The organism is Streptomyces sp. RLA131 (assembly GCF_056270125.1).
Map to the genome: position 1 here is coordinate 3,200,001 of NZ_JBWDOQ010000002.1, position 57,093 is coordinate 3,257,093.

Below are 57,093 nucleotides of genomic sequence, written 5' to 3' on the forward strand. Positions count from 1 at the left end.
AGAGTCGCTCCGGCCGACCTAATCGGCTTTCGCATACTCCATAGAATTCGGAGTTCTTCCAGGAAATGACGACACGGAGTTCCACCGGGAGAATTAACTCCGAGTGGGAGAACGTGATCGGACTTCAAGGAAGAGGGCTAGATAGTAGCCGCAGGCCTCGAACGTGTCTAGTTCGTGGCAACCGTTCTAATCTACCTCCCCGCTCCACCCGTGTCAACAGGTGTCCTGGGGCGAAGAGGAGATTAGCAGGCCAGGGGACCGAGATGCACATCGGCGACGTGGTCCGGCCGGGTGATCCGGTCAGGCGGCGACAGGCAGGGCATCGCTGCGGTCGGATTCTTCTAGATCACCGGTCTCGCCGGCGAGGGCGGCTCGGCGGCCGATGACGTAGACGTACGTCAGGAAGAGCAGCTCTACGACCACACCGATGGAGATGCGGGCCCAGGTGGGCAGGCCGGAAGGAGTGACGAAGCCTTCGATGGCACCGGAGACGAAGAGGACCGCGGTGAGGCCGATGGCCATGCCGATGGCGGAGCGGCCCTCCTCGGCGAGGGCGAGCCGACGGGTGCGGGGGCCTGGGTCGATGACGGTCCAGCCGAGACGCAGTCCGGTGCCGGCGGCGACGAAGACGGCGGTGAGTTCGAGGAGACCGTGCGGCAGGATCAGGCCGAGGAAGGTGTCGAGGCGGCCGGCGGATCCCATGAGGCCGATACCGGCACCGAGGTTGAGCATGTTGGTGGCGAGGACGTAGAGGACGGGGATACCGAGGAAGACGCCGAACACCAGGCAGATGCCGGTGGCCATGGCGTTGTTCGTCCAGACCTGGGCGGCGAAGGAGGCCGCGGGGTGGCTGGAGTAGTACGTCTCGTACTCGCCACCGGGTCGGGTCATCTCACGCAGGTTGGCAGGGGTGCCGATGGCCGACTGGACGTGCGGGTCGGCGGCGATCCACCAGCCGATGCCGGCGGCGACCACCAGGGAGACCAGGGCGGTGGGCACCCACCAGTGGCGTGACCGGTAGACGGCGGCGGGGAAGGCACTGGTGAAGAAGCGGGCGGCGTCCCGCCAGCCGGCCGTGCGGGCGCCGGTGACGGCGCTGCGGGCGCGGGCGACGAGGGTGGTGAGGCGGCCGACCAGGGCGGGGTCGGGGGCGCTGGACTGAACGCGGGAGAGGTGGGTGGTGGTGCGCTGGTACAGGACCACCAGTTCATCGGCTTCCTCCCCGGTGAGGCGGCGACGGCGGCGCAGCAGGGCTTCGAGCCGGTCCCATTCGTAGCGGTGGGCTGCGACGAAGACATCGAGGTCCATGGACTGCCGCTCCTCGCGGATGAGGACTGTGCTGCCGGGGCGGTCCCAGCTTGGCAGACGGGGCAGACTTGTCGGACGGGGGTTCGGGGGACGGCGCTGAGGAGGGGTCGCGAGTGAGCGAACTGGTGACGGGCGAGGCGGTGGCGCTGGGCTTGCAGCCCGCGAGGCTGCCGAGCCGGGTGCTGGCGATGGTGCTGGATGCCGTTGTGTACTGGGGTGGGTATCTCGTTCTGTCGTTCGGGCTGTTCGCGGCGACTCTCTCGCTGGACGAGGCGGCTCAGGCGGCGGTGTCGGTCGCGGCTCTGGTGCTGGTGCTGATCGGTGTGCCGATCGCCGTGGAGACGCTGAGTCGCGGGCGGTCGCTGGGGAAGCTGGCCTGCGGGCTGCGGGTGGTGCGGGACGACGGCGGGCCGATCCGTTTCCGGCATGCGCTGGTGCGCGGCCTGGTGGGTCTGGTCGAGATCCAGATGACGCTGGGGGTCGTGGCGTGCATCGCGTCGCTGGTGTCGGCGCGTGGTCGGCGGGTGGGGGATGTGTTCGCGGGGACCCTGGTCGTACGGGAGCGGATCCCCGGTCAGCGGATGGAGCTGATGCCGCCACCGCCGCCTTGGCTGGCCGCGCGGGTGGCGGGGGTGGACCTGTCGGGGGTGCCGGACGGGCTGTGGCTGGCGGTGCGGCAGTACCTGTCACGGATGCGGCAGTTGGATCCGCAGGTGGGCTGGGCGATGGCGCAGCGGCTGGCTGAGGATGTGACGGCTCGTACGGGGGCGCCGGTGCCGGTGGGGACTCCGCCGGCGGCGTTTCTGGCGGCCGTGGTGGCGGAGCGGCAGGCCCGGGACACGCGGAAGGCCTTCGGTGCACGGCCTTACTCCTCCCCGCCGCCCCAGGGGTGGCGGGATGCGACGCCGTCTTCGTCGCCGGTGCCCTCGCCGCTGCCGCCGGTGGTGCCGCCGGTGCCGGAGCAGCCGGTGCCGGAGCAGCCGCTTCTGCCGGTGGCGCGGGTGCCCGGGCCTTCGACGGGGTTTGTTCCGCCTGCCTGATCAGGTGAAGGCGGACGGGGGCGACTCGAGGTCTTCGAGCTCGATACCGGGGGCGGAGAGTACGACGTCGCCGGCGAGGTGAACGGTGTACTGCTCCCCCGTGTCCAGGGCGCTGACCTGGTACTCCTGCACGGTCAGGGGGCCGTTGTCAGTGGGGTGTGCTTCTGTTTTGATCAGAGCCCAGGCCTGGTCGACGGTGCGGGGCGCGAGTACGGGGGGTTCGAATGCGACGAGGCGTACGCGGGTGGCGGGGCCGCCGGGTTCCAGGCGCAGCAGCCGAGCAGTCGATACGTAGAACGCGGGAGACGCGCCGCTGAAGGTGTGGGCGGCGGTGTTGCCCTCCTGGGCGTGTTCGCCGGTGGGGTCGGTGCGGACCCAGGTGACGCCGTCGAGGGCGGCGCCGCGTACCTGCCAGCTCGCGGCGTGGAGTTCGAGGCGGATGGGGCGGCCGAGGTCGTCGGTGGTGAGGTCGACGGAGCCGGCGTGTGTGCCGTCGGGGCGGGTGGTCTGTGCGGTGTAGCGCCAGCCGGAGGGGCCGGTGGCGCAGTGGAAGTGTTCTTCTCCGAGGGGGGTGTGGTCGTGCGTGTCGTGGAGGGAGTATCGGCCGCGGGGCATGGGTCGACCTTACGGGGGCCGGTAGACGGCGCAGGCCCCCGCCGGGGGCGGGGGCCTGCGGGGTGGGACAGGTGGTTACTGCTGCTGGTGGGATCAGTAGCGGTAGTGGTCGGACTTGTACGGGCCCTCGACCGGGACGCCGATGTAGGCGGCCTGCTCCGGGCGGAGGGTGGTGAGCTTGACGCCCAGCGCGCCGAGGTGGAGGCGGGCGACCTTCTCGTCCAGGTGCTTGGGCAGGACGTAGACGCCGGTGGGGTACTCGGCCTGCTTGGTGAACAGCTCGATCTGGGCCAGGGTCTGGTCCGCGAAGGAGTTGGACATCACGAAGGACGGGTGGCCGGTGGCGTTGCCCAGGTTGAGCAGGCGGCCCTCGGACAGCACGATGAGGACCTTGCCGTCGGGGAAGGTCCAGGTGTGGACCTGGGGCTTGACCTCGTCCTTGACGATGCCGGAGATCTTGGCGAGGCCGGCCATGTCGATCTCGTTGTCGAAGTGGCCGATGTTGCCGACGATGGCCTGGTGCTTCATCCGTGCCATGTCGGCGGCCAGGATGATGTCCTTGTTGCCGGTCGTGGTGACGAAGATGTCGGCGATTTCGACGACCTCGTCCAGTGTGGTGACCTGGTAGCCGTCCATCGCGGCCTGGAGGGCGTTGATCGGGTCGATCTCGGTGACGATGACCCGGGCGCCCTGGCCGCGCAGCGACTCGGCGCAGCCCTTGCCGACGTCACCGTAGCCGCAGACGACGGCGACCTTGCCGCCGATGAGGACGTCGGTCGCGCGGTTGATGCCGTCGATCAGGGAGTGGCGGCAGCCGTACTTGTTGTCGAACTTGGACTTGGTGACCGCGTCGTTGACGTTGATCGCGGGGAAGAGCAGGGTGCCGTCGCGCTGCATCTCGTACAGGCGGTGGACACCGGTGGTGGTTTCCTCGGTGACGCCGCGGATCTCGGAGGAGAGCTGGGTCCACTTCTGGGGGTTCTCGTCCAGGGTGCGGTTGAGGAGGGTGAGGATGTAGGCGTATTCCTCACTGTCCGCGGTGGAGGGGTCGGGCGCGGCGCCGGCCTTTTCGAACTCGACGCCCTTGTGCACCAGGAGGGTGGCGTCGCCGCCGTCGTCGAGGATCATGTTGGGGCCGCCGGTGGGCGAGTCGGGCCAGGTCAGGGCCTGCTCCGTGCACCACCAGTACTCCTCCAGGCTCTCGCCCTTCCAGGCGAAGACCGGGACGCCCTGCGGGTTGTCCGGGGTGCCGTGGGGGCCGACCGCGATGGCGGCGGCGGCGTGGTCCTGGGTGGAGAAGATGTTGCAGGAGGCCCAGCGGACCTGGGCGCCGAGCGCGACCAGGGTCTCGATGAGGACGGCGGTCTGCACGGTCATGTGCAGGGAGCCGGTGACGCGGGCGCCGGCCAGCGGCTGGGTGGCGGCGTACTCGGCGCGGATCGCCATCAGGCCCGGCATCTCGTGCTCGGCCAGGGTGATCTCCTTGCGGCCGAAGGCGGCAAGAGAGAGGTCGGCGACCTTGAAGTCGCTGTGGACGGAGGGCATGCGGTCTCCTCGCGTGAGGTGGTGAGAGCGTTCATCGGGTTGTCTGCCGGGTCGGTCGGCAGGCATGCGGACATACCTGTCCCGCGACCACGGCTCAGCCCGTCGGAGGCCCTCTCTCCCTCGGACGGCACGCGGTGCGTGTCGCCCGACCGCCATCAGCAGCGACGTCTGGCCAGGTACGAATCTACACCGACCGGCAGAACGGCACGGCGCTTACCGGCCACCGGGGGTGGCGACGGGGTCGGGGCCGGCGGCCGCGGCGGCCTCGCTGTAGACGTCGGGTTCGAGGTAGATGACGCGGGCGATGGGGACGGCTTCGCGGATGCGGGCCTCGGCGGCGTCGATGGCGCGGGCGACCTCGGCGGCGGTGTCGTCGTGCTGGACGGCGATCTTGGCGGCGACGAGCAGTTCGTCGGGGCCGAGGTGGAGGGTCCGCATGTGGATCACGGAGGTGACGGTCTCGCCGTCGACGGCGGCGGCGCGGATCTTGACCAGGGATTCGGGGCTGGCGGCTTCGCCGAGCAGCAGGGACTTGGTCTCGGCGGCCAGTACCAGCGCGATGACGACGAGGAGGATGCCGATGCACAGGGTGCCGATGCCGTCCCAGACGCCGTCGCCGGTGGCGAGGGCGATGCCGACGCCGCCGAGGGCGAGCACCAGGCCGACGAGGGCGCCGAAGTCCTCAAGGAGGACGACCGGCAGCTCGGGGGCCTTGGCGGTGCGGATGAAGGAGGCCCAGCTCTGTTCGCCGCGGAGTCCGTTCGACTCGTTGATGGCGGTCCGGAAGGAGAAGCCCTCGGCGATGACGGCGAAGAGGAGGACGCCGACCGGCCAGTACCAGTGCTCGATCTCGTGGGGCTCGCGGATCTTCTCGTAGCCCTCGTAGAGGGCGAAGACGCCACCGATGGTGAACAGCACGATCGAGACGAGGAAGCCGAAGATGTAGCGCTCACGGCCGTAGCCGAAGGGGTGTTCCTCGTCGGCGGCCTTGGTGGCCTTCTTGCCGCCGAGCAGGAGGAGCGCCTGGTTGCCGGAGTCGGCGACCGAGTGAACGCCTTCGGCGAGCATCGACGAAGACCCGCTGAAGGCGAAAGCCACGAACTTGGCCACCGCGATGGCGAGGTTGGCTCCCAGTGCGGCGACGATCGCCTTGGTTCCGCCTGACGCGCTCATAGGTGCGGGTTGTCCCTTCCGTCGGCTTGCGTGCTGCCCCTTGCGTACGGCGGGACATTCTTGCAGGCCGACGCGCGGGGGCTGCGTCAGGCCACCGGTTCAGGCCACGACGGTGGCGCGGAACAGGGTGCCTTCGCCGGTGGCCTGAACCCGCTCGCCGGCTGGGACGAACGCGGAGCCGCCACGCGGGAGGGTGAGCTCGGCGCCGTCGGTGACGGACCGCAGAAGGGCGGTGCCTTCGGTGCAGAGCAGGATCTGCGGGGTGCGGTCGTCGAGGGTGTGGGGGGCGCCGCCGGCGGCGAGGGCGTAGCGGGAGAGGCGGAACTCGTCGATGGGGGTGTCGTAGAGCTCTTCGCCGTCGGGGGACGCCTCGGGGCGCAGGACGCCGGGGTCGCCCGGCTCGAAGCGCACGATGCGGAGCAGTTCGGGGACGTCGACATGTTTGGGGGTGAGGCCGCAGCGCAGCACGTTGTCGGAGTTGGCCATGATCTCGACGCCGAGGCCGTCGAGGTAGGCGTGCGGGATGCCTGCTCCGAGGTAGAGGGCTTCGCCGGGCTGGAGCCGTACGTGGTTGAGCAGCATGGCGGCGATGACGCCGGGGTCGCCGGGGTAGTGGTGGGCGAGGGAGGCGTAGGCGGTGTACGCGTCGGCGTGCGGGCCGGGTTCGGTGCCCAGGCGGGTGGCGGCGGCCACGGCTTCGGTGACGGTGGCGGCCATGCTCGCGCGGTCGGCGGTGAGGACGGCGGCGAGGGTCTCGCGGAGTGCGGCGTCCTCGGGGTGGGCGCGGAGGATGTCGACGTAGGGCTTGAGGGAATCGACGCCGAGGGCCTCGATGAGGTCGGCCGCTTCGGTGGGGCGGCGGAAGCCGCAGAGTCCGTCGAAGGGGACGAGGGCGACGATCATCTCGGGCTTGTGGTTGGCGTCCCGGTAGTTGCGGTGGGGTGCGTCGACAGGTATGCCCCGGGTTTCCTCGTCGGCGAAACCGGCCTTGGCCTGTGCGAGGTCGGGGTGGACCTGCAGGGAGAGGGGGGCTCCGGCGGCCAGGAGCTTGAGGAGGAAGGGCAGCCGGGGGCCGAAGCGGTCGGCTGCGGGGGTGCCGAGGGTGGCGGCCGGGTCGGCGTCGATGAACTCGTTGAGCGGTATTCGGGCGACACCGTCACCATCGCCGTCGCCGTCGCCGTGGCCGTCACCGGAGCCGGGGCCTTCGGGGCGCTCGATGCGGGAGGGCGCGCCTGGGTGGGCGCCCATCCACAGTTCGGCCTGAGGTTCACCGGTGGGTTCGGTGCCCAGCAGCTCGGGGATGGCGGTGGTGGATCCCCAGGCGTAGGGGCGCACGGTGTTCGTCAGGCGGTACATGGGGCTCATGATCTCCCGCTGGAGGTGAGCGCCAGGTAAACAGCGGCGAAATCCGTGACGGCGAGGAGGTCGGCCGCGGCTTCGAGGACGCTGCCCTCGGCGGGGGCGAGCTCGCTGAGCGGGGTGTCGTGGGTCATGGCCAGTTCCCGGGCGGCGGGGGCGGCGCCGGCCGCGTGGGCGTCCGGTTGCTGGAGGAGGACGAGCCGCAGCCGGAGTCCTTCCGGGTCCTCGACGCGGTCGCGGAAGAAGTCGTCGGGGTCGAGGGAGCCGGCCAGGGTGCCGGCGAGCAGCGCCTCGTGTGCGGTGAGGGCTTCCGGCAGCTCGGCGGTGATCGCGGGGCGGCCTGCGCGGGCGGTGATCAGGGCGGCGAGGCGGCGGGCGGCGAGGGCGGCGATGTCGCCGTCGCTCCACAGCACCGGCAGGGCCTCGCTGAGTTCGGCGGCGAGGGTCTTGGCCGGGTTGGTGTAGGTGGCGATGGCGGGTCCGCACTTCGCGGCCACCTGGTCGAGCCGGTCGGCGACGGCCTCGATCGACTCGCGGGGGGCGTGCAGCAGGCCGATGCGGTCGGCGAGCATCAGGAGGGGGGTGAGCAGGGCCCAGAAGGAGCCGGGGTCCTCGATGAGGGTGCTCGGTTCCTCGGGGGCGGGGTGCCTGGCGTACGGGATGGCGATGCCCCGGGCCTGTTCCAGGGCCTCGGCGATCGGGGATTTCGCGGGTACGACGCCCGCGGGGGCGCAGCCGCGACGGTAGGCCTGTTCGAGGAGGGTGGCGAGGCCTGCTTCGGTGCCGACGGGGCTGGCGACCAGGAGCAGGTCGAGGGGGCCGGCCCAGCCGGGGAGGTTCCAGCGCAGGTCGTAGGCGGCCGGGCCGGAGGGGGGCAGTGTGATGACCGGGCAGGTGCCGGCGCCGAGCGCGCCGAGCAGGTCCGCCACGGTGGCCGCGGCGGAGGGGCCCGGGCCGGCGACGAGGACGCTGCGCGGGCGCCCGTCGGGTTTGAGGGTGGCGATGCCGGCCTCGTCGGCGAGGCGGGCGGCGGTGCGGACGCGGGCGCCTGCGGCGGCGACGCCCAGAAGGAGGTCGCGGGTGTCCACACGGGCCAGGGCGTCGGGATCGTCCAGCAGCGACTCGTCCAGCATCCTCAGGTGACCTCCGGTCCGTTCCGGGTTCTGTTTTGGGCGTGCCTGAGCCGAGTGGGCCCTACGCGGGGCGGCGGGCCTCGTCGATGAGGAGCACGGGGATCTCGTCGCGCACGGGGTAGGCGAGGCCGCAGTCCTGGGCGGTGCAGGTGAGCTCGCTCTCGGCGGTGTCCTCCCGGAGGGGGGCGTGGCAGGCCGGGCAGGCGAGGATTTCCAGGAGGGTGGCTTCGACGAGCGGCATGGTGTCGCGTCCTTCGCGTGGAGTACGTACGGCGGTACGAGCCTATCGCCGCCGTGGGGCGTGGGCCCCCCGGCGGTTGGATCTGCCTGCGCCGCCGGGTGTCCTTCGGGCCGTGGTTCAGCCCCGGATGATGGCCAGGACCTCGTCGCGGACGCGGGTGACGGTGTCGGCGTCGCGGGCCTCGACGTTGAGGCGCAGGAGGGGCTCGGTGTTGGAGGCGCGGAGGTTGAACCACCAGTCGGTGGCGGTGAGGGTGAGCCCGTCGAGCTCGTCGACCTGAACGTCGTCGGGGGCGGAGGCCGAGGTGAAGGCGGCCCTGACGGCGGCGGTGCGGGCGGCCTGGTCGCCGACGGTGCTGTTGATCTCGCCGGAGGCGGCGTAGCGGTCGTACTCGGCGACGAGGGCGGAGAGGGTGCCCTGCTGGCCGCCGAGTGCGGCCAGGACGTGGAGGGCGGCGAGCATGCCGGTGTCGGCGTTCCAGAAGTCGCGGAAGTAGTAGTGCGCGGAGTGCTCGCCGCCGAAGACGGCGCCGGTGCGGGCCATCTCCTGCTTGATGAAGGAGTGGCCGACGCGGGTGCGGACGGGGTTGCCGCCGTGCTCCTTGACGACCTCGGGGACGGACCAGGAGGTGATCAGGTTGTGGATGACGGTGGCGCCGGGGTGCTTGGCCAGCTCGCGGGCGGCGACCAGGGCGGTGATCGCGGAGGGGGAGACGGGCTCGCCGCGTTCGTCGACGGCGAAGCAGCGGTCGGCGTCGCCGTCGAAGGCGAGGCCGATGTCGGCGCCGGTCTCGCGGACGCGGGCCTGGAGGTCGACGAGGTTCTTGGGGTCGAGGGGGTTGGCCTCGTGGTTGGGGAAGGTGCCGTCGAGCTCGAAGTACATGGGTACGAGATCGACGGGCAGGCCGTCGAGGACGGTGGGGACGGTGTGGCCGCCCATGCCGTTGCCGGCGTCGACCACGACCTTGAGCGGCCGGATCGTGCGGAGGTCGACGAGGTTGCGCAGGTGGGTGGCGTAGTCGGCGAGGACGTCGTGGCGGGCGACGGTGCCGGGGGCCGCGGTGGTGGCCGGGGGGCCGCCGGCTTCGGTCCACTGTTCGACGAGGGCGCGGATGTCTGCGAGTCCGGTGTCCTGGCCGACGGGTGCGGCGCCCTTGCGGCACATCTTGATGCCGTTGTACTGCGCCGGGTTGTGGCTGGCCGTGAACATCGCGCCGGGGAGGTCGAGGCTGCCGCTGGCGAAGTACAGCTCGTCGGTGGAGCACAGGCCGATCTCGGTGACGTCGGCGCCGCGCGAGGCCGCGCCGCGGGCGAAGGCCCGGGACAGGGCGGGGGACGAGGGGCGCATGTCGTGGCCGACGACGACCGCGTCGGCCTCGGTGACGGTGGCGAAGGCGGCGCCGAAGAGCTCGGCCAGTGCCTCGTCCAGCTGGTCGGGGACGACTCCTCGGACGTCGTACGCCTTCACGAGCTGGGAGAGGTCGGCCACGGCGTGCTCCAGTCTGATGTTCTGATCGGTCCTGCTGCTCCGCCAACCTACCTGGCCCCGGCGAGGGGACGGATGAGGGATATCAGGCCGTCCGGGCGGCGCTCAGGATTCCGGTGAGCGCAGTACGCGCAGGTGGCCGCGGCGCGCGATCTCCATCGGGTCGGTGTTCCGGCCGGCGCCGGGCCCCGCCGGGTCGGGCCTGCTCGGCGGGCGGGCGGCCTCGCGGACCGCGTTGGCGAGCGCTTCGAGGTCGTCGCTGCTGTGCCGGGCCGGGCCGGTGTCGATGGCGAGGCGGACGACCTCCCAGCCCCGGGGGGCGGTGAGGCGCTCGGAGTGCTCCGAGCATAGGTCGTAGCAGTGGGGCTCGGCGTAGGTCGCGAGCGGGCCGAGTACGGCGGTGGAGTCCGCGTAGACGTACGTCAGCGTCGCGACGGCGGGACGGCCACACGCGGTGCGCGAACAGCGACGTACAAGGCTCACGACGTTGGACGGTACCGCACTCTTGAACGGGCCGCGACGGATCTCCCGGACCTCACCCTGTCGTGTCGTCCCGGTTCGCCGGGATCGTCTGACCTGTGGCTGAGCACTTCTACCTGCGGCGGGCCGGAAACCGCGGGAACCGGTACCGGACAGGAGGGAACACAATCATTGCAAATAGTGTCAATTGTGATCGAACCGGCGGTCAGGAAGGGGAGGTTGTGTGCAGGGACTCGGCCAGGGGGCATGCATTCTGCGACAACTCCGCCGATGTGGTGGCAGGCCGTCCGGTAACGCGTGGGCGGGGGCCGCGGCGGATACGCTCTGAGGTGATGGAGACCCCTATGCCCTCGACGCCCCAGACGCCGCCCACTCCCCCGACGCCTGCCCACCGACAGCGCCGCCGCGACCGCCACGGCCGCGGGATGCGCGGCCCGATCGCGCCACCGCAGGTGCCACTGGCGCTGAGCCGTGCGGACGCCTTCGACGACCTCGTACGGGACGCGGCGGACCGCCTGGAGCGGCGGTGGCCGCAGCTCGCGGATGTGGAGTTCGCGGTGCAGGAGGTTCCGTGGCCGCTGGACGCCGTCGCCGAGGGGGACCGGATCTCCGACGACAGTGTGCCGCTGGGCCGGCTCATGGGCGCGCGCAAGGGCGCGCCGAACCGGATCGTGGTCTACCGCAGGCCGGTGGAGATCCGGGCCAAGAGCCGGGACGAGCGGGCCCTGCTGGTCCACGAGGTCGTGGTGGAACAGGTCGCCGAGCTGCTGGGGCTGTCGCCGGAGAACGTGGACCCGCGCTACGGCGAGGAGTAGCCGGCCCTGCCCCGGCCGGGGGAGGGCCGGGGCTCAGGCGGGCGGGGCGGGGCTGCGTCAGTTGTGCAGGATCGACAGGTCCTGTTCCGCGTCCGGGACCGCGACCAGGCCGTGGTCGTCGGGCAGCGTCTGGATGGTGAACATCGGAATGCCGTCCAGCGGCAGGGCCAGCATGCGCGAGGCGTGGACGGGGCCGCCGGAGACGGGTTCGACGGTGACGGCGTAGGTGCCCTTGCCGCCGGTGGGGGCGGCGAGGGTGACGGCGCTGGTGGTGCCGGCCTTGACGGTGACGGTCTTGGTGACGGCGGTGCCGCCGCCGGTGCCCGCCGAGCTGGTGATCTTGACGGTGGCGGCGGCCGAGGGGGCCGCGACAAAGAGCGTGGAGCCCTTGGCCCGGTTGTCGGCGACGGTGGCCCGGTCGCCGATACTGCCGGTGGCGGGGATGAAGGCGGTCTCCTGGGCAGCGCCCTTGCCGCGGGTGATGCGCAGGGCCGCGACCACGGGCGCTGCGCCCTCGGCCGCGGTGGGGCTGAGGACCAGGGACCCGGCGTCGCCCTTGGTGAGGTCGGCGAGGTCGACGGAGGTGGTCATACCGCTCTTGACGTGCACGGTCTCGTGCCCGGCGGGGGTGATGGCGCCGCTGGAGGACAGCAGCCTGACCTTGAGGTCGGCGTCGTCGTCGCCGGTGGCGTAGGCGATCAGGCGTACGTCGGTGGCGTCGGCCGGGATACCGGGCAGGACGACGCTGTCGGCGGGGTCGCCCGCCGCCGGCAGCCAGTCGCCGCCGGCCGTGGCCGTGGAGGCGAGCACGGAGGCGCCGACCCGGCCGGTGCGGACGGAGACATGCAGGGTCAGGTCGTCCGACTTGGTGGTGGTGAGGGTGGAGAGCAGGACGGGGACGCTGGAACCGGCCGGGACGGTGATGCCGTCGGGAGTCTCGCTGCTGAGGGCGCCGTTCTTGCCGTAGAGCTCCAGGTCGACCACGGCGGTGGTGTCGTCGGGGTTGGTGAGGTGGACGTAGTCGCTGCGGTCGGCGGCCGTGCTGGTGCCGGGGAACCAGAACTCGCTGTCGGGCTGGGTGCAGTCGGTGCCCAGGACGCCGCGTTCGGGTCCGGCGTCGATGACGGTGGTCTGCTGCACCGTCCAGCCGGGGGCCAGTTTGCCGTCGGCGGTCCCGATGAGGGCGGGGGCGTCGGCGTCCTGGGTTTTGGCCGTGGCGGGCTTGCCGGGCGCGGTCAGCGGGGCGATCGCCTTCGCCGTGGACTTCGCCGTGGGCTTCGCCGTGCTTGAGGTGCCGGACCCGCCGGACGCCGCGAGCAGCTTGGCGCTGCCGGCACCGCTGCCCGACGCCGTCGTCCCGGTCGGGGTGAAGGCGGTGTAGGTGGTCGAGGCGAAGTCGGAGTCGGAGGGCGCCGGGCAGGTCAGCGACGACCGCTCGACCGGCAGGGACGCGGCCTTGACGGGGGGCGCGGCCGCCGGCGACCCGGCGCCGGTCAGCACCGCCGCGCCGGTGAGGGCAGCGAGGGCGGCCGTGACGCCGAAGAGGGAGAGGGTGCTGCGGTTCACTGCTGGTCGCTCCCGTCACGGCGGTAGCCGTCCGCGTCGTACGACGCCGGGTCGTAGGCCGGGTCGTAGGGGTCGTAGGGCTGCTGCTGGTAGTACTGCGGCGGCTCCGGCTGCTGTTGCCGGTCCTGCTGCCCCTCGTGGTCCTGCTGGCCCTGCTGCTGGCCCTGCTGCTGGCCGTAGGGGTCGTAGCCCTGCTGGCCGGCGCCGTAGGCGTAGGGATCGGCGTAGGTGTCCTGCTGGTACTCGCCGTCCTGCTGGTACGTGGCGGGGTCGGCGGCCGCGTACTGGTAGCCGTCCTGCTGGTAGCCGTCCTGCTGGTAATCGCCCCACTGCTGCTGCGGTACGGCGGCGTAGGGGTCGGCGACCGGCTCGTACTCCGGCTCGGGGGCGGGAGCGTGGAATTCCCCGCCGGCTTCGCCCCCGGCCCCGTCTTCGGCGCCTTCGCCTTCGGCCCCGCCTTCGTCTTCGGTCCCGCCTTCGGACTCGGCCTCGGACTCGGCTGCGGCGCGCAGGCGGCGGGCGCGGCGGCCGTCGCCGGTGGCCTGCTCGGGGATGTCGACGGCGAGGGCGCCCTCGGCGTCGGGGAGGTCGTCGTCGAGCTCGCGCCGTCGGCCGGGCAGGGCCATGACGACCAGGACCACGGCCAGGAAGCCCTGGATCCACAGCCACAGGGTGTGGGTGAAGGGGTTCTGGTAGGTGAGGTCGAGCCGGCCGCCCGTGGTGGGCAGCTCGAAGCCCTGCGCCCAGCCGTCGACGGTGGTGGCGGTCAGGGCGACGCCGTCGAGGGTCGCGGTCCAGCCGGGGGCGGCGGAATCCGCGATGCGCAGGACGCGGTTCGAGGTGCCCGCCGGGATGGTGGTGTGGGCCTCGACCTTGCCGGAGGCGACCGGGGTGGAGGTCTTCGTACCGCTGCCCGCGCCGGTGACGATCGTGACGCGCGAGACGTCGTCGTCGACCTGCCACAGGGCGCTGCCGTCGGCCTGGCTGAGCCGGGACAGGCCCGGGGTGCTGTCGAGGGTGCGGCTCATCGTGCGGGTGGCGCTGCCGTGCACGAGGACGTACCGGACGGCGTAGCCGCCGAGCTGGTCGGCCTGGTCGGCGCCGGAGCCTGCGACCAGGTTGGCGACGATCTTGCTGAGCGCGGCGCTGTCACCCGCCGAGGCGGCGAGTTCGGCGTCGCCCAGGCGGACGCCCGCGCCGCGCACCAGGGAGTACGAGACCCGGGCGGCGGTGCCGTCGAGGACGAGGGTGCGGGGCTGGTCGGCGGTGTCGGCCTCCTCGGCGACGAAGGCCGGCACCTGGATGGGGTCGCGCCGTTCCACGGGGCCGTCCGCGCCGCCGACCATCCAGCCGAAGGCGGCGTACAGCGGGGCCAGGACGGCGGCCAGGGCGACCAGGGCCGCCACCGGCTGCCGCCAGCCGAAGCCGGAGGCGGCGATGCGCTCGTTGGCGCCCTCGGCGCCGACCGTGGCCGCGGCCAGCAGCGCGAGGCCGTAGACCAGGGTGGCCGGGCCCGCCCAGGAGCTGCCGTTCTCGACGATGGCGAAGAGCAGCCCGGCCAGGGCACCGGCCCAGGCACTGAGGATCGCGAGCCGGCGTTCGCCGCGCAGCAGGGCGGCCAGCGCGGCCAGTACCAGTCCGACGAGCAGCACCCCGCCCGCCGCGTTGGGTCCGCCGGGGCTGAGCAGCAGCAGGTCGGTCGCGGAGGCGGCCTCGGCGCCGTAGGGCAGTCCGGCCTCGGACAGGAACCGCGAGGGGTGCGTGAGCAGCGTCAGCGACCAGGGGGCCAGCACCAGCAGCGGGGCGCCGAGCAGGGCCACGCTGCGCAGCAGCTGCGGGACGAGGAGCCGGGACTCCTTGCGCACGACGCGCAGCACCATCACGGCCACGGACAGCAGCAGCGCGATCAGCCAGGTGATCGGGGTGAAGGCGGTGGTGATCGCCAGCAGGAGTGTGAAGGTCCAGGTGGCGCGCCAGCCGGGCCGGGCGCCGCGTTCGACGGCGTCGGCGGTGAGCTGGAGCCCGGCGGCGGAGATCGCGGACCGGGCCATCAGCGGCAGCAGGATCGCCAGGACCGCGGTGCCCAGCCGGCCGCCCGCGAGCGCGCCGGTGGCGGCGGGCAGGAAGGCGTACGCGACGGCCGCCCAGGCCCGCAGCAGGCGGGAGTCGACCAGCGGGCGGGCGGCGAAGTAGGCGGTGAGGCCGGCCAGCGGGACGGAGGCCACGAGCAGCAGGGTCAGGGCGACCGCGGTGCTGCCGAACAGCAGGCCCGCGAAGGCCGCGACGACGGCGAGGTACGGCGGGGCCGCCACGGTCGAGCCGGTGCCCAGGGCGTGCCAGGCGCCGAGGTAGGACCCCCACAGGTCGTGGGCCCGCTCGGGGGCGGGCAGCAGGGCGCCGCCGGCCAGCGAGCCGGTGCCGAGCAGCTGCCGGCAGGCGACGAGGGAGACCAGCAGCAGCACGGCGAAGAGCACCGGTGCCGGTTTGCGGGCGATCTTCTTGAGCAGCGCGAACTGCTCGACCTCCAGGTAGTCGCCCGAGCCGTCGTCGTCGCCGGGTCCGGACTCGATGCCGCCGCCGTGCCGGCCCGCCGAGGAGGCGCTGTCCTCGGCCCGGCCCGAGATGTTGCTGACGACCTGCTCGACGGTGGCGCGTACGGTCGCGCCGGGCGGCGGGAAGAGCGGACGGAGTTCGGCGGCGTCGACGGCGGGTTTGCTGCGCCGCCTGCGCGCGCCGAGGATCCGTCCCGGGCGCAGCAGCACGGACAGCAGGCCGGTGATCTCGTCGACGGCCTGGCCGGGCACCTTGCCGACCAGGTAGGCGAGGGTGCGCAGCACGGTGCCGACGACCAGTCGCAGCAGGACGTACGGCAGCATCGCGCCGCGGGTGTTGGCGAGCAGGGTGTAGACGGCGCCGGCCTTGTCGACCCGGTGGGGGTTGACGGCGGAGCGGCCCACGCAGTCGACGGGGCGGCGTTCGCGGGAGGCGGCCTCGGCGTGCCGGAGCACGGCGTCGGGGGCGATCAGGACGGTGTGGCCGGCGGACTGGGCACGCCAGCAGAAGTCGACGTCGTCGCGCATGAGGGGCAGCCGGCGGTCGAAGCCGCCGAGTTCCTCCCACACGTCGCGGCGGACCAGCATGCCGGCGCTGGAGACCGAGAGCACCTGGCGGACCTGGTCGTGCTGGCCCTGGTCCTGTTCCTTGCGCTCCAGGCCGGTCCAGCGGCGGCCGCTGCGGGCGATGGAGACGCCGACTTCGAGCAGCGCGCGGCGGTCGTACCAGCTGCGCAGTTTGGGGCCGATGATCGCGGCGGAGGGCGAGTTGTCGGCGACGCGCAGCAGTTCGGCCAGGGCGTCGGGGGCGGGCTCGCAGTCGTCGTGGAGCAGCCAGAGCCACTGCACGGGCTCGCCGTGCGGGTGTTCGGGCTGGTCGTAGACGTCGTCGTTCCAGCTGCGGCTGACCGGGTCCCAGCCGCTTCGCCGCTGCAGGTAGGGCAGTTGCTCGGCGGTCAGGGGGGCGGCGGCGCGCACGCACTCGTCGACGGCGGCGCCGAAGCCGTTGCGGCGGGCGAGGTGCAGGACCCGGTCGTCGCCGAGGGATTCGGCCAGGAGGCGGGCCGAGTCGTCGCCGCTGCCGGTGTCGGCGGCGACGACGTCCTGGACCGGGCGGTCCTGGGAGAGCAGGCCCGACAGTGCGTTGGGCAGCCAGCGGGCGCCGTCGTGTGCGACGAGCACCGCGGTGACGACATGACGCGGGAACTCGGGTGCGGCGGCGGGAACGAACCCCGCTGTCTGCGCGGGGTACTGGGCCCCGGCGGCCCCGGCTGAGCTGTTCACGGACATCGAGGTTCGGGCCCCGGTTCGCTGGGTGCGGAGGACGCCTGTGGCGTCTCGGTCGGGGCCCCACACTAACGGCTCACGGTCAGCGGACTTCCGCGTACCGTCCCAGCGCCGCCTCCTCCGTCAGACGACGCCCTTCTTCAGGCGGCGGCGTTCGCGCTCGGACAGCCCGCCCCAGATCCCGAAGCGCTCGTCGTTGTTGAGTGCGTAGTCAAGGCAGTCGGAACGGACTTCGCAGGCGAGGCAGACCTTCTTGGCCTCGCGGGTGGAGCCACCCTTCTCGGGGAAGAACGACTCGGGATCGGTCTGCGCGCACAGTGCGCGCTCCTGCCACCCGAGCTCCTCTTCGGCTTCGCCCTCCTCGGCCAGCAACAGCTGGAACAGCTCGGTCATGCGCGCCCCTCGTCTGTTTTTCGCGTCCCCGTGATGTGGTCTGCCGCTACGGATGGCGGCCGAACGACACGAGTGAAATTACAAGTGTGCCGATACGGGCCAGTCAAGCCGGGATCTGCTATTGGGCCCGTTATTCACCCTGCGGAACCAAGCGCTGACAGAAAGTGTTCAAATCAGCTCAAAGGACCACATACGTCAACCGCCCGACAACGCCTCGACGACCGACTCCGAGGGGGCGTGATCACGGAGTGATCACAAAAGCACAACGACGTTTCCCGAGGAGACGTTCCTGCGTACCCGTGCGGTTGCAGCACCGCCTATCCGCGCACGTCTACGCACAAACCTTTCACCACACCAAATAGCCGGATCAGGTGAAACATTCGCGACATCGCGGACAGGACCCAGGAGCCGAGTTGACAGCCGCACCCTTGACCCGGTCTGCTAGGGAACATGCCAGTGACCCACGTGCCCGCCCGGACTCGCCTCGCCGAGTTCCGCTGCGCCGTGGAAGCCCACTGTCGCTGTTCCAGCTGTGCCAGCTGTTGTCGCTGAGGCCCGACTCTCCGTCCCTGCCCGGCTCCGCACAGCCATATGCATCCACGACGCTCCTCTTCTACGAATCGTAGGAACGCCCCGCATGAACAGCGATGTCGAGATCGCCGGCGACCCGCTCGCCGTCCCCCACCTCCTGCCGCCCGTGCCCCGGCACCCGGTCACCGTCGCCGGTTTCGCGGGCCTGGCCCGTACGATCGCCGCCGACCGCGAGCGCTGGGCCCCGCTGGTGGAGTACGACGCCACCACCCGCTGGTACGCCCGCCTGGAGACCGGCCCCGGCTACGAGGTCTGGCTGCTCAGCTGGCTCCCCGGCCAGAGCAGCGGTCTGCACGACCACGGCCGCTCCTCCGGCGTGCTCACCGTGCTCCAGGGCGAGCTGAGCGAACGCGCCCTGGGCGGCACCGGCGAGACCCGGCGCGCGCTGAGCGCGGACGACCAGCGGGTCTTCGCCCCCGGATACGTCCACGAGGTCGTCAACGACTCGCTGGAGCCGGCCGTCAGCCTGCACGTGTACTTCCCCGGCCTCACCGAGATGACCCCGTACGCCTGCACCGGCACCACGCCCGCCGCTTCGGAGCAGGTCGCGGGCTGACACACTTGGCCACATGCGAATCGTGGTTCTGGCCGGAGGCATCGGGGGTGCCCGCTTCCTGCGCGGCCTCAAGGCAGCGGCACCGGAGGCGGACATCACCGTCATCGGCAACACCGGCGACGACATCCACCTGTTCGGCCTCAAGGTCTGCCCCGACCTCGACACCGTCATGTACACCCTCGGCGGCGGCATCCACGAGGAACAGGGCTGGGGCCGCGCCGAGGAGACCTTCACCGTCAAGGAGGAACTCGCGGCGTACGGCGTCGGGCCCGAGTGGTTCGGTCTGGGCGACCGCGACTTCGCCACCCACATCGTGCGCACGCAGATGATCGGCGCGGGCTATCCGCTCAGCGCGGTCACCGAGGCGCTCTGCGCACGCTGGCAGCCCGGTGTACGGCTCATCCCGATGACGGACGACCGGGTCGAGACCCACGTCCTGGTCGACGCCGACGGCGAGCGCAAGGCCGTCCACTTCCAGGAGTACTGGGTGCGGCTGCGGGCGTCCGTCGACGCGCACGCCGTGCTTCCGGTCGGGGCGGAGGGCGCGAAGCCCGCGCCGGGGGTGCTGGAGGCCATCGGCGAGGCGGACGTGATCGTCTTCCCGCCGTCCAACCCGGTGGTGTCGGTGGGCACGATCCTCGCCGTGCCGGGCATCCGGGAGGCCATCGCGGAGGCGGGCGTTCCGGTGGTCGGGCTCTCGCCGATCGTCGGTGACGCGCCGGTGCGGGGCATGGCCGACAAGGTGCTGGCCGCGGTCGGCGTCGAGTCCACGGCGGCGGCCGTCGCCGCGCACTACGGCTCGGGACTGCTCGACGGCTGGCTGGTCGACACGGTCGACGCCGGCGTGGTGGAGGAGGTCGAGTCGGCGGGCATCCGCTGCCGCGCGGTGCCGCTGATGATGACCGACCTCCAGGCCACGGCCGAGATGGCCCGGGCCGCGCTGGCCCTGGCCGAGGAGGTCCGGGCGTGAGCACGTACCGCGTGTGGGCGGTCGCCGGACTGCCCGAGATCCAGCCGGGCGACGACCTCGCCAAACTCATCACCGCCGCGGCCCCCGAACTGGCCGACGGCGACGTGCTCGTGATCACCTCGAAGATCGTCAGCAAGGCGGAGGGGCGGATCGTCGCGGCCGACGACCGCGAGGCCGCCATCGACGCCGAGACGGTCCGGCTCGTCGCCCGCCGCGGGCCCACCCGCATCGTCGAGACCCGCCACGGCTTCGTCATGGCGGCGGCCGGCGTCGACGCGTCCAACACCGCCGCCGGGACGGTGCTGCTGCTGCCGGAGGACCCCGACGCCTCGGCGCGGGCCGTACGGGACGGCCTGCGCGACGCGCTCGGCGTCAACGTCGGCGTCGTCGTCACGGACACCTTCGGCCGGCCCTGGCGCGAGGGGCTGACGGACGTCGCCATCGGCGCCGCCGGGCTCCACGTCCTGGACGACCTGCGCGGCGCCACCGACTCCCACGGCAACGAACTCGCCGTCACCGTCACCGCCACCGCCGATGAACTCGCCGGCGCCGGCGACCTCGTCAAGGGCAAGGCCAACGGCCTCCCCGTCGCCGTCGTGCGCGGGCTGGACCACCTCGTCGCCGGTCCGCACGACGACGGCCCCGGCGCCCGCGCCCTGGTCCGCTCGTCGGTCAACGACATGTTCCGGCTCGGCACCTCGGAGGCGGTGCGCGAGGCGGTCTCGCTCCGGCGCACCGTCCGGGACTTCACCGCCGAGCCGGTGGACGGCGCCGCGGTCCGGCGGGCCGTGGCCCTGGCGGTCACGGCTCCGGCCCCGCACCACACCACGCCGTGGCGGTTCGTGCTGCTGGAGACGGAGGAAGCGCGCGTCCGGCTCCTCGACGCCATGCGGGACGCCTGGGCGGCAGACCTGCGCGGGGACGGCTTCAGCGAGTCCTCGGTCGACAAGCGCCTGCGGCGCGGGGACGTGCTGCGCAAGGCGCCCTACCTGATCGTGCCCTGCCTGGTCGCCGACGGTGCGCACACCTATCCGGACGCCCGTCGCAACGCCGCGGAACGCGAGATGTTCGTGGTCGCGGCCGGCGCGGGCGTACAGAACCTGCTGGTGGCCCTGGCGGGCGAACAGCTCGGGTCGGCCTGGGTGTCGTCCACGATGTTCTGCCGCGACGTCGTACGCGACGTGCTGGGCCTGCCCGGCGACTGGGACCCGATGGGCGCGGTCGCGGTGGGGCGCCCGGCGTCACCGCCGCCCGCGCGGGCCGCACGGGGCGCGGAGGGCTTCATCGCGGTGCGCTAGCCGGATGAGCGGTGACCTTGCTGACTCCCTCGCCGCCGGCGCCCTCGCCCACGTGGCTGACGCCTTCCAGGACATGGCCGCCCACCCGGACGAGGCTCGGTGCGACCGCCATTGCGGCAGCGCTGAAGAGCTCGCGTTGCTCAAGATCCCGGACGCGCCCCTCTCACCGGCCTGCTCCGCCGCACCTGGGAGGCCACGGACCGGAGCGACCGGGGGCAGTCGCGTCGCATCCTGCGTCGCCGCGCTCCCCTGGGTGCCTGAAGCAGGCGACGGGGGTGATGATTCCGGGTTTCGCACCGCCGGGCGTGTCCGGTCGGCCCTACCCTGACGCGGAGCGACTTCGGCACGCAAAGTGCCCGAACGGATACCGAAAGCGACCTTCCGGAGGTGACGGGGGATGGCGGACACCGAACGAGGAGAGCGCCCGGAGCCGGCGGAGGACGCGAACGCCGCTTCCGATCTCTTCCGGGCGCTGGGGCGGCAGATCAAGCTGCTCCGGGAGCGTGCGGGGCTCACGCAAAGGGAGTTGGGCGAGCGGCTGGGCTACGGCGAGGAGCAGATCTCCTCGCTCGAACGGGGGCGGCGGATCCCGCAGCCGGAGTATCTGGTCGCGGCGGACGACCTGTTGGGCGCGGGCGGGCTGCTGAAAGTGGCGGTGGAGGATGTCGTACGGGCGAAGGCGAAGGCCCGCGTGCGGCATCCGGCGTGGTTCCGGGACTACGCGCGGATGGAGCAGGAAGCGGTCGAATTGCACGACTACAGCAACCAGATCGTTCCTGGGCTGCTCCAGACCGAGGATTACGCGCGGGCCATCTTCTCCATGCGCAGGCCACTGCTGGACGAGACGACGGTCGAGCGCCGGGTCGCCGACCGCCTTGCCCGCCAGGCGATGTTCGACAACTGGCCGGGGCCGACTGCCAGCTTCATCCTGGAGGAGGTGATCCTGCACCGACCGCTCGGTGGAAGGGTTGCGCTGGCGGGCCAGCTGAAGCAACTGCTGCGTATCGGCGGTCTGCGGAACGTCGAACTTCAGGTGATGCCGACGGGACGCGAGGAACACCCGAACACTGCCGGCGCGTTCACGCTGGTGACGCCCAACGGGAGGTCACAGGTGGCGTACACGGAGGTCCAGGGCTACAACCGCTTGATCACCGATTCGGAAGAGGTACGCGTCATCGCCTCGCGATATGGCATTCTGCGGGCGCAGGCTCTCACCCCGCGTGAGTCTCTGGCCCTGATCGAGAAGTTGCTGGGAGCGCTATGAACACCGACGAACTCACCTGGTTCAAGAGCAGCTACAGCGACGGTGAAGGCGGCAACTGCGTCGAGGTCGCCGCCTGCCCCGGCGCCGTCCACGTACGGGACTCCAAGGACACGCATGGCCCCCGGCTCGCCTTCTCCCCCGCCGGGTGGGCGGCGTTCGTCTCCTTCGCCGGGAGCGTCAGCCGCTGAGTGGAGGGCGGCAGGAGAGGGGCTTGACAGCGTCGATGATGCGCTTGACGGCGGGCAGTTGACTGGACCTCCCCGACGACTGGGACCCCGCGCGGTCGCGTTGGACGTCCGGAGTTCCACCGCGCGGTCGTAGCGCACCAGACGTCCTGGAGTCGCTCCGCATCATTGGAGGTGTCCATCACTCCGAAGGACGCTCTTGACAACTGTCCTTTGTGGCGAGCAGGGCGACGAAGCCATGTGTGGAAGGCGAAAGCTTGGCCGCATAGTCGCGGACGTGGAGAGACCACCCCATCTTGGCCAGGCCAACCGGCGCATCCCTTTGTCTCCCCCCGCTGCCGCACGCTCCAGCCGCCGTCCTCAAGCCGGTCGACTGCGGCTTTCACCGGATCGTCTACTTGGCCGGAAGAGCGCTGGAGCATCTGGCCTACGAGGCAGCCGTTCTCGTCCCGGTTGGGATCGTCCAGGAGGGACAGACCGCCCGCCTGAGCGGCGGCCTTCAGATCCTTCTCCATCGCTGATGCCATGGCCGGCCGGTCCGTGACCGCGGCGGCGGGGGCTGGGATCGGGTCCCGGTGCCGCAGGCAACGAGCAGCACGGAGAAGTCAGCGACGGTCATGGCTGCCGGCATACGGACCTCAGGCCTCAAGGAGCTTGGCAACGCCCTCTCCCGCTCGTTCGGCCGCGGCATACAGGTCACGGATCTTGTGCAGGTATCGGCCGAGAATCTCCAGATGGCCGTCCGGACTGCCGCCGTCACTAAGGGTGTCGGCGACGCAATCGGCCTGGTCGACTACGGCTCGGCCGAGATCGACCGAGGACAGGAAACGGGCCGCGATCGACACCTCGTCCGGGGGAAGGAAGAAGCAGGCAGTGCCGAGATCGTCGTCCCCGAGCAGGTCTCCCATGGTGACGGGTAGTTCGCTGATCCGCTCGGGCCCCTGGGACAGGAGGATCTGTTCCAGCGTTTGCCATTCGCGGCCGAGGTAACACTCCCCGTCCACGCCGCTCCGATCTCCTGAGAAGCCGGAGACTACGTGGCGGAAGCCCTTTTCCGCCTCACCGGCGGAAATCCTTCGCAGCGTCATTTCCATGACCGGGTCACAGAGCCGCGATGTTGCCCGGTGTCAGGCGCGGGCCGCGGCGTGGGGCGTGGCGGCCGGTGAGGAGGATGAGGCGGGCGGCGCGGTGGCGCTGGCCGGCGTAGGGCTCCAGGAGGCCGACCATGGTGGCGTCGGTGGTGCGGTGGGCGCCGGTGAGGGCGTAGCCGACGGTGTTGGGGAGGTGGAGGTCGCCGAGGGTGAGGGCGTCGGGGTCGCCGTTGCTGCGCTGGAGTGTCTCGGCGGCGGTCCAGGGGCCGATGCCGGGGACGAGCTGGAGGCGGGCGAAGGCCTCGGCGGACGGCATGGTGACGGCTTCCTGGAGGCGGGGGGCGACCCGGGCGGCGCGTACGGCGGTGGAGGCGCGCTTGTTGTCGACGCCGGCGCGGTGCCACTCCCAGGAGGGGATGAGGGCCCAGCCGCGGGCGTCCGGGGGTACGTGCATCCGGTCCATGGGGCCGGGGGCGGGTTCGCCGTGGCGGCCCAGGAGGAGGCGCCAGGCGCGGTACGCCTCGTCGGAGGTGACCTTCTGTTCCAGGATCGACGGGATCAGGGATTCCAGGACCAGCCCGGTGCGGGTCAGGCGCAGGCCCGGGTTGCGGCGGTGGGCCTCGTGGACGACGCGGTGGCGGGCGGTGAAGGCGCCGGGGTCGTCGTCGGCGCCGAGGAGGGCGGGCAGGCCGTCGAGCAGCCAGTCGGCGCCGGGGCCCCAGGCCTCGGCCTCCACGGTGCCGGAGGCCGGGGCCGCGGCGATCCGGATGGTGCCGGGGCCGGCCGGGGTGCGCGAGGCGCGCCAGACCGCCCCGTCGGGGGTGACCTGGAAGGCGGGGTCGCCGGGGCCTCGGCGCAGCGGGCCGAGGGTGAGGGCGAGGTCGAGCGGGCCGTCCGGGGCCCAGCACCGGGTCCGGCCGCGCTGCGCGGGTACGCGCGCGTCGGCCGTCGGGGTCCGGGTGAGGCCGGGCTGCTCGGGGTGCACGGGTCCGAGCCTACGCGCGCCGCCGGACGGGCCGGGCTACTGGTCGGACGAGAAGCGGATCGCCCCGTCCGGGATGACCGCGTCGCACCACACCCGCACTCCGTGCCGGAGTTCGTTGCCGGCGCCGACGCGGGCGCCGTCCCCGATGACGGCGCCGTCCAGGACCGTACCGGCGCCGATGACCGCACCGGCGCCGATGAGGGAGTGGGAGACCGTGGCGCCGGGTTCGATGACGGCGCCGGCCAGGACCGTGCTGCCGTCGACCACCGCGCCGGAGCCGATGACGGCGCCCTCCGAGACCGCCGTGCCGCCGGTGAGTTTGGCGTCGTCGGCGACGCGGGCGCCGGGCAGGACCAGCCGGTCGCCGCAGCGGCCGGGTACGGCCGGGGAGGGGGCGCGGCCCTGGACGAGGTCGGCGGAGCCGCGTACGAAGGCCTGCGGGGTGCCGAGGTCGAGCCAGTAGGTGGAGTCGACCATGCCCTGGAGGTGGGCGCCGGCGGCGAGCAGGCCGGGGAAGGTCTCGCGCTCGACCGAGACCGGGCGGTCGGCCGGGATGGAGTCGATGACGGAGCGGTTGAAGACGTAGGCCCCGGCGTTGATCTGGTCGGTGACGATGTCCTCGGGGCTCTCGGGCTTTTCGAGGAAGGCGGTAACGCGGCCGTCGGCGTCGGTGGGGACCAGGCCGAAGGCGCGGGGGTCCTCGACCCGGGTCAGGTGCAGTGAGACGTCGGCGCCGCTGGAGCGGTGGGTGGCGACGAGGCCGGCGATGTCGAGGCCGGTGAGGATGTCGCCGTTGAAGATGAGCACCGGGTCGCCGGGGGCGGAGTGCAGGCGGTCCGCGACGTTGCGGATGGCGCCGCCGGTGCCGAGGGGCTCCCGCTCGGTGACGTACTCCAGCCGCAGGCCGAGGGCCGATCCGTCGCCGAAGTACGGCTCGAAGACCTCGGCGAGATAGGAGGTGGCCAGGACGACGTGTTCGACTCCGGCGGCGCGGGCCCGGGCGAGCTGGTGGGTGAGGAAGGGCACGCCGGCGGCCGGCACCATCGGCTTGGGGGTGTTGACCGTCAGCGGTCGCAGCCGTGTTCCCTTGCCACCGACCAGGAGGATCGCTTCAGTCAACGGGGTTGCTCTCTTCCTGGCGGGGCGGATGGTGTCACAGGCGGCCAATCTTATGCAGATCGGTTCTGGGCACCAGGACGGCCGGTCGACCGGATGGCCGGACGGCCGGTCGGCCGACCGGCGGCCGGTCCCGTCCGGCGCCCGCCCCTAGCGTCCCTGGAAGCCGGCGGCCGAGCGGCGGGCGGCGCCGAGGTCCTCGTAGAGCTGCTCTCCGGGACACTCCGTACGGAAACCGTCGCGGTGGCCGGAGATCACCTGGAAACGGACGGTGGCGCCCTTGCGGTACTTGTCACTTCCTCCTGACAGGAGGGTGGTCGTGCCCGCGGGGTTGCGTCCGAACATACCGAGTTTCCAGGCCGCGAGTTGGGAGACGGCGCGCAGCGCGGCCTCGGAGGGCTGTTCCTCGCTGTAGGTGCCGAGGACGGCGATGCCCATGCTGTTGCTGTTGAAGCCGAGGGTGTGGGCCCCGTAGACGGCCTTGGTGATGCCGCCGGCCCGGCCCTCGTAGATGTTTCCGCACCGGTCGACGAGGAAGTTGTAGCCGATGTCGCGCCAGTGGCTGCTCATGACGTGGTAGCGGTAGATCCCCCGGACGACGGAAGCGGCCTCGTCGCAGCTGTAGTTGTTGCCGGTGGCGCTGTGGTGGACGAAGGCGACCTTGACGGTCTTGGTGTAGACCAGCTTGCGCTCGCGCAGGCTCTCGTCGGCGCCCCAGCCCGCTCGGGTGATGATCCTCGGACGGGCACCGATGTAGGGGCCCCGGCCGGTCTCGGCCACCGTCTCCTCCTTGCTGACCGGGGGGAGGACGGCGGGTTCGGCGGGTTCGGCGGCCTCGGCGGGCTGGTCGGTGCGGCCGCCGGCGCCGGTGTTCTCGTGGGGGGCGTACTCCTCGTCGTAGCCGTCGTATCGGTCGTAGCCGTCATAGCCGTCGTACCCGTCGGACCCGTCGTAGCCGTCCGACCTGCCGTAGCCGTCGTGGCCGTCGGACCCGCCGTACGCGTCGGAGCTGCCGTACGCGTCGGAGCTGCCGTGCCCGTCGGACCGGCCTCCCCCGTCATGGCCGGCGGACCTGCCGCGGCCGGGGCTCTGGGCGGTGCCGGGGTCGACCATGTCCAGCCGCAGACCGGCCGGGAGGGGGCCGCGGTCCCGGGGGAGCACCCGGACCCGTACGCCGTCGGAGTCGCCCACCCACAGCGGGCTGGTGGCGCCGCGCACCCCGGATGCGGCCTCCTCGGACGATCCGGCGTCGGGGGTGTCGTCGGTGTGGGCCTGGACGTTCTGCCAGTCCGACCAGACGCCGGTGCGGGCCGAGCGGGTGCGTACCTGCACGGCGCCGTGCAGTTCGGCGGCGGCGTTGTCCCAGGTGACGCCGAGCAGGGAGAACCGCTTGACGGCCGGCGCGTCCAGGGCCCGCACGGCCGACCGGGTGCGCGGGGACAGCGGCAGGGTCCGGGTGCTCCCGGCCACCGCATCGGGGGCGGCGCCCGGGGAGCCGTGGTGGGCGGTCGCGGCCGGGCCGTCGGGGATGACGAACGGGGCGGCGAGCGCGGTCAGACAGGCGACACCGAAGGCGACACCGACAGCAGGGGCGATAAAGGCACGCATGAGAAAAACAGTTACATAAGCCGCAAAGATGTGCAGCTGGGGATCTGACGGGCAGTCGCTTCTGCCGAGCCCTCGGACACCGCTCTCGGACACCTCTCTCGGGTACCGCCCTCGGGTGCCGCCCTCGGGTGCCGCCCTCGGATGCCGCCGCCGCTTCCGTCCGCTCCGCCCGGCCGCCGACCGGGGGCCCCGGTAGCCTGTGCCGGGTGACATCGACTGCCCGTACCCCGGCCGGCCTGCTGGATCGCGCGCTCCTGGAGCCCGCCCGCCCCCTGGTCACCTTCTACGACGACGCCACCGGCGAACGCGTCGAACTGTCCGTGGCCACCTTCGCCAACTGGGTGGCCAAGACGGCCAATCTGCTCCAGGGCGACCTGGACGCCCAGCCGGGTGACCGGCTCGCCCTGCTGCTGCCGTCCCACTGGCAGTCCGCCGTCTGGCTCCAGGCCTGCTTCGCCGCCGGCGTGGTCGCCGTCCCCGGCGGTGACCCGGGCGGCGCCGACCTCGTCGTCAGCGGGCCCGACGCCCAGGACCTGGACGCCGCCCGCGCCTGCCGGGGCGAGCGGATCGCGCTGGCGCTGCGCCCGCTCGGCGGCCGCTTCCCGCAGCCGCCGCAGGGGTTCGCGGACTACGCCGTCGAGGTCCCCTCGCAGGGGGACCGCTTCGTGCCGTACGCCCCGGTGGATCCGGACGCGCCCGCGCTGGAGCTGCCGGGCGTCATCGGCGGCGCGGAGCCGGCCCGCACGGTGCTGACGGGCGCGGAGGTGACCGAGCGGGCCCGCGCCTCGGCCGCCGCGCTGGGGCTGACAGCCGGTTCGCGGCTGCTGTCGGGACTGCCGTTCGACGGCTGGGACGGGCTGGCGGCGGGACTGCTGGCGCCGCTGGCCGCCGACGGCTCGGTCGTACTGTGCCGCCATCTGGACCGGCTGCCGGCGGCTGACCTGGTGAAGCGGCAGGAGAGCGAGCGGGTCACCCACACCGTCACCCACACGGGGTAACAACAGCGGAAACGGGTGGAATAGCCGCCACCGCTGCCGCGTCCTGCGACGAAATCGCACACGCTCGCACAACCTGATGCCGGGAACAGAGGTCTCTACAGGCATGAGGAACGGGGGCGTAGATGTGACCATGCCAGTGGAGTCATCGGGGCGGCGGAGGCGGCTGCTGAGAATCGCCGCTTTCTGCCTGGCCTTCGCGGTGCTGGCCGCCTCCGGGGCCGCCTGGTATCTGTACCGGCAGCTGGACGGCAACATCCGTACGGACACCGCCACCGGCCAGGAGCTGCGGCGCGTCCAGTCGCAGCGCCCGGCGCCGGCCAGCGCCGCGCCCGGTACCGGTACCGGCACCGCCGAGAACATCCTGCTGATCGGCAGCGACAACCGCGGTGACGGCAACGGCAAGTACGGCCGGGACAGCGGCACCCAGCGTTCGGACACCACGATCCTGCTGCACCTGTCGGCGGACCGGGGCAGCGTCACCGCCGTCAGCATCCCGCGTGACCTGATGGCCCATATCCCCTCCTGCCGCCGCTCCGACGGCGGCAAGACCCGGGCGCAGTTCGCCCAGTTCAACTGGGCCTTCCAGTTCGGCGGGGCCGCCTGCACGATCCGTACGGTGGAGAACCTGACCGGTATCCGCGTGGACCACCACCTGATAGTGGACTTCACCGGCTTCAAGAAGATGGTGGACGCGGTGGGCGGGGTCGAGGTCTGCGTGCCGCAGGCCGTGCACGACCAGGACGCCCATCTCGATCTGCCGGCCGGCCGCCAGGTGCTCCACGGCGAGCAGGCGCTCGGCTACGTACGCGCCCGGCACGCCATCGGGGACGGCAGCGACACCCAGCGGATGGGGCGCCAGCAGGAGTTCCTGGCCTCCCTGGTCAACAAGGTCACCGGGTCCGGCGTGCTGCTCAACCCGGTCAAGCTCTATCCGCTGCTGGACGCGGCCACTTCCTCGCTCACCGCCGACCCGGGGCTGGACTCGCTGAGCGAGTTGTACGACCTCGTGCGCGGCCTGCAGAAGACCCCCACGGACCAGGTCCGGTTCCTCACGGTGCCGCGCGAGCAGTACGTACAGGACCCGAACCGCGACCAGTTGGCGCAGCCGGCGGCGAACCGGCTCTTCAGCACGCTGCGTCACGACGGCGCCGTCGCGGTGACCACGGACACCACGGACAACAGCACCAGGAGCGGAATCTCCTCCGCCCCGTCCGCATCTCCTTCCACGACGGCCTCGACGGCCTCACCGGCCACACCCGCGCCGACATATCGGGGCACCACCGCCGATCGGGATGGTTTGTCCGGTTGTGAGTGACAGGAATTTGTCTTCGGCGTCCGTGGACGCTGAACTGTGAGGCTAGTGTGAGCGATCGGTCTGAGGCAGCGGCCGAGACGGAGGGCACAGGCGACCGTGGACACGCAAGGCCGTAGGCACGTCGATCCAGCGGATCAGTGGGTGTTCGACCCGGAGACGGGCAGTTACCAGCTGCGGCTGGAGCCCGAGGAGCCGCCGGCCGCGGCCGCCGTGCCCAGCCAGGGCAACCGGCGCCGCGCGCCGCAGCAGCCGCCCGCCGACACCGGCCGGCGGGCAGCCGGGCAGGGGCGGGGCGGGCCGCCGGCCAGCCGGCGCAAGCCCAAGCCGAAGAAGTCCGGCAAGCGCAAGGCACTGATCTGGACGGCCGGTTCGGTCGGCTTCGTCCTGGTGGCGGTCAGCGTCGGCGGCTATCTGGTGTACGAGCACTTCAACAACAACATCAACACCGTCGACACCGGCAGCATCGGCTCGGACAGCGCCACCTCCGAAGGCCCGGTCAACATCCTGGTGATCGGCACCGACAGCCGTGAGGGCCTGGGCAAGAAGTACGGGGACGTGGGCAGCGTCGGCCATGCCGACACCACCATCCTGTTCCATGTGTCGGCGGACCGTACCAACGCCACCGCGCTGAGCATCCCGCGCGACATAATCACCGACGTCCCGGACTGCCCGACCACGCAGAAGGACGGCAGCACCAAGACCGTTCCCGGCACCGAGAACGTCCGCTTCAACACCAGCCTCGGCCAGGACGGCCGCGACCCCGGCTGCACGATGCGCACCGTCAAGGCGCTGACCGGGATCACCCCGGACCACTTCATGATGGCCAACTTCGACGCGGTCAAGGACCTGTCGACCGCGGTCGGCGGGGTCGAGGTCTGTCTCGCCAAGGACATCAACGACCCGGACTCGCACCTGAAGCTGAGCAAGGGCCGGCACATCGTCAAGGGCGAGGAGGCGCTGGCCTTCGTCCGTACCCGGCACAGTGTCGGTCTCGGCGGCGACCTGAGCCGGATCGAGCTGCAGCAGCAGTTCCTCAGCTCGATGATCCGCACGATGAAGTCCGGCGGCACACTGACCAGTCCCGGCAAGCTGTTCAAGCTGGCCGATGTCGCCACCAGGGCGCTGACGGTCGACACCGGCATCGGGTCCGTCAAGAAGCTCAGCTCGCTGGCCAAGGACCTGAGCGCGGTCAACACCAAGAACATCACCTTCGCCACCGTGCCCGTGATCGACAATCCGGCCGAGAAGGTGCACGCCACCGTCGTCCTGGACCAGACCCGGGCCCCGCAGTTGTTCACCATGGTGAAGAAGGACGTCTCGCTCACCGAGGTGAAGAAAAAGAAGAAGGCCGCGGAGTCGAGCAAGCTCAAGGGCACGATGGCCGATCCCGCCTACGTCCGGGTCGAGGTCTACAACGGCAGCGGGGTCTTCGGCGCGGCCCAGGACACCGTGGACTGGCTGCAGAACACCAAGGGTGACCCGCGTTCCACCAACGGCGGCAACGCGCCCGAGAACATCGCGAAGACGACGCTGAAGTACGCCCCCAACCAGGCCGACCAGGCCCGCCGGCTGGCCGACTGGATGGGGCTGCCCGCCTCGGCCCTGAAGGAGGGCACCAAGAAGGCCGCGGCGCTGGCCAACATGACGCTGACCCTCGGCAAGGACTTCACCGCGGCCGGTACGCCGATCACCGCTCCGACCAAGGCGCCCGAGGGCATCCAGAAGGTCGAAGCCAGCGACAAGAGCGTGTGCGCCAAGTGAGCCGCGAACCGATCTGACACACGGCGCATCACACCAGGCGTCATAACAACGGGGACACCGGACCAGGGGTGGGGACATGAGTGACAGCAGCGTGCGCGATTTCGGCTGGGACGAGGGCCTGTACGAGCCCCGGCCACCCACCGCGGTCCCGGACAGGAGCACCGGAGCCACCGGGGGCGGGGGCGTTACCGGGAGCGTTGGCAGCAGCGGCAGCGGGAGCGGCACGGACGAGACCGGCGGCACGGGCGGGGCGGGCGGCGCCGGCGGGGGCGGCGGGCGGCGGCGGACCGGCCGCCGCCCGCGCCGCAGCCGCCGGAGCCGGATAGTCCGCTGGACCGCGATATCCCTCGCGGTGGCCGTCCTGGGCACGGCCGGGGCCGGCTGGGCGTACTACCGGCACCTCAACGGCCAGATCGGCAAGGGTCAGCGCGCCAGCGGCCGGTCCGACGTCAAGAAGGGCAAGGCCAACGCGGCCGGCCAGAGCGCGCTCAACGTCCTGCTGCTGGGCTCCGACAGCCGTAACTCGGCGGCCAATCTCAAGCTCGGCGGCGCCAAGTACACCCAGGGCGACAAGCCCCGGGCCGACGTCATCATGCTGATGCACGTGTCGGCCGACCGTAAGAACATGTCGGTGGTCAGCATCCCGCGCGACACCCGCGTGAAGATCCCGGAGTGCACCGACCCGGACACCGGCCGGAAGTACGCGGCGACCACCACCACGATCATCAACGAGTCCCTGGCGCGTGGCGGCCCCGGCTGCACCCTGGCGACCGTGCAGAACCTCACCGGTGTGTACATCGACCACTGGATGATGATCGACTTCGCGGGCGTGGTGAAGATGGCCGACGCCGTCGGCGGAGTCAGGGTCTGCGTCAAGCAGAACGTCTGGGACCGTTCGACCCCGGCCCAGCGCGGCGGGTCCGGCCTCAAGCTCACGGCGGGCAGCCACGACATCACGGGCAAGCAGGCCCTGCAGTGGCTGCGTACCCGGCATGCCTGGGGCAGTGACATCCTGCGCGCGAAGGCGCAGCACATGTACATGAACTCGATGATGCGCACGCTGCGCGAGCAGAACGTCTTCACCGACACCGGCCACCTCATGGACCTGGCCGAGGCGGCGACCAGCTCGATCAAGGTCTCCGAGGAGATCGGCAGCATCAAGAAGCTCTACAACCTCGCGATGCAGCTCAAGGCCGTACCGACCAACCGGACCACCATGCTGACCATGCCCTCGAAGGAGGACCCGCTGGACCCGGACGCCCATGTCGTGCCGAGCAATCCCGATGCCACGGGCATCTGGGCCATGCTCCGCAACGACATCGCGTTCGACGCCAACGGCAAGGCGAAGAGCAGCGGCAAGAAGGACGGCGCCACCGGCACCGCGTCGGCGGGCCCCTCCGCCGCGCCCGCCGCGTCCATCGCCGTCCACGTCGTCAACGGCACCGCGGGCGACAGCACCGGCAGCCCCGTCAACGGGCGGGCCGCCGACCTGGCGACCGCGCTCACCGACGCCGGCTTCGGCAAGGCCACCGCCGACGTCACCGCGCAGCCGAGCGAGGCGACCACGCTCAGCTACCCGGCCGCAGGGGGCGACCAGGGCCTGGCCAACGCGCTGTCGGTCGCGAAGGCGCTGGACATCCCCAAGGCATCGGTGAAGAAATCGTCACAGGTGTCGTCCGTCACGCTCGTCGTCGGATCGGACTGGCTCAAGGGCACCGACTACGGAAAAACCCTGCCCAGCGCGGGTTCCGCGCCTGACACCGCCGATGCGATCAACGGTTCCGAGACCGATGCCTGCATGCCCGTTTATGCCCCATATCAGTGGTCATAAAGATCGACTCCGGTCGGCTCTTTACATATCCGAAAGGAATAGCGCGCCTGGTCGCCACAAGCATTTATGTATCGTGACCCCCAGCATTGCTGCCACGCGGACGTCACCACGTCGCAGGCGGTGCCCCACAGCACTTTGACAGTCACGTAGCTGAGAATCACCCAGGATCAGCGGCGCTGCGGCGCGGCAGGTGACCGTAGTGGACAGCGCGTCATGGGAGGGCCCAAATGCGCCAGAGCGGCGTCCGGGGGGACGAGTGGAACACCCCTTCCGAATCCGGTGATCACGGGTGGGACGACAGTCTGTACACGACTGATAACAGGGTGGCATACGTCCCCCAGCAGCCGTCCCACGCGGACGGCGGCACGGCCTACGACCCGGACGGGCACGCGGACGGGCACCCGGCAGCCGACGGCGGCCACGACGGCGCCGGCGACGAGCGGCTGTCCGACCTGGGCGGCGGTTCCGACGACGGCGGCGGCAGACGCGCCCGCCGGAGCGGCGGTGACGGCAACGGCGGTGGCCGTTCGGCCTCCCGCCGCCGCAAGAAACCGAAGAAGCGAATATGGCGCTGGGTGGCGATCATCACCTCGGTCGCGATCCTCGGCACCGCCGGCGGCGCCTACGCCTATCTGCAGCACCTCAACGCCAACATCACCAAGGACAAGCTCAACCTCGGTGGCAAGACCAACGCCGAGAAGACCAAGGCGAACGCGGCCGGCCAGACCCCGGTGAACATCCTGCTGCTCGGTTCGGACAGCCGCTCCGGCGCGTCCAACGCCAAGCTGGGCGGCGCCAAGGGCACGGTGGGCGCCCGCGCGGACGTACAGATGCTGCTGCACGTCTCCGCCGACCGCAGCAACATGACCGTGGTCAGCATCCCGCGCGACACCCGCGTGGACATCCCCAAGTGCACCGACGCCGACGGCAAGATCTACCAGGCGACGACCAACGAGACGATCAACGCGAGCCTGACCCACGGCGGTCCGGGCTGCACGGTCGCCACCTGGGAGAACCTCACCGGGATCTCCATCGACCACTTCATGATGATCGACTTCGCGGGCGTGGTGAGCATGGCCGACGCGGTCGGCGGTGTACCGGTCTGCGTCAAGGCCAACATCTACGACCCGAAGTCGCACCTGAAGCTCACCAAGGGCAGCCACACCATCAAGGGCGTCCAGGCGCTGCAGTGGCTGCGCACCCGGCACGGCTTCGAGGACGGCAGCGACATCGGCCGTACGCACGCCCAGCACATGTACATGAACTCGATGATCCGCCAGCTCAAGTCGGGCTCGAAGCTCACGGACCCGCCCAAGCTGCTGAACCTGGCCGAGTCCGCCACCAAGGCGCTCACCGTGGACGACGGCCTGGGCTCGGTCACCAAGCTGGTGTCGCTGGCCAACGACATCAAGAAGGTGCCGACCAAGCGGATCACCATGACCACCATGCCGTGGGGTGCCGACCCGCTGAACCCGACCGCGCACGTCGTGCCGACCAGCGCGGCCACCAAGCTCTTCACGCTGCTGCGCAACGACGAGGCCGTCGACGGCGAGACCAGCAAGAAGAAGACCAAGACCAGCACCGCCACGGCCACCGCCAGCGCGTCGCCGAAGGCCGACATCACCGTCTCCGTACGGAACGGCACCGGCAGCACCACCGCGGCCGCCGTCTCCGGCCGGGCCTCGGCGATCGTCGGGAAGCTCAGCACCCTGGGCTACACCAAGGCGGCCGTGGACACCACGGCGGCGTCCGCGACCGGCACCACCGTCACCTACCCGGCGGACGGCGACAAGGCCAACGCCCTGGCGGTGGCGAAGTCGCTGAACATCTCGACCGGCTCGGTGAAGAAGTCGACCAAGGTCTCCGCGATCACGCTCACCATCGGCTCCGACTGGACGACGGGGACCACCTACCCCAAGGCGAGCAAGAGCGACACCAAGGCGGTGCTGGACCAGTCCGCGGCGCTCAACGCCGCGGACACCTCGGCCTGCATGTCGGTGTACTCGCCCTACACCTGGTAGAAGCGGGAGGGCCCGGACTCGGGCTCTCAGACGTCGGCCGCCGCCCGCACCGCCGGGCGGCGGCTGGCGATCACCTTGCGGGCCAGGGAGCGCGGGCTGGTGAGGAAGCCCCAGCCCCACGACATGTGCATGGTCGCCAGCGCCACCGGGATCAGCAACCGGGCCTTCACCGGCAGCCCGCGGCCCGCCGGCACGGAGCCCAGCGCGATGGCGGCGGCGTAACCGGCCGGCACGACCAGGCCCAGCGGGGTGAGCACGGCGCCCACCACCACCCCCGCCGCGATGGCCAGGACGGCGCCGGGCGCGGCCAGGTAGCGCAGATTGACCGACCCCTGGTGGTAGCGGGTGACCACGCGGCGCCAGCGCCCGTAGTCCTTGTACTGCTTGGCCAGCGCGCGCACGGTCGGCCGCGGCCGGTACGAGACCCTCAGCTCGGGCGAGAACCAGATCAGGCCGCCCGCCTCGCGGATGCGGTAGTTCAGCTCCCAGTCCTGGGCGCGGATGAACTCCTCGTTGTAGCCGCCCTGCTGCTCCAGCACCTCGCGCCGGAAGACACCGAGGTAGACGGTGTCGGCGGGGGCGGCGGCGCCACCGGTGTGGAAGGCCGCGTTGCCGACGCCGATCTTCGAGGTCATGGCGGCGGCGACGGCCCGCTCCCAGTCGTTCTCGCCCTCGGCGTGCATGATGCCGCCGACGTTGACCGCGCCGGTCTCGCCGAGGAGCCGTACGGCGGTGGCGATGTAGTCCGGCGAGAGCATTCCGTGGCCGTCCACACGGACGACCACCGGGTGCCGGGAGGCCCTGATGGCGGCGTTCAGCGCGGCGGGGGTGCGCCCGGTGGGGTTGGGGACGGTGTGGACGCGCGGATCCTCGCGTACGAGCTCCGCGGCGATCTCGTCCGTACGGTCGGAGGACGGGCCGAGGGCGATGACCACTTCCAGCTCGCCCGCGTAGTCCTGTTCGAGGATGTGCCGGACCGAGTTGCGCAGATGACGCTCCTCGTCGAGCACGGGCATGATCACGGAGACGGCGGACAGCTCACGGTGCGAGGAGGCGTTCACGGTCGGACACGTTACCGCGAACGGATGACGCGGGCGCGCGCGGCCGGGCGGCCTCCGCCGGTACGACCGTATGACTCCTTAACGTGCCGATATGAGCGCTCCCCGTCACCCGAACGACCGTGCCAGCAGGCAGCCCGTACGGCCCGTCCGCCGGGGCATGCGCGTCTTCGGCGGGATCTCGCTGGCCATGCTGACGATCAGCGGCATCGGGCACGCCGTGGTGGACCGGACGGACGGCGGCATCCGGCGGGTCGACGCCTTCGGTGACATGAAGGGCCGCCCCGCGCGGACCGCGGGCACCAACTTCCTGCTCGTCGGCTCGGACCGCGGCGGCCGGGCCAGGGCCGGCACCATCATGCTGGCCCATGTGTCCCGGGACGGCGGGCGGCTCAGCATGGTCAGCATCCCGCCGGACACCTACGCCGAGTTCCCCCGGCCCGCCAAGCTCGGCGCCGCCTCGGCGAAGGGCGGCCCGGCACTCACCGTACGGCTGGTCGAGAGCATGACCGGCGTGCGAATCGACCACTACCTGGAGATGGGCTTCGACGGGTTCGCGAAGGCGGTGGACGCGCTCGGCGGCGTCCAGGTGTGCTCCCCGCTGCCGCTGAAGGACCCGCGCACCGGCCTCGACCTGCCCATCGGCACCACCCGGCTGGACGGGGCACGGGCCCTGCAGTACGTGCGCTCCCGCCATCTCGACGGCAGCACGGACTACCAGCGGATGGCCCGCCAGCAGCGGCTGGTCGCCGAGGTCATCCGGCGGACGGCCACCACCGGGCTGCTCGGCGACGCCCGCGGGCTCGGCAGGCTCGCCGGTACGGCGTTCGGGACGGTACGGGCCGACCAGGACCTGAAACCGGCCGACCTGGTCGCCCTGGTCCGCGGGCTGCGGCGGGGCTTCGGCCCGGGGTCGGCGGAGTTCGCGACGGTGCCGGTGGCCGAGACCAACGGTTCCGCGCTGAAGTGGAACGAGACCGGGGCCGCCAGCATCTGGGCCGCGATCCGCGCCGACCGGCCGCTCGCGGCCCGGTCGGCGGCCTCCCCGTCGGGCTCGGCCCGACCGCATGTGCAGGTCAAGGTCGCCCCCGGCAAGATCAAGGTCCAGGTGGAGAACGGCACGCCGTACGTCGGTCTGGGCGGCCAGGCCGACAAAGCCCTGAAGGCCACCGGCTTCGCCGCGAACGGCACCCCCGTCAACGCCACCCGCAAGGACTGGCGCTACACCGTCATCCGCTACGACCCCAGCTGGGACCGCTCGGTGATGGCGCTCTACGCCGCGCTGCCCTACGCCGAACTGCAGCCGGTGCCGGGACAGGGCGAGATCATGAAGGTGATCGTGGGTGCGGACTACCGGGGCGTACGGCCGGTGGGGCTCGGGCACTCGGTATCCGACGGCGCGCCCCGGGCGGTCACCGGCGACTCGGTCCTCTGCGCGGACCCGCCCCCGGCCCCGGCCCCGGCCCCGGTCCCGTCGGCGGCCGCCCCGGCGGCTCCTGCGGCTCCTGCGGCTCCTGCGGCTCCGGCGGTACCGCCGGAGCCCGTGGCCCCGGCGGTGGTCGCGCTGACGCCCGCGTAGTCCTCAGTCACCGGCCGTCAGTCGTCCAGCCCGTCGGCAGCCCGCTTCTCGCGCAGCTCCTTGATGGCGCGGCGCCGGGCCAGCCGGTGGGCGCGCCGGATCTGGGCCTCCTGGCAGCGGCGCTCGTCGCGCTCGGTCTCGGGCAGCACGGGCGGCACGGTGCGGGGCCGGCCGGCCTCGTCGACGCCCGCGAAGACCAGGTAGGCGCTGCCGACGTGGGTGGCGGGGGTGGACTCGTTCCAGCGCTCGGCCAGGACGCGGACGCCGATCTCCATCGAGGAGCGGCCGGTCCAGTTGACCTGTGCCCGTACGTGGACGAGGTCCCCGACCCGTACCGGCTCCAGGAACACCATCTCGTCCATGGAGGCAGTGACGGCGGGCCCGCCCGAGTGGCGGCCGGCCACCGCGCCGGCGGCGTCGTCGACGAGCTTCATGATCACGCCGCCGTGGACGGTGCCGAGCAGGTTGGTGTCGGCTGCGGTCATGATGTGGCTGAGGGTGGTGCGGGAGGCCGACGTCGGCTTGCCGGGGGGCTCGGTGGTCATGGGCCCAGCCTAGGTGTGGTGAAAGTGCTACAGATCCGCTACCGGCCGGTACCGGAGCCGTACCGGAAGCCGGGATTCCAAGATCGCGGTGGCAGCATGTCCGGCATGACCCTCATCAGCTGGATCGTACTGGGCCTGGTGGCCGGAGCCATAGCGAAACTGCTGCTCCCCGGGAAGGACCCCGGCGGACTCATCGGGACCACACTCATCGGTGTCGCCGGCGCGGTCGTCGGCGGCTGGCTGTCCGCCCATTTTCTGGACAAGCCGATCTCCAAGGACTTCTACGACCTCCCGACCTGGGGCGCGGCGATCGCCGGCTCCCTGGTGCTGCTGATCATCTACCGCGTCCTGTTCGGGGACTCCCGCCGGTAGACCGGCGCCTATCCTGAGGGTGGGCTTCCTCGGCACCCGAGAGGTGAACCACCATGGAGAAGCACTGGAAGATCGACATCACGCTCGAAGAGGACGGCAACCGCACGGCCTGTACGGCCTCGCTGACCGGTGAGGGCGCCCCGGGCCTGAGCGGCCACGGCTACTCACGGCGCAGCCCGGCCGACGAGCCGGACTCGCGCATCGGCGACGAGGTGGCGGCGTCCCGGGCCTGTTCCAACCTCGCCCACGAGCTGCTGGAGCAGGCGGCGGGCGTGATCGAACAGCACACCGCCGGCCCCACCCGCCTCACGGGGTGACCTGGTCCGGTGACGGCGGTGACGGCACTGTGAGAATTGCATCAGCTCTGCTGCGGAAGTGATACGACGGGTCCTTTCGGCCCGCCGACCGGGCAGACTGCAGGGCATGAACGCATGGCCCAACGGCTGGACCGAGAACACGAACCCGGCACCGCGCGCTCAGCGAACCTCCGAGCCGCCGCTGCCGCCCGAGCTGTCCCCGCGTCGCGCCGCGGCGTCCGCCGGGGCCGTGCCGCGCCAGCAGGCGTACCAGCCCGCCGGCCCCGGCCCGGGCCCCGGTGGCCCGGGCGGCTTCGACGGCGGTGGCGGTGCCTCCCGGCCCCGCGTGCCCGGCAGCCGGGCCCGCAAGGTCAAGGTGTCGCTGCTGGCCCTGGCGGTCGTGGTGCTGGCCTGGTCCGTCGGCACGTACTTCTGGGCCGACGGCAAGGTCCGCCGTGAGGTGGACCTGTCCAAGGTCATAGACCGCCCCGCCGAGGGCGAGGGCACCAACTACCTGATCGTGGGTTCCGACAGCCGCGAGGGCATGACGGCCGCGCAGAAGAAGGCCCTGCACACCGGCTCCGCCGACGGCAAGCGCACCGACTCGATGATGATCCTGCACGTCGGTGACAACGGGAACTCGCTGATCTCGCTGCCCCGTGACTCCTACGTCACCATCCCGAACTTCAAGGGCTCGGAGTCCGGGAAGCTGTACAGCTCCCCCGGCTCCGACAAGCTCAACGCCGCGTACTCCATGGACGGCGCCACCCTGCTCGTGCGCACCATCGAGTACAACACCGGCCTGCACATCGACCACTACGCGGAGATCGGCTTCTCCGGCTTCGCCAACATCGTGGACGCGGTCGGCGGCGTGGAGATCAACATCCCGCAGGACATCAAGGACTCCAAGTCCGGCGCCGACTTCAAGAAGGGCAAGCAGACCCTCGACGGCAAGCAGGCCCTGGAGTTCGTCCGGACCCGTTACGCCCTAGCCGGCAGTGACCTGGACCGCACCAAGAACCAGCAGAAGTTCCTGGCCGCCCTCTCCAGCCAGGTCGCCACCCCGAGCACCGTCCTGAACCCCTTCAGGCTCTACCCGACGATGGGCGCGGGCCTGGACACCCTCATCGTCGACAAGGACATGAGCCTGTGGAACCTGGCCTCGATGTTCTGGGCGATGAAGAGCGTGCAGGGCGGCGAGGGCACCTCGATGAACATGCCGACCTCGGGTTCGGTGACCACGTCCTCCGGCGGCAGCGCCATCAAGTGGGACCCGGCGAAGTCCAAGCAGCTCCTGGCGGAGCTGAAGAACGACGAGAAGGTGACCGTCTCGGGCTCCTGACGGACGACTTCGTCGCTCCGCAACAGGAAGCAATCCCCCCGCCGGGGCTCGGGTGTCACCACCCGCCCGCATCATGGAGAACCTCTTCCCAGAGCCCCCGGGACGGCTCGGAGGCACCCCCGCGCGGGGGTGCCTCCGAGCCACGACGCCTCTGCCAGGGCTAGGGAAGGTTCCTTGCCATGACGATGCGCTGGACCTGGTTCGTGCCTTCGTAAATCTGGGTGATCTTGGCGTCGCGCATCATGCGCTCGACCGGGTAGTCGCGGGTGTAGCCGTAACCGCCCAGCAGCTGCACCGCGTCGGTGGTGACCTCCATGGCGACATCGGAGGCGAAGCACTTGGCTGCGGCGCCGAAGAACGTCAGATCGGAGTCGACGCGCTCGGACCTGGCCGCGGCGGCGTAGGTGAGCTGACGGGCGGCTTCGAGCTTCATGGCCATGTCGGCGAGCATGAACTGGATGCCCTGGAACTCGGCGATGGCCTTGCCGAACTGCTTGCGCTCCTTGACGTACCCGGCGGCGTAGTCGAGGGCGCCCTGCGCGATGCCGATGGCCTGGGCCGCGATGGTGACCCGGGTGTGGTCCAGGGTCTTCATGGCCGTGGCGAAGCCGGTGCCCTCGGCGCCGATGATGCGGTCGGCGGGGATCCGGACGTTGTCGAGGTAGACCTCGCGGGTCGGCGAGCCCTTGATGCCGAGCTTCTTCTCCGGGGCGCCGAAGGACACGCCCTCGTCGGACTTCTCGACGACGAAGGCCGAGATGCCCTTGGAGCGCTTCTCCGGGTCGGTGACCGCCATCACCGTGTAGAAGTCGGAGACGCCGGCGTTGGTGATCCACCGCTTCACGCCGTTGAGGACCCAGAAGTCCCCGTCGCGCACGGCCCTGGTCTTCATGCCGGCCGCGTCGGAACCCGCGTCGGGCTCGGAGAGGCAGTACGAGAACATGCCCTCCCCGCGGGCGAGGGCGCCGAGGTACTTGTGCTTGAGCTCCTCGGAACCGGAGAGCTGGACGGGCAGCGAGCCGAGCTTGTTGACCGCCGGGATGAGGGACGAGGAGGCGCAGACACGGGCGACCTCCTCGATGACGATCACCGTGGAGAGCGCGTCGGCCCCGGCGCCGCCGTAGGTCTCGGGGACATGGACGGCGTGGAGGTCGTTGGCCTCCAGCGCGTCCCGGGCCTCCTGCGGGAAGCGGCCCTGCTCGTCCACCTCGGCGGCGAAGGGCGCGATCTTCGCCTCGGAGAGCGAGCGCACGGCATCGCGGAGCATGTCGTGCTCCTCGGACGTCCGGAAGAGGTCGAAATCGGTCGAACCCGCCAAGGCTGCTCACTCCCTTGAGTGCTAACTACCGTTAAGTAACCATGTGATTTTATGCGTCCCCGAAGGCATCGGCACACGTGATGTTGCTTACGGAGTGGTGGCGCCCAGCTTGTCCACGGAATGGGTCGCGATGTAGTCGGCCATGGTGTCGTTGGTCATCGCCTCCCAGAGCTGGGAGGTGCCGTTCTCGTCGAGGAGGACGACCGACTGGCCCTTGATCATGTCGGTTCCGGTGACGGGGGCGTTCATGAAGACCATGTCCCCGGCGCGGACGCCCTTCATGCTCCACAGCAGCCCGCGCAGGTCGCTGTCGGAGAGCTGGTCGTCGACGCTGACGGTCGCGGTGACGTCGTCCAGCAGCCGCTTGGCCTTGAGCGGGCTGGAGAAGGTGCTCTTCGTCATCGTCCTGGAGATCACCGCGCGCAGGAAGGCCTGCTGGCGGTGGGTGCGGTCGAAGTCGCCACGGGGCAGGTGGTAGCGCTCGCGTACATAGGTCAGGGCCTGCTCGCCGTTCATCCGCTCGCCGCCCAGGGTGACGCCGCCGACCGCGTCGGTGAGGGACTTGAAGCCGCTCCAGTCGATGACGGCGAGGTGGTCGACCTTGACGTCGGTGAGCCGCTGGACGGTGTCGATGAGCAGCGGGGAACCGCCCCAGGAGAACGCGGCGTTCAGCTTGGCCTTGCCGTGGCCGGGGATGGAGACCCAGCTGTCACGCGGGAGCGAGACGACGTAGGCGTTCTTGTGGTCGGCGGGGATGTGCACCAGCATCATCGTGTCGCTGCGCTGGGCCCCGTACTTCCAGTCCGAGACCTTGGCGTCCTTGCCGGTGGTGGGCAGGTCGGAACGCCGGTCCACACCGACCAGCAGGAAGGTCTGACCGCCCTTGCCGTCCTTGGGCCGGGCGCTCTCAGGGACATTGGTCGGGAAGGCGTTCGGGATCCGGCTGACCTTGCCGGTGTAGTGCTCGACCGCCCACCAGCCGGTGCCGGCGATCGCGCCGACCCCGACCAGCAGCAGCGTCAGGGCGCCGACGAGCACGCGCCGGGTGCGGCGCCGGCTCCTGCGGCTTCTGACGGCGGCGCCGTCCGCCGCCGGTTCCGTCGCCGGTTCCGTCGCCGGTTCCGGCTGGGTCGCCGGCTCCGGTGGCGCTGCTGCGCTCGTCTCCCCTGCGTCGGCCTGTGACATGGCCCCCCACCCCTTCTTGGTGCTGCTGCCGCGGTGCTGCGGCGGTCAGTCGGTCAGTGGACGCGCTCGTCCCGCTGCTCGTACTGCTCACGCGACTGCTCGTACGGCTGCGGCTCGTACGGCTGTTGCCCGTACGGCTGCGGCTCGTACGGCTGAGGCTCGTACGGCTGAGGCTCGTACGGCTGCTCGTCGTAGGCCCACTCCTGGATGTACGCCGCGCGGCCGGATCCGGTCGGGCCGTACATCTGGTCGGCGTCGCCGTACTCGATCGGGTCGGTCGTGTAGACCGGCCGCGGCTGCGGCAGCGGCTCCGCCACCGGGGCCACGACGGGAGGGGCGGGCGGAACGGGCGGAGCGGCCACCGGCGGGACGAAGGGCGGCGGGGCGTACGGCGGCGGGGCGGGAACGGTGACCGCAGCGGCCGCCGGCATGATCGCCGCGGGCCGCGGAGCCGGCGCGAGGGCAGGACGTGCGGCACTGCGCTCGGCGCGGCGGCGGGGCTGAGGGGCCGGGGGCCACGCCAGCCTGACGATCACGGCGAGGACCACCAGCAGGCCGTACGGCCGCATGCCGCCGCCGATCACCGCCCACCCGACGGCCCCGCCCACCAGGGAGGCCACAAAGGATGGTTGCAGGAGTCCTTGCAGCCGTGCCGTACCGATCCTGGCGGCCCTGCCGACACTGTCGGCCTTCGCGGCCCTGCCGGCCCTGTTCACCCTGTTCACCGCGTGACGGCCGGTGCCGTCGTTCACACGGTCGCCGTAGGACATTGCCCTCCCAGGCGCCTCACACGAAGCACTGATACCAAACGTTCAAATGAGAAATGATTCTTTCATGATCGCAATAAACCGTAAAGATGCGTTCGGACTTGTGAGTGTTTTGTGATGCATCGCGTCAGGATCCGCGCACACCCGCGGCGGACGGAGCCGCGCCGCACTCACGTAGGATCTGGCCCGGACAGGCCCACCTCAGGGGGAAGGACGCCAGCATGGCACTCAAGCTCACCGTGATCGGCACCGGATATCTCGGTGCCACACACGCCGCCGCCATGGCCGAGCTGGGGTTCGAGGTGCTGGGTCTGGACATCGACCCGCGCAAGATCGAGATGCTGTCGGCGGGGCGGGTCCCGATGTACGAGCCGGGACTGGAGGAACTGCTGGCGCGGCATGTCGCCGGCATCGAGGGATCGAGCGGCCGGCTGCGGTTCACCACCTCGTACGAGGAGGTCGCGGGGTTCGGCGACATCCACTTCGTCTGCGTCAACACCCCGCAGAAGCACGGCGAGTACGCGTGCGACATGAGCTATGTCGACAGTGCCTTCGAGTCGCTTGCCCCGCATCTGACCCGGCCCGCGCTGGTGGTCGGCAAGTCGACCGTCCCGGTCGGCAGCGCGGCCCGGCTGGCGGCCCGGCTGGCCGAACTGGCCCCGGCCGGGGAGCAGGCGGAGCTGGCGTGGAACCCCGAGTTCCTGCGCGAGGGCTACGCGGTGCAGGACACCCTGCACCCGGACCGGCTGGTGGTCGGTGTGGCGTCGGAGCGGTCGGAGAAGCTGCTGCGGGAGGTTTACGCGACGCCCGTCGCCGAAGGCACGCCGTTCGTGGTGGCCGACTACCCGACCGCCGAACTGGTGAAGACCGCCGCCAACGCCTTCCTCGCCACCAAGATCTCCTTCATCAACGCCATGGCCGAGGTCAGCGAGGCGGCCGGCGGCGACGTCGTGAAGCTCGCCGAGGCGATCGGGCACGACGAGCGGATCGGCCACAAGTTCCTGCGGGCCGGCATCGGCTTCGGCGGCGGCTGCCTGCCCAAGGACATCCGGGCCTTCATGGCCAGGGCCGGTGAACTGGGCGCCGACCAGGCGCTGACCTTCCTGCGCGAGGTCGACTCCATCAACATGCGGCGCCGCGGCCACATGGTCGAGCTGGCCCGTGAGGCGCTGGGCCAGGGCGGCTTCCTGGGCCGGCGGATCGCGGTGCTCGGCGCCACCTTCAAGCCGGACTCCGACGACGTACGGGACTCCCCCGCGCTGAACGTCGCAGGGCAGATACACCTCCAGGGCGGCCAGGTCACGGTCTACGACCCCAAGGGGATGGACAACGCCCGCAAGCTCTTCCCGACCCTCGGCTACGCCCCGACCGCGCTGGACGCGGTGCGCGGCGCCGAGGTCGTCCTGCACCTCACCGAATGGCGGGAGTTCAGGGAGCTGGACCCGGTGGCCCTGGGCGAGGTCGCGGGCCGCCGCCATGTCATCGACGGCCGCAACGCCCTGGACCCGGTGCTGTGGCGCAAGGCCGGCTGGACCTACCGGGCGATGGGCCGGCCCAACGCGTAGGCGTAGGCCCCGTCCGTCCCGGCCCGGCGCTCAGCCGCCACGGCTGCGATAGGCACGCATCTTGGCGCGGCTGCCACAGACGGCCATCGTGCACCAGCGGCTGCGGCCGGCCGGGCTGCGGTCGTAGAAGACCCAGCGGCAGTCATGGGCGGCGCATGCCTTGAGCCGCGGCCAGCTCCCGTCGGCGACGGCGGTGACGATCCCGGCGGCGATCCGCGCGGTGAGCGCGGCGGCGCCGGTCAGCCCGGGGGCCGGGCGCAGCGTCGCGGCGCCGTGCGGGTCGACGGCGAGCAGCAGGGGCGCGCGGGCCAGCAGCCGTTCCAGGGTGGCCGCGGACGCGTCCGGGAGGTCGGTGCCCGCATGGGCCTGGCAGGCGTCGCGCAGCGCCTCGCGCAGCTCTCGGACACCGGCGAGGTCGGCGTCCGTGAAGGCCGGGCCTTCGAGGCCGTGAGCGCGGGCGAAACCATCCAGTTCGGCCACGGTCCGCAGCCGGTCGTCGCCGGACTCCAGGTCGACGGTGTTCGCCAGGTCCTGCACCGGCCGCAGGGCTTCGGGGGCAGGGGCGCGTACACCGGGTTCCGACACGCTTGCCAGGTTACCGACAGAGCGGCATCATGAGGTAACCGTTACCGGCTGCACGCCTTAAGCGGTAACGCCGAACGTGATCGCCCGTCGTCAGAGAGGCAGACATCGTGATCGGCAAGCTGAGCAGCGTCGTCCTGGACTGTCCCGACCCGCGCGCACTCGCCGGGTTCTACGCCGCCGTACTGGGCGGCAAGCCGGAGGCCGACGACGACACCTGGGTGGACCTGGTCCCCGAGGACGCCGGGGACGGACCCCGGCTGGCCTTCCAGCAGGCACCGGCCCTGCGGGCACCGCGCTGGCCCGACCCGGAACGGCCCCAGCAGTACCACCTCGACCTCCGGGTGGATGATCTGGACGCCGCGCAGCGGGAGGTACTGGCGCTGGGCGCGACCCTGCTGGACGACGGCGCCGGCACCCGGAACTGGCGGGTCTTCGCCGACCCCGCCGGGCACCCCTTCTGCCTCTGCGCGGGCTGAGGGCGTGTTCGTTCAGCGGGTCGGGCTGGGAACTAGCGCAGCGCCGCCGCGCGGGTCTCCGCTTCGCGCAGCACGCGCACCGCGTTCTGCCAGGTGAGCTTGGCCAGGTCCGCCGTGGACCAGCCCCGGCGCAGCAGTTCGGCCACCAGGTTGGGGTAGCCGGAGACGTCGGACAGGCCCTCGGGGACGAAGGCGGTGCCGTCGAAGTCACCGCCGATGCCGAGGTGGTCGACGCCGGCCACCTCGCGCATGTGGTCGAGGTGGTCGGCGACGGTCGACACGGTGGCGACGGGCCGCGGGTGGGCGGCCTCGAAGGCGGCATGGACCTTCATGGCCTCGGGCGTGGTGTCGAGGTGGTGGAAGCCGTTGGCCTCCATGTTCTCGTCGGCCCGCCGGGTCCACTCGATGGCGGCCGGGAGGATGAACTTGGGGACGAAGGTGGCCATCGCCACGCCGCCGTTGCGCGGCAGCAGTTCCAGTACGTCGTCCGGGATGTTGCGGACGTGGTCGCAGACCGCGCGGGACGAGGAGTGGGAGAAGATCACCGGCGCCCCGGTCACCCGCAGGGCGTCGCGCATGGTGTCGGGCGAGACATGGGAGAGGTCGACGAGCATGCCGAGCCGGTTCATCTCCCGTACGACCTCCTCGCCGAAGGCGGTGAGGCCCCCGTGCCGGGGCTCGTCCGTGGCGGAGTCCGCCCAGTCGATGGTGTCGTTGTGGGTGAGGGTCATGTAGCGCACGCCGAGCGCGTACAGCATGCGCAGCACGCCGAGGGAGTTGTCGATGCTGTGGCCGCCCTCGGCGCCCATCAGCGAGGCGATACGGCCCTCGGCGCGGGCGGTCTCCATGGCGTCCGCGGTGAGGGCCAGCCGCAGGTCCGCGGGGTGGCGGTCGACGAGCCGCAGGACGCAGTCGATCTGCTCCAGGACCCCGGTGACCGCGTCGCCGCCCGCCAGGTCGGTGCGTACGTACACCGACCAGAACTGCGCGCCGACGCCGCCGGACCGCAGGCGCGGGATGTCGGTGTGCAGGTGCGCGGACTGGTCGGTGGCGATGTCGCGGGCGTCGAGGTCGTAGCGGACCTGCTCGCGCAATGCCCAGGGCAGATCGTTGTGACCGTCCACCACGGGGTGTTCGGCCAGGAGTTCACGGGCACGGGCGAGCAGATCCATCGAGCGCCTACTTTCCGAAGCCGAATCCGTTGCTGCCCTCCACCTTGGCACGCAGCCGCTTGCCCTTCTCGGTCGCCTGCTCGTTCAGCTCGTCCTGGAAGGCCCGCATGCGCGTGAGGAGTTCGGCGTCGTGCGCGGCGAGGATACGGACCGCCAGCAGCCCCGCGTTGCGCGCACCGGCCACCGAGACGGTGGCCACCGGCACCCCGGCCGGCATCTGGACGATGGACAGCAGCGAGTCCATCCCGTCGAGGTACTTCAACGGCACCGGCACGCCGATCACCGGCAGCGGGGTGACCGAGGCGAGCATGCCGGGCAGGTGCGCGGCGCCGCCCGCACCGGCGATGACGGCCTTGAGGCCCCGCTCGGCGGCGTTCTCGCCGTAGGCGATCATCTCGCGCGGCATGCGGTGGGCGGAGACCACGTCGACCTCGAAGGGCACCTCGAACTCGTCCAGGGCCTCGGCGGCGGCCTCCATGACGGGCCAGTCGGAGTCGGAGCCCATCACGATGCCGACAAGTGGGGTCACAGCGTTACTCAACGATCGTCCCTCGCAGGTAGTCGGCGGCGTGCCGGGCACGCTCACGCACCTCGTCGAGGTCGTCGCCGTAGGTGTTGACATGGCCGACCTTACGGCCCGGCTTCACGTCCTTGCCGTACATGTGGATCTTGAGCTTGGGGTCGCGGGCCATGCAGTGCAGGAAGCCCTGGTACATGTCCGGGAAGTCGCCGCCCAGCACGTTGGCCATGACCGTCCAGCGGGAGCGGGGGCGCGGATCGCCGAGCGGCAGGTCCAGCACGGCCCGCAGATGGTTGGCGAACTGGGAGGTGACGGCGCCGTCCTGGGTCCAGTGGCCGCTGTTGTGGGGCCGCATGGCCAGCTCGTTGACCAGGATGCCGGCGGTCCCGTCGGCGTTACGCGTCTCGAACAGCTCGACCGCCAGATGGCCGGTGACGTCCAGCTCCTTGGCGATGGTCAGGGCGAGCCGCTGGGCCCGCGCCGACAGTTCCTCGGACAGGCCGGGCGCGGGCGCGATCACCGTGTCGCACACCCCGTCCACCTGCACGGACTCCACCACCGGGTAGGCGACGGCCTGCCCGTGCGGGGACCGTACGACATTGGCCGCCAGCTCCCGTACGAAGTCGACCTTCTCCTCGGCCAGCACCGGCACGCCCGCCCGGAAGGGCTCGGCCGCGTCCGCCTCGCCGCGCACGACCCAGACGCCCTTGCCGTCGTAGCCGCCGCGCACGGTCTTGAGGATGACGGGATAGCCGTCGCCCTCCTGCGCGAAGCGCGTCACGTCGGCCGGGCCGTCCACGATCCGGTGCCGGGGGCAGGGCACCCCGATCTCGTCGAGGCGCGCCCGCATCACGCCCTTGTCCTGGGCGTGCACCAGCGCGCCGGGCCCCGGGCGCACCGCGATGCCGTCCGCCTCCAGGGCCCGCAGATGCTCGGCGGGGACGTGCTCGTGGTCGAAGGTGATCACGTCACAGCCCGCCGCGAAGGCACGCAGCGTCTCCAGGTCGCGGTAGTCGCCGATGACGACCTCACCCGCCACCAGAGCCGCCGAATCGAGCGGGGTGTCGCTGAGGAGCTTGAATCTGATGCCGAGCGGAATGCCAGCCTCGTGGGTCATACGGGCGAGCTGGCCGCCGCCGATCATGCCGACTACCGGAAATGTCACAGTCCCAAGGATATCGGCGCACGATTACCCCACGGACCCTCGGGTACCCGGGCCCCCGGTTAGCATGAAGTGCACCGATGACAGCGGACTACTGACGGGACCCAACGATCACCATGGGCGGATCGACCGGGCTGCACACACGCCCGTCAGGGCTGCGGGAACGGCTGCGGCACATATTCCGCGAGGTCGCCAAGTTCGGCGCCGTCGGTGGCGCCGGCGTCCTCGTCAATATCGCGGTCTTCAACCTGGTCCGTCACCTCACCGATCTTCAGGTGGTGCGGGCCAGCATCGTCGCGACGGTGGTCTCGATCGCCTTCAACTACGTCGGCTTCCGCTATTTCACGTACCGGGACCGCGACAAGGGCGGCCGGACCAAGGAACTCGGGCTCTTCCTCTTCTTCAGCGCGATCGGGCTCGTCATCGAGAACGGCGTGCTCTACGCGGCGACATACGGAATGGGCTGGGACAGCCCGCTGCAGAGCAACATCTCCAAGTTCGCCGGCATCGGCATCGCCACGCTCTTCCGCTTCTGGTCCTACCGCAGCTGGGTCTTCAAGGCGCTCCCGGCGCACCCCGCCCTGGAGCAAGCAGAATCGTTCCTCGCCGAGCAGCCCGGCCCCCGCGAGACCGCGGACCGGTAGAGCCCGCCCCTGCGGCGGCGGCGCTCTACGGCGCGTCGCCCTGCGGCGCGATGCCCTGCGGCGCGTCGCCCTCGCTGGCCAGGAAGAGGGCGAAGACCGGCGGGAGCTGCTGGAGCAGTTCGAGGCGGCCGCCGTCCGCCTCGGCGAGGTCACGGGCCACGGCCAGGCCGATGCCGGTGGAGTTGCGGCCGCTGACGGTCCGCTCGAAGACCCTCGACCCCAGCTCGGGCGGCACGCCCTGGCCCTCGTCGGTGACCTCCACCACGGCCTGGTTGCCGGTGACCCGGGTGGAGATGGTGACGGTGCCGTCGCCGTGCATCAGACCGTTCTCGATCAGGGTGGCCAGCACCTGGGCCACGGCCCCCGGGGTGCCGACGGCGCGCAGCCCCTTGGTGTCGGTGGTGGTGATGGTGCGGCGCTCGTTGCGGTAGGCCGGGCGCCACTCCTCGACCTGCTGCTTGATGACCTCGTCGAGGTCGAAGTCGACGGCCGACCCGGTGCGCGGGTCACGGGCGTTGGTCAGCAGCCGTTGTACGACGTCGGTGAGCCGCTCGACCTGGCCGAGGGCGATGGTCGCCTCCTCCTTGACCGTCTCCTGGTCGTCGGCGGTGGCGATGATCTCCTCCAGCCGCATGCTGAGCGCGGTCAGCGGCGTACGGAGCTGGTGCGAGGCGTCCGCGGCGAGCCGTCGCTCGGCGGTGAGCATGCGGGCGATCCGCTCGGCACTGGAGTCGAGCACATCGGCGACCCGGTCGAGTTCGGGCACCCCGTAGCGGCGGTGCCGGGGCCTGGGGTCGCCGGAGCCGAGCCGCTCGGCGGTCTCGGCGAGGTCGGTGAGCGGGCTGCCGAGCCGGCGGGCCTGCCGTACCGCCAGGACCACGGCGGCCAGTACGGCGAGCAGCGCGACGGCCAGGATGACCAGCAGGGTGCGGCCGATCTCGTCGCTGACATGGCGCCGGGACTCCTCGACGGTGACGCTCTCGCCCTGTTCGCCCTTCTGGGTGGAGGCGATCACCTTGCCGGTGGGCCGGGTGCCGATCTCGACCGGGTCGTTCCCGGGGACCTTCACCAGGGCGTAGCGGTCCGGGGCGATCTGCTGGGCCAGGGCCTGCGTGTTGACCTTCTCGCCGCCGAGCAGACGGTTCTCCACGATGCCGACCATGCGGACGGCCTCGGAGTCCACGCTCTCCCGGGCACTGTTCTCGATCGTCCGGGCCTCGACGATGACGAGCGAGACCCCGAAGACCGCGATGACGACGAGCACCACGGCGAGCGTGGAGGTGATGAGACGGCGGCGCACTGTGCCCTCCGGGCGGGGACGACGGGATCCAGGATGCCGCACACCGGCGCCGGGGCGCCGGTGTGCGGTGTGGGCGAGCCCCCCTGCCCGGCCGGCCTCAGTTCTTCTCGAAGCGGAAGCCGACGCCGCGGACGGTGGAGATGTAGCGCGGGGCGGCGGCGTCGTCGCCGAGCTTCTTGCGGAGCCAGGAGATGTGCATGTCGAGGGTCTTGGTCGACGACCACCAGGTGGTGTCCCAGACCTCGCGCATCAGCTGCTCGCGGGTGACCACCCGGCCGGCGTCGCGGACCAGCACCCGCAGGAGGTCGAACTCCTTGGCGGTGAGCTGGAGTTCCTCGTCGCCCATCCAGGCGCGGTGCGACTCGACGTCGATCCGGACGCCCTGGGTGGACGGCGGGGCTGCGCCCGCCGCCTCCGTCGAGCCGCGCCGTAGCAGGGCCCGCACCCGGGCCAGCAGCTCGGCCAGCCGGAAGGGCTTGGTGACGTAGTCGTCGGCCCCGGCGTCGAGGCCGACCACTGTGTCCACCTCGTCGGCGCGGGCGGTGAGCACCAGCACCGGGAAGCCGTGGCCCTCGGTGCGCAGCCTTCTGCACACCTCCAGGCCGTCGATACCGGGCAACCCCAGGTCGAGCACCAACAGGTCGAAGGCGCCCAGCAGGCCGGCTTCCAGCGCGGTGGGGCCGTCCTCGCGCACCTCGACCTCGTACCCCTCGCGGCGCAGAGCGCGTGCGAGCGGTTCCGAGATGGATGCGTCGTCCTCGGCGAGCAGTACGCGGGTCATGGGCTGATGGTAGACCGCGCCGGGGTCGCGCAGGGCTGGCAGCCCTTTCACCTGCTACAGGACGCTGTGAGGTAGCTCTCAAGACGGCACATACCACACTTCGAGCTGCCATACAGTACCTAAAAGCCCGTAAACAGCTCCCCGGGCCCTTCCACGCCCACGAAGCGCGGGGGGCCTCGCCTGTGGACGGGGCCGTTCAAATCTCCCCCCGCAAGCAAGGATCGACTCATGGCGTCCAGCCTGACGAGGAACGCCACCGGTACGCAGGACACCCCCGCGTCCGGCGGCAGCTTCCTCGGCCACCCCCGTGGCCTGGCCACTCTCTTCATGACCGAGACGTGGGAACGCTTCAGCTACTACGGCATGAGGGCCCTGCTGGTCCTCTATCTGACGGCCTCGGTCGCGGACGGCGGCCTCGGTATGAAGGCCGCCACCGCCGGTGCCATCTACAGCGTCTACACCGCGACGGTGTATCTGCTGGCCATGCCGGGCGGCTGGTTCGCCGACCGGCTGTGGGGCCCGCGCCGGACGGTCGCCATCGGCGGCGCGATCATCATGAGCGGCCACTTCCTGCTGGCGGTGCCGGTCAAGGCCTCGTTCTTCGTCGGTCTGGTGCTGATCGCGGTCGGCTCCGGCCTGCTGAAGTCCAACATCTCCACGATGGTCGGCCAGCTCTACCCGGACCGCAACGACCCGCGCCGGGACGGCGGCTTCACGATCTTCTACATGGGCATCAACCTCGGTGCCTTCCTGGCCCCGCTGGTCATCGGCACCGTCGGCCAGACCGTCGACTGGCACCTGGGATTCGCTCTCGCCGGCGTCGGCATGGCGCTGGGCCTGGGCCAGTTCCTGCTGGGCACCCGTCACCTCGCGCCGGTCAGCAGTGTCGTCCCGACCCCGCTGGCGGCCACCGAGCGCGCCGCGCTGCTGAAGAAGGCGGTGCTGTGGCTGGCCGCCGCCGTCGCCTTCTACGGTGTCATCACCTTCACCGGGCACTTCACCATCAACTGGGTGCTGTGGCCGCTGTCACTGGTGGGCCTGGCCCTGCCGGTGTTCTACTTCGCCCGGATCCGCCGCGACAGCGAGCTGAGCGGCGACGAGAAGTCCAAGGTCACCGGCTTCATCTGGTTCTTCGTCGTGGCCGCGCTGTTCTGGATGATCTACGACCAGTCGGGGTCGACGCTGACGGTCTTCGCCTCCGACCACACGGCGTCGAAGCTGTTCGGCTTCACCTTCCCGGAGAGCTGGTTCCAGTCGCTGAACCCGCTGTTCGTGATGGCGATGGCCCCGGTCTTCGCCGCGCTGTGGATGAGGCTCGGCCGCCGCAACCCCAGCACGACGGTGAAGTTCGCGTACGGCCTGATCGGCATCGGCGCGTCCTTCGTGGTCATGATGCTGGCCCAGGCCGCCGCCACCGGTGACACCAAGGTCTCCCCGCTGTGGCTGACGGTGGTCTACTTCATCCAGACCGTCGCCGAGCTGTGCCTGTCCCCGGTCGGCCTGTCGGTCACGACCAAGCTGGCCCCGGCCAAGTACGCCAGCCAGATGATGGGCCTGTTCTTCCTCGCCGTGACGGCGGGCGACTGCGTGGCGGCCATCCTCCAACTGCTCATCGGCGACGCCTTCCTGTCGGAGGCCGCGTTCGCGATCCAGGGCGGCGTGGCGCTCGTGGCCGGTGTCGCCTTCGTGATGTACCGCAGGAACGTCGTCAGGCTGATGGGCGACGTCCACTGAGTCGGGCGTCCCACCGGGGCGCCGCCGAAGACCGCCGAGGGCCCCGGAGCGACACCGCTCCGGGGCCCTCGGCGCCGTGTGGACCGCTCAGCGGCGGAGCCGCTGCCACGGGGTGAAGGTGAAGACGGCGCCGCCCAGGAGCAGGACGGTGCCCGCGACGAGGGCCAGGGCGTGCAGGGCGCCGGTGGCCCCCGCGCCGGTCTCGGCGAGGTCACCGGAGGTACCGGCGGACCCTGACGAACCGGAGGACGAGGAGCCGCCGGAGGTCGTGCCGCCCTGGTCGGTGACGTCGAGGGTGAGGGAGGCGGCGGTGTCGTCGGCCGGGGTGCAGGTGGTCGTGGTGCCGAGGGCGTTGATGGTGATCACGCCGGGGGTGAGGGTGGCGCTGCCCTGGGCGCCGGGGGTGTACGTGCCGGTGAGGTCGGGGAGTTCGATCGGGTCGCCGGACTTGATGGGATCGGCGTTGGCCGGGCCCGCGACGTCCACGTAGCCGGAGTCGTCGCCGCCGACCTTGACCTTCATGGACGGTTTCACCGAGTCGGCGGGGATGTCGGCCGGGCTGTCCATCACGGACTTGCCGAACTTCACGGTGAGGTCGTAACTCCCGTCGTTCTCCTTGGCGTTGATCGTGACGGGGTTGATGACATTGTCCGTGCCGATCGGGGAGACGCAGGTGTAGGAGACGTCGATCTCCTTGCCGGTGAAGGACTCTCCGGCGCCCGAGCTCTGCGACGCGGAGGCGGAGGCGGAGGCCGACGCCGAGGCGCTCGCCGACTGCGTCGGGGTGGCGCTCGGGGTCGTACTGGACGAGCCGCCGGAGCCGCCGCCCGCCGTCACCGTGATCGTCGCCGCGACGGGGACGTCCTGCGTCGGGACGCACTCGGTGTCCGTGGAGTACGCGTTGATCGTGTAGTCGCCGGGGGTCAGCGTCACCTCGCCGGCCGCCGTGAGGGTGAGGGTGCCGGTCATGTCGGACAGCACCATGTCACCGCCCTTGGGGATGACGGGGTTCTCCCGGGGCCCCTCGACGTCGAGAGAGCCGCTCTGGGCGCCGCCCAGGGTGAGCTTCCCGGAGGGTTTGACGGTGTCCGCCCCCAGGTCGATGAGGTCGGGGTTCTTGGCGGCGGCCTGGACGAACTTCCAGGTGACGGTGATCTTGTCGCCCACCTGGGCGGTGGCCGGGGCGGTGACGGCGGCCTTGGTGGTGCCGTCGACCGGGTCGAGGCCGGAGGCGGCGGGCGGGGTGCACCGGGTCGCGAAGGAGACCTCGGCGGCCAGGGCCGGGGCGGCGGTCGCCAGGACCGTGGCGCCGCCGAGCATGAGGATCGCGCCGACGGCCCGCGCGGCCCGCGTTCGTCGATTCGTCACGAGCGGGGTTCCTTTCCGTAAATGCCGTGTACGTCGTCGCTCGGCGTCGTCGGCTGCGGCAGGACACCTTGCGTGAACCAGGGAAGAGTCGGGGTGCCGGACGGGGTGCCGGACGGGGTGCCGGACGGGACGTTGGACGTGGTGCCGTTCGGCGCGGCGGCGGCGCGGTGGGTGTTGCGCCGCTTCGGCGCCCCCGGGCGGTGGTGGTTGACGGCGGCCATGCCGATCCGGAACAGCGCCGAGGGGACGACGAGGCAGAGCAGGATCCAGAAGAGCGTCACCCCCCAGGGGCGGGAGACGGCCCAGGGCTGGCTGGTGAGCACCTTGCCGCCGTAGCGGAGGGAGACCGTGTAGTCGCCGTGGGCACCGGCCGCCAGCTCCACCGGCAGCTTGATCTGCTGCTTGGCGCCGGAGGCCACGGTGCCGTGCCAGGCCTGCTCCTCCCACTGCGGGGCGAACACGCCGTGCGCGGTGCCGACCTGGAACACCGGGTTCTTGGCGGGGTCGGCGCCGAGATTGCCGACGGTGATGACGAGCCGGCGCTCCGGCGGGGCCCCGAAGAAGGTGAGGAGCCCGCTCGATCCTTCGAGGCGGGCGGTGAGGACCGCCAGCCGGCCGCCGGTGGTCTGCTGGGGCAGCGGGGCCACCGGATGCCCGGCCACCACGAAGGCGGCGTCGACCGCGACGGAGCCGCCGGTGACGGTGGCGACATGGACGACGCAGGGGCAGGGTTTGGGCGGCTCGGCCACCGGCAGCTTCCGCTTGAAGGCCCCGTGGGCGTCGGTGGTGGCGGCCCGGCCGTGGGAGTTGGCGCAGGCGTTGGTACCGCCGATCGCGTTCTGGCCGCAGATCAGCAGCGTCAGCAGGGTGCCGGGCCGCCAGCCCCGGCCGGTGACGGTGATGTCGCCGCCCGCGCCGGCCTGCTTCGGGGAGACCGTGACGGTGGGCGCCGCCGTGGTCGACGAGGCCGTGGCCGTGGCGGTGGCCGTGGCCGACGAGGCCGTGGCGGGGCCGGCGGGCAGCAGCAGGGCCATCACCAGGAACGGGGCCACGGCCGGCAGCAGGGCTCGTACGTACCTCACGCCTTACCGCTCCCCCATGACGGCCGCGAGGGTGGCTGTCTCCTCGGCGCCGGCGGCCGGGGGCGCGGGCCGCCCGCCGTGCCCCGCACGGCGGTCCCGGCGGATCCGGCGGGTCCGGCGGGTGAGCCACCAGCCCAGCCCGGCGAGGAGCAGCAGCACCACGCCCAGCGGAAGCCAGGCGACGGCGACGAAGGTGGCGGAGCCGGACTCGCTGAGGTTGCCGCGCGGGGAGGTGGCGTGGACGCGGAAGGTCACCCGGTCCAGCTGTGGGGCACCGGTCCACTTCTCCGTCAGCTCCACGCTCTGGCCGGGCAGCAGCTCCAGCGGCAGGGTCCTGGCGGCGCGGTCGAGCAGCGTACGGCCGAAGAGGCCCTTGGCGGTGAAGGCGACGCGCGGGGTGAGGGTGACGTTGCCGCGGTTGACGAGGGTGTAGCGGATGGTGGCGGTGGAGTCGCCGGTGCCGGGGATCAGCGGCTGACCGTGGCTGACCGCGATGTGCTCGACCGACAGCGACGGGAGCGTGGGGCCGCTGACCTTGAGGTAGACGCGGGCCCCGACGGCCCTGCGTACGCCGACGGCGACGTCGCCCTTCGCCTTGTCCACCTGGGTGTCCAGGGCGACGATCGCGCCGGGGTGGTCCCCGGGGGTGGCGCCCTGCGGGATGGTGATGGTGAAGGGGATGTCGGCGCGGGTGCGGGCCGGGATCCTGATCGTGGACCGGGCGAGGGTGACCCAGGCGCCGAGGCCGGTCATCTTCTCGTCGGTGCCGCGTACGGCGAAGCCGCCGTCGCGCGGGGTGTTGTAGGCGTCGGCGCCGTAGAGGGTGAAGGTCATCGGACCGGCGGAGAGATTGGAGACCGAGACCTTGTCCTTCAGTACGGTGCCGGGAGCGCCCTCCAGGGTGAAGAAGGAACGTTCCTGGGCGGTGGGGCTCTTGTCCTTCTTGCCGGCGGCGGGGGCCGGGAAGACGGACCAGCGGCCGTTGTCGGCCTGCGGGGCGGTGCGGGGGGCCGTGCGGGGGGCCGTGGCCGTGGCTGCCGTGGCGGGGGCGGTGCCCGGTCCGAGGAGGGCGGCCACGGTGAGCAGTGCCGCGTACACCGTCGCTCTGGCTCTTCTCATCGCCCGGCTCCCTTGTCGGTCTGGTGCCGGGTGGGCCGGTCCGCAGCGACCGGCCCACCCGAGCTATCTGACTGTGCGTCAGGTCAGGGTCAGGGTCAAGACCGAGGAGTAGGTTCCTGCGGCGGAGAACGCCGGGACCGCGAGATCCAGGCCCGCCTCCACGGTGAACTCGCCACCGGTGAGCGTGCCGTCGGCCGCCGAGGCCAGGGTGGCACCCGCCGTACCCACGACACCGGGGGAACCGGCGACACAGGTGCTGGGACTGCCGGACCCGGTGGTGCAGGACGGCGTCCAGCTCAGGGCGTCGGCGCTGATGACCGCACTGCCGGGGCCGTCGAAGTCGGTGGCCTTGGCGGTGAGGGACCAGCCGGTGGAACCGGCCCGGTAGTCCTTGACGGTGACGGCGTTGAGGTCACCCGTGGAGTGCTCGACGCCCCCGCTCGCGTCGACGGCCGTCATGTCGACGGTGTCGCCGGCCTGGGTCATGGACAGGGTGCCGGACTTCACCGTCGTGGTGAGCTTCTGACTGCCCGGCGGCGGC

At 71.5% G+C, this 57,093-nt stretch carries 51 protein-coding genes (1 of these 51 cut by a window edge); 20 read left to right on the plus strand and 31 right to left on the minus strand.

Annotated elements, in window-relative coordinates:
• Positions 1-300: 300 nt before the first annotated feature.
• A complete protein-coding gene (locus RWE79_RS15445) occupies positions 301-1,308 on the minus strand; it encodes a stage II sporulation protein M (RefSeq protein WP_475940647.1) in 1,008 nt (335 codons plus the stop codon).
• Positions 1,309-1,421: 113 nt separating this feature from the next.
• Here RWE79_RS15445 and RWE79_RS15450 point away from each other — a divergent pair, with 113 nt between their 5' ends.
• Positions 1,422-2,348: an RDD family protein gene (locus RWE79_RS15450; RefSeq protein WP_475940648.1), complete on the plus strand. Its 927-nt coding sequence runs from the start codon at positions 1,422-1,424 to the stop codon at positions 2,346-2,348.
• Here RWE79_RS15450 and RWE79_RS15455 read toward each other — a convergent pair whose 3' ends face one another.
• The 8 genes from RWE79_RS15455 to RWE79_RS15490 all read right to left on the minus strand — a co-directional run bounded on the left by RWE79_RS15455 (position 2,349) and on the right by RWE79_RS15490 (position 10,424).
• Positions 2,349-2,963 (minus strand): hypothetical protein, encoded by a 615-nt coding sequence (locus RWE79_RS15455; RefSeq protein WP_475940649.1) that lies wholly within the window; start codon positions 2,961-2,963, stop codon positions 2,349-2,351.
• 93 nt (positions 2,964-3,056) lie between these two features.
• Positions 3,057-4,508: an adenosylhomocysteinase gene (gene ahcY, locus RWE79_RS15460; RefSeq protein ID WP_475940650.1), complete on the minus strand. Its 1,452-nt coding sequence runs from the start codon at positions 4,506-4,508 to the stop codon at positions 3,057-3,059.
• A gap of 213 nt (positions 4,509-4,721) precedes the next feature.
• Positions 4,722-5,681, minus strand: coding sequence for a cation diffusion facilitator family transporter (locus RWE79_RS15465; RefSeq protein WP_475940651.1), 960 nt, complete (start codon positions 5,679-5,681; stop codon positions 4,722-4,724).
• Between the two features lie 99 nt (positions 5,682-5,780).
• Positions 5,781-7,037 (minus strand): mannose-6-phosphate isomerase, class I, encoded by a 1,257-nt coding sequence (gene manA, locus RWE79_RS15470; protein ID WP_475940652.1) that lies wholly within the window; start codon positions 7,035-7,037, stop codon positions 5,781-5,783.
• Positions 7,038-7,042: 5 nt separating this feature from the next.
• Entirely contained in the window at positions 7,043-8,173 is a 1,131-nt protein-coding gene (locus RWE79_RS15475; RefSeq protein ID WP_475940653.1) for an SIS domain-containing protein, read from the minus strand.
• Positions 8,174-8,234: 61 nt separating this feature from the next.
• Positions 8,235-8,414 (minus strand): Trm112 family protein, encoded by a 180-nt coding sequence (locus tag RWE79_RS15480; protein WP_475940654.1) that lies wholly within the window; start codon positions 8,412-8,414, stop codon positions 8,235-8,237.
• A gap of 117 nt (positions 8,415-8,531) precedes the next feature.
• A complete protein-coding gene (locus RWE79_RS15485) occupies positions 8,532-9,902 on the minus strand; it encodes a phosphomannomutase/phosphoglucomutase (protein WP_475940655.1) in 1,371 nt (456 codons plus the stop codon).
• Between the two features lie 102 nt (positions 9,903-10,004).
• The gene (locus tag RWE79_RS15490) at positions 10,005-10,424 is read right to left on the minus strand and encodes a DUF3499 domain-containing protein (protein ID WP_475945828.1); all 420 of its coding nucleotides are present in this window, start codon (positions 10,422-10,424) and stop codon (positions 10,005-10,007) included.
• A gap of 299 nt (positions 10,425-10,723) precedes the next feature.
• Here RWE79_RS15490 and RWE79_RS15495 point away from each other — a divergent pair, with 299 nt between their 5' ends.
• The gene (locus RWE79_RS15495) at positions 10,724-11,194 is read left to right on the plus strand and encodes a metallopeptidase family protein (protein WP_475940656.1); all 471 of its coding nucleotides are present in this window, start codon (positions 10,724-10,726) and stop codon (positions 11,192-11,194) included.
• 57 nt (positions 11,195-11,251) lie between these two features.
• On the opposite strand, the gene RWE79_RS15500 is transcribed toward RWE79_RS15495, so the two are convergent.
• From RWE79_RS15500 to RWE79_RS15510, 3 genes are all read right to left on the minus strand, one after another.
• On the minus strand, positions 11,252-12,760 hold the full coding sequence (locus tag RWE79_RS15500) for a DUF5719 family protein (RefSeq protein WP_475940657.1): 1,509 nt from the start codon (positions 12,758-12,760) through the stop codon (positions 11,252-11,254).
• A complete protein-coding gene (locus RWE79_RS15505) occupies positions 12,757-16,602 on the minus strand; it encodes a glycosyltransferase (RefSeq protein WP_475940658.1) in 3,846 nt (1,281 codons plus the stop codon). Before RWE79_RS15505 ends, RWE79_RS15500 begins: the two co-directional genes overlap by 4 nt.
• Before the next feature lie 120 nt (positions 16,603-16,722).
• Positions 16,723-16,992, minus strand: a complete 270-nt coding sequence (locus RWE79_RS15510; protein ID WP_475940659.1) for a WhiB family transcriptional regulator — start codon at positions 16,990-16,992, stop codon at positions 16,723-16,725.
• A gap of 637 nt (positions 16,993-17,629) precedes the next feature.
• On the opposite strand from RWE79_RS15510, the gene RWE79_RS15515 reads away from it, so the two are divergent.
• From RWE79_RS15515 to RWE79_RS15535, 5 genes are all read left to right on the plus strand, one after another.
• Positions 17,630-18,139: a cysteine dioxygenase gene (locus RWE79_RS15515; protein ID WP_475940660.1), complete on the plus strand. Its 510-nt coding sequence runs from the start codon at positions 17,630-17,632 to the stop codon at positions 18,137-18,139.
• A gap of 13 nt (positions 18,140-18,152) precedes the next feature.
• Positions 18,153-19,109: a 2-phospho-L-lactate transferase gene (gene cofD, locus RWE79_RS15520; protein ID WP_475940661.1), complete on the plus strand. Its 957-nt coding sequence runs from the start codon at positions 18,153-18,155 to the stop codon at positions 19,107-19,109.
• Entirely contained in the window at positions 19,106-20,407 is a 1,302-nt protein-coding gene (locus RWE79_RS15525; protein WP_475940662.1) for a coenzyme F420-0:L-glutamate ligase, read from the plus strand. The genes cofD and RWE79_RS15525 overlap by 4 nt, the downstream gene beginning before the upstream one ends.
• Positions 20,408-20,804: 397 nt before the next feature.
• Positions 20,805-21,671 carry a helix-turn-helix domain-containing protein gene (locus tag RWE79_RS15530; protein ID WP_475940663.1) on the plus strand — a complete coding sequence of 289 codons (867 nt, stop codon included), beginning with the start codon at positions 20,805-20,807 and terminating at the stop codon, positions 21,669-21,671.
• Positions 21,668-21,859, plus strand: coding sequence for a DUF397 domain-containing protein (locus RWE79_RS15535; RefSeq protein WP_475940664.1), 192 nt, complete (start codon positions 21,668-21,670; stop codon positions 21,857-21,859). Before RWE79_RS15530 ends, RWE79_RS15535 begins: the two co-directional genes overlap by 4 nt.
• Before the next feature lie 635 nt (positions 21,860-22,494).
• Here the strand turns inward: RWE79_RS15535 and RWE79_RS15540 are convergent.
• From RWE79_RS15540 to RWE79_RS15555, 4 genes are all read right to left on the minus strand, one after another.
• Positions 22,495-22,950, minus strand: coding sequence for a hypothetical protein (locus RWE79_RS15540; RefSeq protein WP_475940665.1), 456 nt, complete (start codon positions 22,948-22,950; stop codon positions 22,495-22,497).
• Between the two features lie 7 nt (positions 22,951-22,957).
• A complete protein-coding gene (locus RWE79_RS15545; protein WP_475940666.1) occupies positions 22,958-23,932 on the minus strand; it encodes a DNA-3-methyladenine glycosylase family protein in 975 nt (324 codons plus the stop codon).
• 36 nt (positions 23,933-23,968) lie between these two features.
• On the minus strand, positions 23,969-25,051 hold the full coding sequence (gene manB / locus RWE79_RS15550) for a mannose-1-phosphate guanylyltransferase (RefSeq protein WP_475940667.1): 1,083 nt from the start codon (positions 25,049-25,051) through the stop codon (positions 23,969-23,971).
• A gap of 147 nt (positions 25,052-25,198) precedes the next feature.
• Entirely contained in the window at positions 25,199-26,656 is a 1,458-nt protein-coding gene (locus tag RWE79_RS15555) for a peptidoglycan recognition protein family protein (protein ID WP_475940668.1), read from the minus strand.
• Between the two features lie 206 nt (positions 26,657-26,862).
• Between RWE79_RS15555 and RWE79_RS15560 the strand changes: the two genes are divergently transcribed.
• The 5 genes from RWE79_RS15560 (at position 26,863) to RWE79_RS15580 (ending at position 34,582) form a co-directional block, all read left to right on the plus strand.
• Positions 26,863-27,654, plus strand: a complete 792-nt coding sequence (locus RWE79_RS15560; protein ID WP_475940669.1) for a TIGR03089 family protein — start codon at positions 26,863-26,865, stop codon at positions 27,652-27,654.
• A 130-nt stretch (positions 27,655-27,784) separates the two neighbouring features.
• Complete coding sequence (locus RWE79_RS15565) at positions 27,785-28,969, plus strand: LCP family protein (RefSeq protein WP_475940670.1); 1,185 nt, start codon at positions 27,785-27,787, stop codon at positions 28,967-28,969.
• 96 nt (positions 28,970-29,065) lie between these two features.
• On the plus strand, positions 29,066-30,730 hold the full coding sequence (locus RWE79_RS15570) for an LCP family protein (protein WP_475940671.1): 1,665 nt from the start codon (positions 29,066-29,068) through the stop codon (positions 30,728-30,730).
• 76 nt (positions 30,731-30,806) lie between these two features.
• Positions 30,807-32,561 carry an LCP family protein gene (locus RWE79_RS15575; protein ID WP_475940672.1) on the plus strand — a complete coding sequence of 585 codons (1,755 nt, stop codon included), beginning with the start codon at positions 30,807-30,809 and terminating at the stop codon, positions 32,559-32,561.
• Positions 32,562-32,788: 227 nt separating this feature from the next.
• On the plus strand, positions 32,789-34,582 hold the full coding sequence (locus tag RWE79_RS15580; protein ID WP_475940673.1) for an LCP family protein: 1,794 nt from the start codon (positions 32,789-32,791) through the stop codon (positions 34,580-34,582).
• 26 nt (positions 34,583-34,608) lie between these two features.
• On the opposite strand, the gene RWE79_RS15585 is transcribed toward RWE79_RS15580, so the two are convergent.
• Positions 34,609-35,598, minus strand: a complete 990-nt coding sequence (locus tag RWE79_RS15585) for a glycosyltransferase family 2 protein (protein ID WP_475945830.1) — start codon at positions 35,596-35,598, stop codon at positions 34,609-34,611.
• Between the two features lie 136 nt (positions 35,599-35,734).
• On the opposite strand from RWE79_RS15585, the gene RWE79_RS15590 reads away from it, so the two are divergent.
• Positions 35,735-37,219, plus strand: a complete 1,485-nt coding sequence (locus tag RWE79_RS15590; RefSeq protein WP_475940674.1) for an LCP family protein — start codon at positions 35,735-35,737, stop codon at positions 37,217-37,219.
• 17 nt (positions 37,220-37,236) lie between these two features.
• Here the strand turns inward: RWE79_RS15590 and RWE79_RS15595 are convergent, their stop codons facing one another.
• Positions 37,237-37,764 (minus strand): acyl-CoA thioesterase, encoded by a 528-nt coding sequence (locus tag RWE79_RS15595; protein WP_475940675.1) that lies wholly within the window; start codon positions 37,762-37,764, stop codon positions 37,237-37,239.
• 105 nt (positions 37,765-37,869) lie between these two features.
• On the opposite strand from RWE79_RS15595, the gene RWE79_RS15600 reads away from it, so the two are divergent.
• The 3 genes from RWE79_RS15600 to RWE79_RS15610 all read left to right on the plus strand — a co-directional run bounded on the left by RWE79_RS15600 (position 37,870) and on the right by RWE79_RS15610 (position 39,774).
• On the plus strand, positions 37,870-38,136 hold the full coding sequence (locus RWE79_RS15600) for a GlsB/YeaQ/YmgE family stress response membrane protein (RefSeq protein ID WP_475940676.1): 267 nt from the start codon (positions 37,870-37,872) through the stop codon (positions 38,134-38,136).
• Positions 38,137-38,189: 53 nt separating this feature from the next.
• On the plus strand, positions 38,190-38,453 hold the full coding sequence (locus RWE79_RS15605; RefSeq protein WP_475940677.1) for a DUF1876 domain-containing protein: 264 nt from the start codon (positions 38,190-38,192) through the stop codon (positions 38,451-38,453).
• 106 nt (positions 38,454-38,559) lie between these two features.
• A complete protein-coding gene (locus RWE79_RS15610) occupies positions 38,560-39,774 on the plus strand; it encodes an LCP family protein (RefSeq protein ID WP_475940678.1) in 1,215 nt (404 codons plus the stop codon).
• 160 nt (positions 39,775-39,934) lie between these two features.
• On the opposite strand, the gene RWE79_RS15615 is transcribed toward RWE79_RS15610, so the two are convergent.
• The 3 genes from RWE79_RS15615 to RWE79_RS15625 all read right to left on the minus strand — a co-directional run bounded on the left by RWE79_RS15615 (position 39,935) and on the right by RWE79_RS15625 (position 43,029).
• Positions 39,935-41,092 carry an acyl-CoA dehydrogenase family protein gene (locus RWE79_RS15615; protein ID WP_475940679.1) on the minus strand — a complete coding sequence of 386 codons (1,158 nt, stop codon included), beginning with the start codon at positions 41,090-41,092 and terminating at the stop codon, positions 39,935-39,937.
• An 87-nt stretch (positions 41,093-41,179) separates the two neighbouring features.
• Complete coding sequence (locus RWE79_RS15620; protein ID WP_475940680.1) at positions 41,180-42,277, minus strand: LCP family protein; 1,098 nt, start codon at positions 42,275-42,277, stop codon at positions 41,180-41,182.
• 53 nt (positions 42,278-42,330) lie between these two features.
• The gene (locus RWE79_RS15625; RefSeq protein WP_475940681.1) at positions 42,331-43,029 is read right to left on the minus strand and encodes a hypothetical protein; all 699 of its coding nucleotides are present in this window, start codon (positions 43,027-43,029) and stop codon (positions 42,331-42,333) included.
• A gap of 236 nt (positions 43,030-43,265) precedes the next feature.
• Here RWE79_RS15625 and RWE79_RS15630 point away from each other — a divergent pair, with 236 nt between their 5' ends.
• Positions 43,266-44,609: a UDP-glucose dehydrogenase family protein gene (locus RWE79_RS15630; RefSeq protein WP_475940682.1), complete on the plus strand. Its 1,344-nt coding sequence runs from the start codon at positions 43,266-43,268 to the stop codon at positions 44,607-44,609.
• A 30-nt stretch (positions 44,610-44,639) separates the two neighbouring features.
• Here the strand turns inward: RWE79_RS15630 and RWE79_RS15635 are convergent, their stop codons facing one another.
• The gene (locus tag RWE79_RS15635) at positions 44,640-45,194 is read right to left on the minus strand and encodes a CGNR zinc finger domain-containing protein (RefSeq protein ID WP_475940683.1); all 555 of its coding nucleotides are present in this window, start codon (positions 45,192-45,194) and stop codon (positions 44,640-44,642) included.
• Positions 45,195-45,298: 104 nt separating this feature from the next.
• On the opposite strand from RWE79_RS15635, the gene RWE79_RS15640 reads away from it, so the two are divergent.
• The gene (locus RWE79_RS15640; RefSeq protein ID WP_475945832.1) at positions 45,299-45,670 is read left to right on the plus strand and encodes a VOC family protein; all 372 of its coding nucleotides are present in this window, start codon (positions 45,299-45,301) and stop codon (positions 45,668-45,670) included.
• Positions 45,671-45,702: 32 nt separating this feature from the next.
• Here the strand turns inward: RWE79_RS15640 and RWE79_RS15645 are convergent, their stop codons facing one another.
• The 3 genes from RWE79_RS15645 to RWE79_RS15655 are packed head-to-tail and all read right to left on the minus strand — an operon-like array spanning position 45,703 to position 48,527.
• A complete protein-coding gene (locus RWE79_RS15645) occupies positions 45,703-46,842 on the minus strand; it encodes a dipeptidase (RefSeq protein ID WP_475940684.1) in 1,140 nt (379 codons plus the stop codon).
• 7 nt (positions 46,843-46,849) lie between these two features.
• Positions 46,850-47,347 (minus strand): 5-(carboxyamino)imidazole ribonucleotide mutase, encoded by a 498-nt coding sequence (gene purE, locus RWE79_RS15650; RefSeq protein ID WP_475945834.1) that lies wholly within the window; start codon positions 47,345-47,347, stop codon positions 46,850-46,852.
• A gap of 28 nt (positions 47,348-47,375) precedes the next feature.
• On the minus strand, positions 47,376-48,527 hold the full coding sequence (locus RWE79_RS15655) for a 5-(carboxyamino)imidazole ribonucleotide synthase (protein ID WP_475940685.1): 1,152 nt from the start codon (positions 48,525-48,527) through the stop codon (positions 47,376-47,378).
• A gap of 113 nt (positions 48,528-48,640) precedes the next feature.
• Here RWE79_RS15655 and RWE79_RS15660 point away from each other — a divergent pair, with 113 nt between their 5' ends.
• The gene (locus RWE79_RS15660) at positions 48,641-49,168 is read left to right on the plus strand and encodes a GtrA family protein (protein ID WP_475940686.1); all 528 of its coding nucleotides are present in this window, start codon (positions 48,641-48,643) and stop codon (positions 49,166-49,168) included.
• 25 nt (positions 49,169-49,193) lie between these two features.
• Here the strand turns inward: RWE79_RS15660 and RWE79_RS15665 are convergent, their stop codons facing one another.
• Positions 49,194-50,468 (minus strand): ATP-binding protein, encoded by a 1,275-nt coding sequence (locus tag RWE79_RS15665; protein ID WP_475940687.1) that lies wholly within the window; start codon positions 50,466-50,468, stop codon positions 49,194-49,196.
• A 97-nt stretch (positions 50,469-50,565) separates the two neighbouring features.
• The gene (locus tag RWE79_RS15670) at positions 50,566-51,249 is read right to left on the minus strand and encodes a response regulator transcription factor (protein ID WP_475940688.1); all 684 of its coding nucleotides are present in this window, start codon (positions 51,247-51,249) and stop codon (positions 50,566-50,568) included.
• Between the two features lie 228 nt (positions 51,250-51,477).
• On the opposite strand from RWE79_RS15670, the gene RWE79_RS15675 reads away from it, so the two are divergent.
• Positions 51,478-52,983: a peptide MFS transporter gene (locus RWE79_RS15675; protein ID WP_475940689.1), complete on the plus strand. Its 1,506-nt coding sequence runs from the start codon at positions 51,478-51,480 to the stop codon at positions 52,981-52,983.
• A gap of 87 nt (positions 52,984-53,070) precedes the next feature.
• Here RWE79_RS15675 and RWE79_RS15680 read toward each other — a convergent pair whose 3' ends face one another.
• The 4 genes from RWE79_RS15680 to RWE79_RS15695 all read right to left on the minus strand — a co-directional run.
• Positions 53,071-54,303 carry a hypothetical protein gene (locus RWE79_RS15680; RefSeq protein ID WP_475945836.1) on the minus strand — a complete coding sequence of 411 codons (1,233 nt, stop codon included), beginning with the start codon at positions 54,301-54,303 and terminating at the stop codon, positions 53,071-53,073.
• A 44-nt stretch (positions 54,304-54,347) separates the two neighbouring features.
• Positions 54,348-55,385, minus strand: a complete 1,038-nt coding sequence (locus tag RWE79_RS15685; protein ID WP_475945838.1) for a hypothetical protein — start codon at positions 55,383-55,385, stop codon at positions 54,348-54,350.
• Between the two features lie 51 nt (positions 55,386-55,436).
• A complete protein-coding gene (locus tag RWE79_RS15690) occupies positions 55,437-56,552 on the minus strand; it encodes a DUF916 domain-containing protein (protein WP_475940690.1) in 1,116 nt (371 codons plus the stop codon).
• A gap of 78 nt (positions 56,553-56,630) precedes the next feature.
• Positions 56,631-57,093 carry the 3' portion of a WxL domain-containing protein gene (locus tag RWE79_RS15695; RefSeq protein WP_475940691.1) on the minus strand. The gene runs 872 nt beyond the window's last position, so 463 of the gene's 1,335 nt are visible here — the last part of the coding sequence; its start codon lies beyond the right edge, outside the window; the stop codon is at positions 56,631-56,633.

Coding starts and splice junctions, on each gene's coding strand:
- RWE79_RS15585 (WP_475945830.1), bottom strand. CDS start 35,598: ATGCCCGTGCTCGACGAGGAGCGTCATCTGCGCAACTCGGTCCGGCAC.
- RWE79_RS15580 (WP_475940673.1), top strand. CDS start 32,789: ATGCGCCAGAGCGGCGTCCGGGGGGACGAGTGGAACACCCCTTCCGAA.
- RWE79_RS15540 (WP_475940665.1), bottom strand. CDS start 22,950: ATGGAAATGACGCTGCGAAGGATTTCCGCCGGTGAGGCGGAAAAGGGC.
- RWE79_RS15445 (WP_475940647.1), bottom strand. CDS start 1,308: ATGGACCTCGATGTCTTCGTCGCAGCCCACCGCTACGAATGGGACCGG.
- RWE79_RS15680 (WP_475945836.1), bottom strand. CDS start 54,303: ATGCTCGGCGGCGCCACGGTCCTGGCGACCGCCGCCCCGGCCCTGGCC.
- RWE79_RS15535 (WP_475940664.1), top strand. CDS start 21,668: ATGAACACCGACGAACTCACCTGGTTCAAGAGCAGCTACAGCGACGGT.
- RWE79_RS15495 (WP_475940656.1), top strand. CDS start 10,724: ATGCCCTCGACGCCCCAGACGCCGCCCACTCCCCCGACGCCTGCCCAC.
- RWE79_RS15610 (WP_475940678.1), top strand. CDS start 38,560: ATGAACGCATGGCCCAACGGCTGGACCGAGAACACGAACCCGGCACCG.
- RWE79_RS15670 (WP_475940688.1), bottom strand. CDS start 51,249: ATGACCCGCGTACTGCTCGCCGAGGACGACGCATCCATCTCGGAACCG.
- manA (WP_475940652.1), bottom strand. CDS start 7,037: ATGTACCGCCTGACGAACACCGTGCGCCCCTACGCCTGGGGATCCACC.
- RWE79_RS15510 (WP_475940659.1), bottom strand. CDS start 16,992: ATGACCGAGCTGTTCCAGCTGTTGCTGGCCGAGGAGGGCGAAGCCGAA.
- RWE79_RS15515 (WP_475940660.1), top strand. CDS start 17,630: ATGAACAGCGATGTCGAGATCGCCGGCGACCCGCTCGCCGTCCCCCAC.
- RWE79_RS15455 (WP_475940649.1), bottom strand. CDS start 2,963: ATGCCCCGCGGCCGATACTCCCTCCACGACACGCACGACCACACCCCC.
- RWE79_RS15505 (WP_475940658.1), bottom strand. CDS start 16,602: ATGTCCGTGAACAGCTCAGCCGGGGCCGCCGGGGCCCAGTACCCCGCG.
- RWE79_RS15600 (WP_475940676.1), top strand. CDS start 37,870: ATGACCCTCATCAGCTGGATCGTACTGGGCCTGGTGGCCGGAGCCATA.
- RWE79_RS15675 (WP_475940689.1), top strand. CDS start 51,478: ATGGCGTCCAGCCTGACGAGGAACGCCACCGGTACGCAGGACACCCCC.
- RWE79_RS15660 (WP_475940686.1), top strand. CDS start 48,641: ATGGGCGGATCGACCGGGCTGCACACACGCCCGTCAGGGCTGCGGGAA.
- RWE79_RS15530 (WP_475940663.1), top strand. CDS start 20,805: ATGGCGGACACCGAACGAGGAGAGCGCCCGGAGCCGGCGGAGGACGCG.
- cofD (WP_475940661.1), top strand. CDS start 18,153: ATGCGAATCGTGGTTCTGGCCGGAGGCATCGGGGGTGCCCGCTTCCTG.
- RWE79_RS15645 (WP_475940684.1), bottom strand. CDS start 46,842: ATGGATCTGCTCGCCCGTGCCCGTGAACTCCTGGCCGAACACCCCGTG.
- RWE79_RS15565 (WP_475940670.1), top strand. CDS start 27,785: ATGCCAGTGGAGTCATCGGGGCGGCGGAGGCGGCTGCTGAGAATCGCC.
- RWE79_RS15555 (WP_475940668.1), bottom strand. CDS start 26,656: ATGCGTGCCTTTATCGCCCCTGCTGTCGGTGTCGCCTTCGGTGTCGCC.
- RWE79_RS15685 (WP_475945838.1), bottom strand. CDS start 55,385: ATGGCCCTGCTGCTGCCCGCCGGCCCCGCCACGGCCTCGTCGGCCACG.
- RWE79_RS15480 (WP_475940654.1), bottom strand. CDS start 8,414: ATGCCGCTCGTCGAAGCCACCCTCCTGGAAATCCTCGCCTGCCCGGCC.
- purE (WP_475945834.1), bottom strand. CDS start 47,347: ATGGGCTCCGACTCCGACTGGCCCGTCATGGAGGCCGCCGCCGAGGCC.
- RWE79_RS15475 (WP_475940653.1), bottom strand. CDS start 8,173: ATGCTGGACGAGTCGCTGCTGGACGATCCCGACGCCCTGGCCCGTGTG.
- RWE79_RS15620 (WP_475940680.1), bottom strand. CDS start 42,277: ATGTCACAGGCCGACGCAGGGGAGACGAGCGCAGCAGCGCCACCGGAG.
- RWE79_RS15605 (WP_475940677.1), top strand. CDS start 38,190: ATGGAGAAGCACTGGAAGATCGACATCACGCTCGAAGAGGACGGCAAC.
- RWE79_RS15465 (WP_475940651.1), bottom strand. CDS start 5,681: ATGAGCGCGTCAGGCGGAACCAAGGCGATCGTCGCCGCACTGGGAGCC.
- RWE79_RS15590 (WP_475940674.1), top strand. CDS start 35,735: ATGAGCGCTCCCCGTCACCCGAACGACCGTGCCAGCAGGCAGCCCGTA.
- RWE79_RS15595 (WP_475940675.1), bottom strand. CDS start 37,764: ATGACCACCGAGCCCCCCGGCAAGCCGACGTCGGCCTCCCGCACCACC.
- RWE79_RS15630 (WP_475940682.1), top strand. CDS start 43,266: ATGGCACTCAAGCTCACCGTGATCGGCACCGGATATCTCGGTGCCACA.
- RWE79_RS15575 (WP_475940672.1), top strand. CDS start 30,807: ATGAGTGACAGCAGCGTGCGCGATTTCGGCTGGGACGAGGGCCTGTAC.
- RWE79_RS15690 (WP_475940690.1), bottom strand. CDS start 56,552: ATGAGAAGAGCCAGAGCGACGGTGTACGCGGCACTGCTCACCGTGGCC.
- ahcY (WP_475940650.1), bottom strand. CDS start 4,508: ATGCCCTCCGTCCACAGCGACTTCAAGGTCGCCGACCTCTCTCTTGCC.